Source organism: Paracoccus saliphilus, assembly GCF_028553805.1.
In the GTDB taxonomy this organism is placed as follows: Bacteria; Pseudomonadota; Alphaproteobacteria; order Rhodobacterales; family Rhodobacteraceae; genus Paracoccus; species Paracoccus saliphilus.
The window spans coordinates 797,987-852,653 of the sequence record NZ_CP067140.1 but is presented as its reverse complement, the minus strand read 5'-3'; the positions used below and the strand labels follow the sequence as shown (position 1 = coordinate 852,653).

Annotated in this window: 61 protein-coding genes and 1 pseudogene (2 of these 62 cut by a window edge); 26 read left to right on the top strand and 36 right to left on the bottom strand. The window is 62.4% G+C overall.

Features of this window, described 5'->3' with window-relative positions; all coding sequences use genetic code 11:
• A protein-coding gene (locus tag JHX88_RS04015; RefSeq protein WP_076527519.1) for a DUF1013 domain-containing protein crosses the window boundary here: on the top strand, positions 1–679 show its 3' portion. The gene continues 83 nt to the left of window position 1, outside the view; the window shows 679 of its 762 coding nt (coding positions 84–762); the start codon falls outside the window, past its left edge; its stop codon occupies positions 677–679.
• Between the two features lie 75 nt (positions 680–754).
• Here the strand turns inward: JHX88_RS04015 and JHX88_RS04010 are convergent, their stop codons facing one another.
• The 3 genes from JHX88_RS04010 to JHX88_RS04000 all read right to left on the bottom strand — a co-directional run bounded on the left by JHX88_RS04010 (position 755) and on the right by JHX88_RS04000 (position 3,107).
• Positions 755–1,009, bottom strand: a complete 255-nt coding sequence (locus JHX88_RS04010) for a GlsB/YeaQ/YmgE family stress response membrane protein (protein ID WP_076527521.1) — start codon at positions 1,007–1,009, stop codon at positions 755–757.
• Between the two features lie 96 nt (positions 1,010–1,105).
• Positions 1,106–2,578, bottom strand: a complete 1,473-nt coding sequence (locus JHX88_RS04005) for an NAD-dependent succinate-semialdehyde dehydrogenase (RefSeq protein ID WP_076527523.1) — start codon at positions 2,576–2,578, stop codon at positions 1,106–1,108.
• Positions 2,579–2,645: 67 nt separating this feature from the next.
• A complete protein-coding gene (locus JHX88_RS04000) occupies positions 2,646–3,107 on the bottom strand; it encodes an Lrp/AsnC family transcriptional regulator (RefSeq protein ID WP_076527525.1) in 462 nt (153 codons plus the stop codon).
• A 156-nt stretch (positions 3,108–3,263) separates the two neighbouring features.
• On the opposite strand from JHX88_RS04000, the gene ald reads away from it, so the two are divergent.
• A complete protein-coding gene (ald, locus tag JHX88_RS03995; RefSeq protein ID WP_076527527.1) occupies positions 3,264–4,382 on the top strand; it encodes an alanine dehydrogenase in 1,119 nt (372 codons plus the stop codon).
• Between the two features lie 44 nt (positions 4,383–4,426).
• Here the strand turns inward: ald and mscL are convergent, their stop codons facing one another.
• A complete protein-coding gene (mscL, locus tag JHX88_RS03990; protein ID WP_076527528.1) occupies positions 4,427–4,861 on the bottom strand; it encodes a large conductance mechanosensitive channel protein MscL in 435 nt (144 codons plus the stop codon).
• A 143-nt stretch (positions 4,862–5,004) separates the two neighbouring features.
• On the bottom strand, positions 5,005–5,397 hold the full coding sequence (locus JHX88_RS03985; protein ID WP_076527530.1) for a GFA family protein: 393 nt from the start codon (positions 5,395–5,397) through the stop codon (positions 5,005–5,007).
• A gap of 305 nt (positions 5,398–5,702) precedes the next feature.
• Between JHX88_RS03985 and JHX88_RS03980 the strand changes: the two genes are divergently transcribed.
• Positions 5,703–6,605 carry an ornithine cyclodeaminase family protein gene (locus tag JHX88_RS03980; protein ID WP_076527533.1) on the top strand — a complete coding sequence of 301 codons (903 nt, stop codon included), beginning with the start codon at positions 5,703–5,705 and terminating at the stop codon, positions 6,603–6,605.
• Between the two features lie 25 nt (positions 6,606–6,630).
• Here the strand turns inward: JHX88_RS03980 and JHX88_RS03975 are convergent, their stop codons facing one another.
• From JHX88_RS03975 to JHX88_RS03965, 3 genes are all read right to left on the bottom strand, one after another.
• Complete coding sequence (locus JHX88_RS03975) at positions 6,631–7,542, bottom strand: LysR substrate-binding domain-containing protein (protein ID WP_076527535.1); 912 nt, start codon at positions 7,540–7,542, stop codon at positions 6,631–6,633.
• A gap of 687 nt (positions 7,543–8,229) precedes the next feature.
• Positions 8,230–8,946 carry a GNAT family N-acetyltransferase gene (locus JHX88_RS03970; protein WP_076527539.1) on the bottom strand — a complete coding sequence of 239 codons (717 nt, stop codon included), beginning with the start codon at positions 8,944–8,946 and terminating at the stop codon, positions 8,230–8,232.
• On the bottom strand, positions 8,946–9,686 hold the full coding sequence (locus JHX88_RS03965) for a competence/damage-inducible protein A (protein WP_076527541.1): 741 nt from the start codon (positions 9,684–9,686) through the stop codon (positions 8,946–8,948). Before JHX88_RS03965 ends, JHX88_RS03970 begins: the two co-directional genes overlap by 1 nt.
• Before the next feature lie 103 nt (positions 9,687–9,789).
• Here JHX88_RS03965 and map point away from each other — a divergent pair, with 103 nt between their 5' ends.
• Positions 9,790–10,590, top strand: a complete 801-nt coding sequence (gene map, locus JHX88_RS03960; RefSeq protein ID WP_076527662.1) for a type I methionyl aminopeptidase — start codon at positions 9,790–9,792, stop codon at positions 10,588–10,590.
• A 33-nt stretch (positions 10,591–10,623) separates the two neighbouring features.
• Here map and JHX88_RS03955 read toward each other — a convergent pair whose 3' ends face one another.
• Positions 10,624–11,214 (bottom strand): YqgE/AlgH family protein, encoded by a 591-nt coding sequence (locus JHX88_RS03955; RefSeq protein ID WP_076527543.1) that lies wholly within the window; start codon positions 11,212–11,214, stop codon positions 10,624–10,626.
• A gap of 103 nt (positions 11,215–11,317) precedes the next feature.
• Between JHX88_RS03955 and JHX88_RS03950 the strand changes: the two genes are divergently transcribed.
• Entirely contained in the window at positions 11,318–12,121 is an 804-nt protein-coding gene (locus tag JHX88_RS03950) for a protein-disulfide reductase DsbD domain-containing protein (RefSeq protein WP_076527545.1), read from the top strand.
• Positions 12,122–12,276: 155 nt separating this feature from the next.
• Here JHX88_RS03950 and JHX88_RS03945 read toward each other — a convergent pair whose 3' ends face one another.
• From JHX88_RS03945 to JHX88_RS03935, 3 genes are read right to left on the bottom strand one after another with little or no spacing between them, the layout of a single operon-like run.
• Complete coding sequence (locus JHX88_RS03945) at positions 12,277–13,104, bottom strand: uracil-DNA glycosylase (protein WP_076527547.1); 828 nt, start codon at positions 13,102–13,104, stop codon at positions 12,277–12,279.
• Positions 13,105–13,142: 38 nt separating this feature from the next.
• Positions 13,143–13,850: a response regulator gene (locus tag JHX88_RS03940; RefSeq protein ID WP_076527549.1), complete on the bottom strand. Its 708-nt coding sequence runs from the start codon at positions 13,848–13,850 to the stop codon at positions 13,143–13,145.
• On the bottom strand, positions 13,813–14,379 hold the full coding sequence (locus JHX88_RS03935) for a MarR family winged helix-turn-helix transcriptional regulator (protein ID WP_076527551.1): 567 nt from the start codon (positions 14,377–14,379) through the stop codon (positions 13,813–13,815). The genes JHX88_RS03940 and JHX88_RS03935 overlap by 38 nt, the downstream gene beginning before the upstream one ends.
• Before the next feature lie 157 nt (positions 14,380–14,536).
• Between JHX88_RS03935 and JHX88_RS03930 the strand changes: the two genes are divergently transcribed.
• Together JHX88_RS03930 and JHX88_RS03925 are read left to right on the top strand one after the other, a co-directional pair.
• Positions 14,537–15,406, top strand: a complete 870-nt coding sequence (locus tag JHX88_RS03930) for a branched-chain amino acid aminotransferase (protein ID WP_076527552.1) — start codon at positions 14,537–14,539, stop codon at positions 15,404–15,406.
• On the top strand, positions 15,403–15,801 hold the full coding sequence (locus JHX88_RS03925; RefSeq protein ID WP_076527554.1) for a VOC family protein: 399 nt from the start codon (positions 15,403–15,405) through the stop codon (positions 15,799–15,801). Before JHX88_RS03930 ends, JHX88_RS03925 begins: the two co-directional genes overlap by 4 nt.
• A gap of 24 nt (positions 15,802–15,825) precedes the next feature.
• Here JHX88_RS03925 and JHX88_RS03920 read toward each other — a convergent pair whose 3' ends face one another.
• From JHX88_RS03920 to JHX88_RS03885, 8 genes are all read right to left on the bottom strand, one after another.
• Complete coding sequence (locus tag JHX88_RS03920; protein ID WP_076527556.1) at positions 15,826–16,014, bottom strand: hypothetical protein; 189 nt, start codon at positions 16,012–16,014, stop codon at positions 15,826–15,828.
• A gap of 61 nt (positions 16,015–16,075) precedes the next feature.
• A complete protein-coding gene (locus JHX88_RS03915) occupies positions 16,076–16,540 on the bottom strand; it encodes a PTS sugar transporter subunit IIA (RefSeq protein WP_076527558.1) in 465 nt (154 codons plus the stop codon).
• A gap of 81 nt (positions 16,541–16,621) precedes the next feature.
• Positions 16,622–17,197, bottom strand: a complete 576-nt coding sequence (gene hpf / locus JHX88_RS03910; RefSeq protein ID WP_076527560.1) for a ribosome hibernation-promoting factor, HPF/YfiA family — start codon at positions 17,195–17,197, stop codon at positions 16,622–16,624.
• A 208-nt stretch (positions 17,198–17,405) separates the two neighbouring features.
• Positions 17,406–18,155: an LPS export ABC transporter ATP-binding protein gene (gene lptB, locus JHX88_RS03905; protein ID WP_076527562.1), complete on the bottom strand. Its 750-nt coding sequence runs from the start codon at positions 18,153–18,155 to the stop codon at positions 17,406–17,408.
• A complete protein-coding gene (gene lptA, locus JHX88_RS03900; RefSeq protein WP_336389925.1) occupies positions 18,155–18,631 on the bottom strand; it encodes a lipopolysaccharide transport periplasmic protein LptA in 477 nt (158 codons plus the stop codon). Before lptA ends, lptB begins: the two co-directional genes overlap by 1 nt.
• A gap of 21 nt (positions 18,632–18,652) precedes the next feature.
• The gene (locus JHX88_RS03895) at positions 18,653–19,261 is read right to left on the bottom strand and encodes an immunoglobulin domain-containing protein (protein WP_076527566.1); all 609 of its coding nucleotides are present in this window, start codon (positions 19,259–19,261) and stop codon (positions 18,653–18,655) included.
• Entirely contained in the window at positions 19,233–20,177 is a 945-nt protein-coding gene (locus JHX88_RS03890) for a KpsF/GutQ family sugar-phosphate isomerase (protein WP_419182355.1), read from the bottom strand. The genes JHX88_RS03895 and JHX88_RS03890 overlap by 29 nt, the downstream gene beginning before the upstream one ends.
• 9 nt (positions 20,178–20,186) lie before the next feature.
• Positions 20,187–20,801, bottom strand: coding sequence for a ribonuclease D (locus tag JHX88_RS03885; protein WP_076527570.1), 615 nt, complete (start codon positions 20,799–20,801; stop codon positions 20,187–20,189).
• Between the two features lie 194 nt (positions 20,802–20,995).
• Here JHX88_RS03885 and JHX88_RS03880 point away from each other — a divergent pair, with 194 nt between their 5' ends.
• From JHX88_RS03880 to JHX88_RS03835, 10 genes are all read left to right on the top strand, one after another.
• Positions 20,996–21,952: an AAA family ATPase gene (locus tag JHX88_RS03880; protein WP_076527572.1), complete on the top strand. Its 957-nt coding sequence runs from the start codon at positions 20,996–20,998 to the stop codon at positions 21,950–21,952.
• Positions 21,946–22,776, top strand: a complete 831-nt coding sequence (locus JHX88_RS03875) for a DUF58 domain-containing protein (RefSeq protein ID WP_272848181.1) — start codon at positions 21,946–21,948, stop codon at positions 22,774–22,776. The genes JHX88_RS03880 and JHX88_RS03875 overlap by 7 nt, the downstream gene beginning before the upstream one ends.
• Positions 22,773–23,111 (top strand): hypothetical protein, encoded by a 339-nt coding sequence (locus tag JHX88_RS03870; protein ID WP_076527576.1) that lies wholly within the window; start codon positions 22,773–22,775, stop codon positions 23,109–23,111. The genes JHX88_RS03875 and JHX88_RS03870 overlap by 4 nt, the downstream gene beginning before the upstream one ends.
• Positions 23,108–24,058, top strand: a complete 951-nt coding sequence (locus JHX88_RS03865; RefSeq protein WP_076527578.1) for a VWA domain-containing protein — start codon at positions 23,108–23,110, stop codon at positions 24,056–24,058. The genes JHX88_RS03870 and JHX88_RS03865 overlap by 4 nt, the downstream gene beginning before the upstream one ends.
• Positions 24,046–24,948, top strand: a complete 903-nt coding sequence (locus tag JHX88_RS03860; protein ID WP_076527579.1) for a vWA domain-containing protein — start codon at positions 24,046–24,048, stop codon at positions 24,946–24,948. Before JHX88_RS03865 ends, JHX88_RS03860 begins: the two co-directional genes overlap by 13 nt.
• An 8-nt stretch (positions 24,949–24,956) precedes the next feature.
• Positions 24,957–25,562, top strand: coding sequence for a tetratricopeptide repeat protein (locus JHX88_RS03855; protein WP_272848180.1), 606 nt, complete (start codon positions 24,957–24,959; stop codon positions 25,560–25,562).
• Positions 25,556–26,773: a BatD family protein gene (locus JHX88_RS03850; protein WP_076527583.1), complete on the top strand. Its 1,218-nt coding sequence runs from the start codon at positions 25,556–25,558 to the stop codon at positions 26,771–26,773. Before JHX88_RS03855 ends, JHX88_RS03850 begins: the two co-directional genes overlap by 7 nt.
• Positions 26,745–27,665 carry an aminotransferase class IV gene (locus JHX88_RS03845; RefSeq protein WP_076527585.1) on the top strand — a complete coding sequence of 307 codons (921 nt, stop codon included), beginning with the start codon at positions 26,745–26,747 and terminating at the stop codon, positions 27,663–27,665. The genes JHX88_RS03850 and JHX88_RS03845 overlap by 29 nt, the downstream gene beginning before the upstream one ends.
• 704 nt (positions 27,666–28,369) lie before the next feature.
• Positions 28,370–29,092, top strand: coding sequence for a helix-turn-helix domain-containing protein (locus JHX88_RS03840; protein WP_336389924.1), 723 nt, complete (start codon positions 28,370–28,372; stop codon positions 29,090–29,092).
• A gap of 185 nt (positions 29,093–29,277) precedes the next feature.
• A complete protein-coding gene (locus JHX88_RS03835) occupies positions 29,278–30,396 on the top strand; it encodes a Hint domain-containing protein (protein WP_084203256.1) in 1,119 nt (372 codons plus the stop codon).
• Between the two features lie 111 nt (positions 30,397–30,507).
• On the opposite strand, the gene JHX88_RS03830 is transcribed toward JHX88_RS03835, so the two are convergent.
• Positions 30,508–31,995, bottom strand: a complete 1,488-nt coding sequence (locus JHX88_RS03830) for an MORN repeat-containing protein (protein WP_419182354.1) — start codon at positions 31,993–31,995, stop codon at positions 30,508–30,510.
• Between the two features lie 119 nt (positions 31,996–32,114).
• Between JHX88_RS03830 and JHX88_RS03825 the strand changes: the two genes are divergently transcribed.
• Entirely contained in the window at positions 32,115–33,773 is a 1,659-nt protein-coding gene (locus JHX88_RS03825) for an NAD+ synthase (protein ID WP_076527587.1), read from the top strand.
• Between the two features lie 66 nt (positions 33,774–33,839).
• Here the strand turns inward: JHX88_RS03825 and JHX88_RS03820 are convergent, their stop codons facing one another.
• The 5 genes from JHX88_RS03820 to JHX88_RS03800 form a co-directional block, all read right to left on the bottom strand.
• Complete coding sequence (locus JHX88_RS03820; protein ID WP_076527589.1) at positions 33,840–34,604, bottom strand: FadR/GntR family transcriptional regulator; 765 nt, start codon at positions 34,602–34,604, stop codon at positions 33,840–33,842.
• On the bottom strand, positions 34,570–35,538 hold the full coding sequence (locus tag JHX88_RS03815) for an ABC transporter ATP-binding protein (protein ID WP_076527591.1): 969 nt from the start codon (positions 35,536–35,538) through the stop codon (positions 34,570–34,572). The genes JHX88_RS03820 and JHX88_RS03815 overlap by 35 nt, the downstream gene beginning before the upstream one ends.
• A complete protein-coding gene (locus JHX88_RS03810; RefSeq protein WP_076527593.1) occupies positions 35,531–37,414 on the bottom strand; it encodes a dipeptide/oligopeptide/nickel ABC transporter permease/ATP-binding protein in 1,884 nt (627 codons plus the stop codon). Before JHX88_RS03810 ends, JHX88_RS03815 begins: the two co-directional genes overlap by 8 nt.
• A gap of 7 nt (positions 37,415–37,421) precedes the next feature.
• Entirely contained in the window at positions 37,422–38,369 is a 948-nt protein-coding gene (locus tag JHX88_RS03805) for an ABC transporter permease (protein WP_076527595.1), read from the bottom strand.
• 90 nt (positions 38,370–38,459) lie between these two features.
• The gene (locus tag JHX88_RS03800) at positions 38,460–40,037 is read right to left on the bottom strand and encodes an ABC transporter substrate-binding protein (protein WP_076527597.1); all 1,578 of its coding nucleotides are present in this window, start codon (positions 40,035–40,037) and stop codon (positions 38,460–38,462) included.
• A 160-nt stretch (positions 40,038–40,197) separates the two neighbouring features.
• On the opposite strand from JHX88_RS03800, the gene JHX88_RS03795 reads away from it, so the two are divergent.
• Complete coding sequence (locus tag JHX88_RS03795) at positions 40,198–40,890, top strand: DUF1028 domain-containing protein (RefSeq protein WP_076527598.1); 693 nt, start codon at positions 40,198–40,200, stop codon at positions 40,888–40,890.
• Between the two features lie 231 nt (positions 40,891–41,121).
• Here JHX88_RS03795 and merA read toward each other — a convergent pair.
• Positions 41,122–42,546, bottom strand: a pseudogene (gene merA / locus JHX88_RS03790) (mercury(II) reductase).
• A 12-nt stretch (positions 42,547–42,558) separates the two neighbouring features.
• A complete protein-coding gene (gene merF / locus JHX88_RS03785) occupies positions 42,559–42,867 on the bottom strand; it encodes a mercury resistance system transport protein MerF (RefSeq protein WP_436630067.1) in 309 nt (102 codons plus the stop codon).
• A 108-nt stretch (positions 42,868–42,975) separates the two neighbouring features.
• On the opposite strand from merF, the gene JHX88_RS03780 reads away from it, so the two are divergent.
• The 7 genes from JHX88_RS03780 to JHX88_RS03750 all read left to right on the top strand — a co-directional run bounded on the left by JHX88_RS03780 (position 42,976) and on the right by JHX88_RS03750 (position 49,653).
• The gene (locus tag JHX88_RS03780) at positions 42,976–43,389 is read left to right on the top strand and encodes a MerR family transcriptional regulator (RefSeq protein WP_076527600.1); all 414 of its coding nucleotides are present in this window, start codon (positions 42,976–42,978) and stop codon (positions 43,387–43,389) included.
• Positions 43,359–44,333: an endonuclease/exonuclease/phosphatase family protein gene (locus JHX88_RS03775; protein ID WP_272848179.1), complete on the top strand. Its 975-nt coding sequence runs from the start codon at positions 43,359–43,361 to the stop codon at positions 44,331–44,333. The genes JHX88_RS03780 and JHX88_RS03775 overlap by 31 nt, the downstream gene beginning before the upstream one ends.
• An 11-nt stretch (positions 44,334–44,344) precedes the next feature.
• A complete protein-coding gene (locus JHX88_RS03770) occupies positions 44,345–45,181 on the top strand; it encodes a sterol desaturase family protein (RefSeq protein WP_076527604.1) in 837 nt (278 codons plus the stop codon).
• Between the two features lie 358 nt (positions 45,182–45,539).
• Complete coding sequence (locus JHX88_RS03765; protein WP_076527606.1) at positions 45,540–47,690, top strand: FAD-dependent oxidoreductase; 2,151 nt, start codon at positions 45,540–45,542, stop codon at positions 47,688–47,690.
• Positions 47,687–48,304 (top strand): CDP-alcohol phosphatidyltransferase family protein, encoded by a 618-nt coding sequence (locus JHX88_RS03760; RefSeq protein WP_076527607.1) that lies wholly within the window; start codon positions 47,687–47,689, stop codon positions 48,302–48,304. The genes JHX88_RS03765 and JHX88_RS03760 overlap by 4 nt, the downstream gene beginning before the upstream one ends.
• Before the next feature lie 14 nt (positions 48,305–48,318).
• A complete protein-coding gene (locus tag JHX88_RS03755; RefSeq protein ID WP_076527609.1) occupies positions 48,319–48,768 on the top strand; it encodes a type 2 periplasmic-binding domain-containing protein in 450 nt (149 codons plus the stop codon).
• Positions 48,769–48,828: 60 nt separating this feature from the next.
• Complete coding sequence (locus tag JHX88_RS03750) at positions 48,829–49,653, top strand: ABC transporter permease subunit (protein ID WP_076527611.1); 825 nt, start codon at positions 48,829–48,831, stop codon at positions 49,651–49,653.
• Positions 49,654–49,847: 194 nt separating this feature from the next.
• Here JHX88_RS03750 and JHX88_RS03745 read toward each other — a convergent pair whose 3' ends face one another.
• From JHX88_RS03745 to JHX88_RS03710, 8 genes are all read right to left on the bottom strand, one after another.
• Positions 49,848–50,072, bottom strand: a complete 225-nt coding sequence (locus JHX88_RS03745) for a hypothetical protein (protein WP_076527613.1) — start codon at positions 50,070–50,072, stop codon at positions 49,848–49,850.
• A gap of 3 nt (positions 50,073–50,075) precedes the next feature.
• Positions 50,076–50,246: a hypothetical protein gene (locus JHX88_RS03740; protein WP_176011482.1), complete on the bottom strand. Its 171-nt coding sequence runs from the start codon at positions 50,244–50,246 to the stop codon at positions 50,076–50,078.
• A 68-nt stretch (positions 50,247–50,314) separates the two neighbouring features.
• Positions 50,315–50,938 (bottom strand): 2-dehydro-3-deoxy-6-phosphogalactonate aldolase, encoded by a 624-nt coding sequence (locus tag JHX88_RS03735; protein WP_076527615.1) that lies wholly within the window; start codon positions 50,936–50,938, stop codon positions 50,315–50,317.
• Entirely contained in the window at positions 50,935–51,837 is a 903-nt protein-coding gene (locus JHX88_RS03730; protein ID WP_076527617.1) for a 2-dehydro-3-deoxygalactonokinase, read from the bottom strand. Before JHX88_RS03730 ends, JHX88_RS03735 begins: the two co-directional genes overlap by 4 nt.
• On the bottom strand, positions 51,837–52,817 hold the full coding sequence (locus JHX88_RS03725) for an aldose epimerase family protein (RefSeq protein ID WP_076527619.1): 981 nt from the start codon (positions 52,815–52,817) through the stop codon (positions 51,837–51,839). The genes JHX88_RS03730 and JHX88_RS03725 overlap by 1 nt, the downstream gene beginning before the upstream one ends.
• On the bottom strand, positions 52,814–53,662 hold the full coding sequence (locus JHX88_RS03720) for an SMP-30/gluconolactonase/LRE family protein (protein WP_076527621.1): 849 nt from the start codon (positions 53,660–53,662) through the stop codon (positions 52,814–52,816). The genes JHX88_RS03725 and JHX88_RS03720 overlap by 4 nt, the downstream gene beginning before the upstream one ends.
• Positions 53,659–54,633: a galactofuranose ABC transporter, permease protein YjfF gene (gene yjfF, locus JHX88_RS03715; protein WP_076527623.1), complete on the bottom strand. Its 975-nt coding sequence runs from the start codon at positions 54,631–54,633 to the stop codon at positions 53,659–53,661. Before yjfF ends, JHX88_RS03720 begins: the two co-directional genes overlap by 4 nt.
• Positions 54,630–54,667, bottom strand: the end of a protein-coding gene (locus tag JHX88_RS03710) for an ABC transporter permease (protein ID WP_076527625.1). The gene runs 976 nt beyond the window's last position; only the last 38 of its 1,014 coding nucleotides appear in the window; its start codon lies off the right edge, out of view — the gene reads right to left on this strand; the stop codon is at positions 54,630–54,632. The genes yjfF and JHX88_RS03710 overlap by 4 nt, the downstream gene beginning before the upstream one ends.

The following is a 54,667-nucleotide window of genomic DNA, read 5'->3' as shown; positions in this document are numbered from 1 at the left end:
CTGCGGTCTGCACGAACTCGAGGTGCAGGGGATCGCCGATGGCGACGTGGCGGCCGGGGTCAAGGGCTATGATCCGATCGCCTCGAACCAGCTTTCCCCCGAAGAGATCAAGCGGGGCGAGGCCGATGCGGCCTACAAGCTGCGCCTGAAACACAACCCGGCCGCCGAGGGCGAGGAAAAACGCCGGGGGCCGCGCTACACGCCGCTCTCCAAGCGCCAGGACCGTCCGGCGGCGATCCTGTGGCTGGTCAAGTTCCACCCCGAACTTGCGGATTCGCAAATCTCCCGGCTGGTCGGCACCACCAAGCCCACGATCACCGCGATCCGCGAGCGGACGCATTGGAACATCCAGAACATCCAGCCGATCGACCCGGTCGCGCTTGGCCTGTGCAAGCAGACCGAACTGGATGCCGCCGTGCAGAAGGCAGCCAAGAAGCGCGGAACCGATGGCGAGGTGATGACCGATGACGAACGCCGCAAGCTGGTCAGCACCGAGACCTCGCTGGCGATGGAAGATGACGACGCGAAACTGCCGACCGCGATCGCCGGGCTCGAGAATTTCTCGCTGTCGAAGGACGAAAGCGAGCAGCCGCCCGAGCCGGAACTGGATGCCGACAGCTTCTTCAACCTGCCCGAACAGGATGAGGAAGAGGACGACGAGGACGAAAACAAGAGCTGATATTCGCAACCACGCATGAAAAAAGGCCGGCACGATGTCCTCGTGCCGGCCTTTTGTCGTCTAGGACCGGGTCGGTCAGGTCTTGCTGCGAATGAGGCGATAGCCCCAGATCAGGATGCAGGCGCCCGCGACCGCGACCACCAATTGCCCGAATATCCCGCCAAGCGTCGAGCCCAGCACCAAACGCAGCAGCCAGTTGCCGACAAGCGCGCCGACGATACCCAGGATGATATTCGTCAGCAGGCCGTGATCCGATTTCATGACTTTCTCGGCGATCCACCCGGCAAGCCCGCCAAGAATGATCGTCAGAATCCAGCCAATTCCTTCCATGTTCAGGTTCTCCCCTCTTGATTGATGGCGACCCGGTAGGCCCCTCGTCCCAAGGAATGCATAACCGGGCGGTTTCGTTCCATATTCATTGATCGTTCAGATCGACAGGCAGACATATTTCATCTCGAGAAAGTCATCCATGCCATGGCGACTGCCCTCTCGCCCCAGCCCGGATTGCTTGACACCGCCGAAGGGCGCGACCTCGGTCGAGATGATGCCCGTGTTCACGCCGACGATGCCGTATTCCAGTGCCTCCTGAACCCGCGTGATACGGCCGACATCGCGGGCATAGAAATAGGAGGCCAGCCCGAATATCGTGTCATTGGCCTTGGCGACCACCTCTTCTTCGGTCTCGAACTTGAACAGCGGGGCCAGCGGGCCGAAGGTTTCCTCGGTCGTAACCTTCATGCTGTCTGTCACCCCGGTCACCACCGTCGGCTTGAAGAACAGCCCGTCGATACGCTCGCCCCCGGTGGCGACCGCGCCGCCGTGATCCAGCACATCCTTGATATGCTCTTCCACCTTCAGCGCGGCGGCTTCGTTGATGAGCGGGCCGGTGGTGACGCCGTCCTCCAGCCCGTCGCCGACCCGCAGCTTGTCCACCGCCTCGGCCAGCTTGCGGGCGAATTCGTCATAGACCCCGGCCTGCACGTAGATGCGGTTGGCGCAGACGCAGGTCTGGCCGTTATTGCGGAATTTCGACGCCATCGCGCCCTCAACCGCGGCATCCAGATCGGCATCGTCAAACACGATGAAGGGCGCGTTGCCGCCCAGCTCCATGCTGCATTTCAGCACCTGGTCGGCGGCCTGGCGCAGCAGGATGCGGCCCACCTCGGTCGAGCCCGTGAAGGTCAGCTTGCGCACCAGCGGGTTCTCGCAGAACTCCTTGCCGATCTCGCTGGAGCGCGACGAGGTGATGACCGACAGGATACCCTTGGGCAGGCCCGCCCGCTCGCCCAGCACCGCCATGGCCAGCGCCGACAGCGGCGTTTCAGCCGCAGGGCGTGCCACGAACCCGCAGCCGACGGCCAGCGCGGGTGCGGCCTTGCGGGCGATCATCGCATTGGGGAAGTTCCACGGCGTGATCGAGGCCACCACCCCGATCGGCTGGCGGATCACGCTCAGCCGCTTGTCGGGCTGATGGCCGGGGATGGTTTCGCCGTAAACGCGCTTGGCCTCTTCGCCGAACCACTCGATGAAACTGGCGCCATAGGCGATCTCGCCCTTGGCCTCGGCCAGCGGCTTACCCATCTCGGCGGTCAGGATCAGGCCCAGATCATCCTGATTGGCCATCATCAGATCAAACCATTTGCGCATCACCTGCGCGCGCTCCTTGGCGGTGCGCGCCGCCCAGCCCTTCATCGCCTCGCCCGCCGCCGCGATGGCCTGCGCCGCCTCGGCCCGGCCCAGATCGGCCACCTCCGCGATCACGTCGCCCCGCGCCGGGTTGATCACCTCGAATGTCGCGCCATCGCCGGCCTCGACCCATTCCCCGGCCAGGAAGGCCCGTGTTTCCAAAAGCGACGGATCGCGCAGAAGAGTCCGAAGATCGGTGGAATGCTTGGTCATGACAGTCCCGTTTGCTGGATTTGCCGAAAGATGATCATGCGGCAGCCGACTTGTCAAAGGGCTCCGGTCACACCGGGATCGCGGTCGTCCGTAATACCGTGCGCAGCGCGAATGACGAATGCATCTGCGCCACGCCCGGCAGGCGCGCCAGGTGCTGGCGATGGATGCGGGCGAAATCGTCGGTATCCTCGACCACGATCTTCAGCAGGTAATCCGCCGTGCCCGCCATCAGGTGACATTCCAGCACATCGGGAATCGCCCGCACAGCACGCTCGAACGCGTCCAGCAATTCGTCCGCCTGCCCCGACAGGGTGATCTCGACGAAAACCGTGGTCTGCCGCTGCAATTTCCGCGCGTTCAGCAGGGCGACGTAATCCTGGATCACGCCCGTCTCCTCCAGCCGCTGCACCCGCCGGTGACAGGCGCTTGGCGACAGATGCACCCGCAGCGCCAGCTCGGCATTGCTGATTCGGCCCTGCTTCTGCAACAGGGCGAGGATTCGGCGGTCTATTGCGTCAATCTCTGACATAATGGGATATTCTTCGAATACTTATGAAAATTGCAATGCTTTCTACCAAAATCCCCTGCCCCGCGTCCACAGCTTCGCAGCACCTTGCGGCAATTTTCTGGCAGTCTATCCGCGATGTAATTGTGAATGGTTCCACACGAAGGGAGGAGCAGCTTCATGAAAATCGGTTGCCCGAAGGAAATCAAACCGCAGGAATTCCGCGTGGGCCTGACCCCCGCCAATGCCGCCGAGGCGATCCTGCGCGGCCATGACGTGCTGATCGAGACCGGCGCAGGGATCGGCGCGGGCTTCACCGACGAGGATTACCAGGCCATCGGCGCCGAAATCGCCCCGGATGCGGCGGCGATCTTTGATCGGTCCGAACTGGTCATCAAGGTCAAGGAACCGCAGGCGGTAGAGCGCAAATTGCTGCGCGAAGACCAGCTGCTCTTCACCTATCTGCACCTTGCCCCGGACCCGGACCAGACCCGCGACCTGCTGGATTCCGGCGTCACCTCGATCGCCTATGAAACCGTGACGGATGCGCGCGGCGGATTGCCGCTGCTGGCGCCGATGTCCGAAGTGGCCGGACGCCTCGCGCCGCAGGTCGGATCATGGGCAATGCAGAAGGCCAATGGCGGGCGCGGCGTGCTGATGGGCGGCGTGCCGGGCGTCCGTCCGGCCAATGTCATCATCATCGGCGGCGGTGTCGTCGGTGCCGCGGCCGCGCGCGTTGCCGTGGGCATGGGCGCGAATGTGACCGTGATGGACCGTTCGGTGCCGCGACTGTCCTATCTGGACGACGTGTTCATGGGCAAGCTGACCACCCAATATGCCAACGCCGCCGCCACCGCCGAACTGATCCAGACCGCCGACATGGTCATCGGCGCAGTCCTGATTCCCGGCGCGGCCGCGCCCAAGCTGATCACCCGCGAACAGCTTTCGACCATGCCGCAGGGCTCGGTCCTCGTGGATGTCGCCATCGACCAGGGCGGTTGTTTCGAGACCTCGCGCGCCACGACCCACCAAGACCCGATCTACGAGGTGGACGGGGTGGTGCATTACTGCGTGGCGAACATGCCGGGCGCTGTGGCGCGCACCTCGACCCAGGCACTGGGCAATGTAACCCTGCCCTTCCTGCTGGCGCTGGCTGACAAGGGCTGGCGGCAGGCGGTTACCGATGATCCGCATCTGCGGGCCGGGCTCTCGACCCATCGCGGCAAGCTGACATCGCTGCCCGTGGGCGAGGCATTGGGCCTGCCAGCGGTCACGCCCGAGCAATTGCTGAACCAATGACGAAATGAAATGGGCGCGTCCGGAACCGGGCGCGCCCTCGCCGCTTAGCCCTTTGCCGCCAGCAGGTCGCGGATCTGGGCCAGCAATTCCTCCTGCGACGGACCGGCGGGCGCCTCCTCTACCGCGGCCTCCTCTTTCTCTGCAGCGGCCTTGGCGCGGTTCACGGCCTTGACCAGCAGGAACACCACCCAGGCGATGATGAGGAAATTCAGCACCGCCATCAGGAAAGAGCCATAGGCAAAGACCGCCGCGCCTGACTCGCGGGCCGCCTCCAGGCTGGTGCCTTCGGCAACCTCGCCCGACAGGATAATGTATTTATTGGTGAAATCGACGCCGCCAGTCACCAGCCCGATGATCGGGTTGATCAGGTCATTGACCAATGAGGTGACGATGGCCGTGAAGGCCGCGCCGATGATGATCCCCACGGCCATGTCCATGACATTGCCCTTGGCGATAAACTCTTTGAATTCCTGAATCATGTTCCTTGTTATCCCCTGTGAACTATCGGCAGGACGCCGCCGGTAAAAGGTTAATTCACCTCTCTGCGGCTGGCAATTCCTTGCCCGTGGGTACAACTGCGAATGGCGATGTTTCGCCTTGGGCCGGGATGGCGGCGGTCCGGCTATTCCTCGTCATGGCTGTCGGCGTCGCGATCCCGTTCGTATCGCCTCGCCAGCGGGAACTCCGGCAACCAGGATTCGCGCCGGATGGTCCAGCTTTCATAGCTGGGCATCAACCGGTCCGGGGAATCCAGCGCGCCCAGATGCAGCTCGATCTCATCCCCGCTGCGCGCGAAGACCGACGAGCCGCAACGGGGGCAGAAACACCGGCCGGCATAATCACCCGTCTCGCCCTCGATCGTGACCGCATCTTGGGGGAAAACCGCTGACGCATAGAAAAGCGCCCCGTGATGCTTGCGGCAGTCGAGGCAATGGCAGATGCCGACCCGATATGGAGGGCCCGAGGCCGTGACCCGGACATCGCCGCACAGGCAGCCTCCGGTGAATTGCTCCATGTCATACCTCCCTTCAATTCCGCTCGTGAAGCCTCTCCCATAGACCGTCAGTCGTGTAAAACCTTTCCAGAAACTTAACATTTAACATGGCGTCAGCGTTGCAACGTCCGCTGCCTGTGTACAGGTTGTGTACGCGCTGTGCACAGGCGGTGTACGGCATGTGCAGGCAGAAACCCTGCGTTTTCAGTGTCAAACGCAAGTGCTGTTGCGCCGCAGCCGCAAAGCAGCGCACGCCCTCGTTGCGCAACGCTTTTCATCACCTCCAGATCTGCTTTAGGCTGCGGATCAAAGACAAGGATGCGAGCATGCAGATCATCACTTCCGACGCCGAGTCCCGACTGGACTGGATCGCCCTGACCGACGCGCTGGCGCGTGGTCACAGCCTGCCACGGGCCGAGGTCGCCGACAGTTTCCTCTATCGCGGCAAGGATACGCTTCTGACCCGCTCTGCCTGGATCGACGGGTTGGGGCTGGCGGTCAAACCGGCGGCGGTCTTCCCGGGCAATCCGGCGAATGGCGTGCCGATGATCAACGGCGCCGTGAACCTGTTCGACGACGCCACCGGCCAGTTGCAGGCGATCGTTGATTTTCACCTTGTCACCAAGTGGAAAACTGCCGGAGACAGCCTGTTGTCCGCCCGCCGTCTCGCCCGCAAGGATAGCCGGCAAGCGCTGATCGTCGGCGCGGGAAATGTCGCAGCCTCCATGGCCGATGCCTATCGCGCCCTGTTCCCGGATATCCGCATAACCATCTGGAATCGCACGGCAGAGGCAGCCCGCGACCTGGCCGAACGCCTGAATGCCACGGCGGTCGAAGACCTCGCCGCAGCCACCCGCGACGCCGATCTGATCGCCACCACCACCATGGCGAAAGAGCCGGTTCTGCGTGGTGAATGGCTGCAACCCGGCACGCATCTGGACCTGATCGGCGCCTACCGCCCCGACATGCGCGAGGTCGATGACGAGGCCATCCGTCGTGCCCGTCTCTTCGTTGACAGCCGCGATACGACCATCGGCCATATCGGCGAAATCCAGATGCCGCTGGACAGCGGCGCGATCACCGAAGCGGATATCCTCGCCGATTTCTACGACCTGCCCTCGGGCCGCTACGCCCGCGAATCTGATGCCGAGATCACCATCGCCAAGAATGGCGGCGGCGCGCATCTCGACCTGATGACCGCGCGCTATATCCTTGAGGCCAGCGGATAAAATCGGGTCAGTCCGTCACCGCATCTCAATCGCTGCCCGACGCCTCGCCTTCGATCCGCTGCGCATGATCCTCTGCCTGCGCTAACAACCAGTTGCGAAGCGCCAAAACCGGCGGGCGGATCGGCGACCGGCTGCTGGTCGACAGGTAAAACGCCTTGCGGCCCGGCATATCCGGGCCAAAGGGACGGATCAGCCGCCCGGCCTTCAGCATCTCTGCCGTGGTCACATCGTCGCCGATGGCGATTCCCAACCCCTGCGCCGCGGCATCGAGGCAAAGATAGGTCCGGTGAAAGGTCAGGTGCCCCGCCGCCGAGGACAATGCCAGCCCCTCGCGCCTGAGGATCTCGTCCCAGCTTCCCATGCTCCGGTCATGGATCAACCGCTGACCGGCCAGCCCCGTCCGCCGCATCTCTGCGGCCAGATCCGGGGCGCAGACGGGAAAAGAAGTGAAACTCAGTAACGGCTCCCGCGAATATCCCGGCGCATCGATCGGCCCCCATGTGATGGCAAGATCCGTGCTTGGCGCGATCGTCCGCGGCGGTTCGGGATCGGATCGTAATTCGATGTCGATGCCAAGCGCGTCCAGTCCCGCCCGGTCCAGCCGCGGCATCAGCCATAACAGCGCCAGGTCGGAATCGACATCGAGCACCACCTTGCCCCTGGCGCCTCCGGCAACCCGTGTCCCCGTTTCTAGCGAGATCAGCACAAGCGCCTCGGCGACAGTCCCGGCATAACGGGCCCCGGCGGGGGTCAGTGCCACCTGCCGGTGACGGCGCTCGAAAAGCTGAAGGCCCAGATCGGCCTCCAGGTTCTTGATATAGCGGCTGACCGAGCCATGCGTGACGCCAAGCTCGTCAGCCGCGCGTGAAAAACTCTGATGGCGGGCCGCCGCGTCGAAAGCGCGGACGGCGTTCAGATTGGGGAGGCGGCGAGACATGACGTGACGTTAATAAATTTAACGCTACGTGGCAAATAACTTTCATTGAGTGATCTGATGTCCGGCACTATGTTGGAGGTAATCCGGACGCCATGACCGAAGAAACCGTTCTGCCGCGATGGGCTCGCTCCCCATTTTCGACGTGCTGAACGGATCGGGCGGGCGCTTCCGGTTCCACCAACATGACAACCCGATGGAGGTTCAGATGTCGCATTACACGATAAATACCCGCTCCCGGCCTGACCTGCAGCGCCTTGCCCTCAAGGCAAATCGGGAACGCTCCAGGATGCTCAGGATGGGCCTGGAACAATTGACCCTCCATCTGCACAGATCATGGCGCGGAATCTTTTCGCATCGAAAGCAGCATGGCCTGTAAGAGATCCATCCGCAGCCCTCAAGACCTCTCGAACGCCCCTTGCCGCCTCGTCACGGCCATTCGTTCCATTATAGGCAGTAATAAGCGGGTTTCTTCGCCGATTATGGCCTAAATGGAATCAATGCCGGTTTCCTTGACTCACGGAACCGTGATCTGAGCCGCGCAACGCTCGCTGCCGGTGTACGGGCTGTGTACGCCCTGTGCACGTTCGGTGTACGGATGTCACAGCCGGATTCCCAGCATTTGCTGGTCAAATCCGGTCAAGTGTTGCGCGGTGTGACCCAATGCAACGTACGGTGATGTTGCGCGGCCTATCCTGCGGGCCGCGCGTAATAGCTGTATCCGGCCATCTCGCGGAATCCGAGGTGCCGATACAGCGCCATCGCCCCCTCGTTGTCACGGCTCACGGCCAATCCGATCCGCTCCGCCCCGTTCTCCGCCGCCCAGAAAGCCGCCTGCCGCATCATCCAGCCCGCCAGTCCCTTGCGCCGCAAATCCGGCAGGATCTCGACGCAATGAACCATGGCAACACCTTGATGAATAGCGACAAATGCAGCCCCGGCGGCACGGTCCGCGATCCGCCCGAGGATCGATGTGACAGGCGCCTCCACACGCTCCATCACCGCCTGCCGCGCCGGCCCGATATTACCCGCCGCCCAGATCTCGCGCTGAATCGCCATGGGCGGCCAGACGGCGAAAGCCGTCACCCGCGGCAAGTCCCGATCCGTCAGCGCGGCAGTTTCGATCTCCATGATCGCGGTGGGATTCTCGCGCCGGAACCCCTGCGCCTCCAGCGCCGCGACCAGTTCCACATCCTCGTCCAGCGCACGGAACAGCGCCCGCTGTCCCCACCCTTCATGAACCTTGACGGCTTCCGGAATATCGCTGTCTTTCCAGCCGGTTAAAGCCCTGGCCGAGCTGACGCGCCCGCCTGCGCCCAAACCTTTCCCAACGCGGAAACCGCCTGCATCCGCATATTCCACGGCGGGCCATGTCGCCTCGAATGCCTGTGCCAGTGCCGCGTCCATCATAGCTTCAGCAACCGCTTGAGTTCCGACATCGCGAACGCCACCCGCGCGCCATCCAGCCCACGCACCACCAGGTTCGTGCCCCAGCCAGACTCGTCGTGGAACGGATAGGAACCCATTGACAGATCGGGGAATTCTGCGGCCAATGCCTGCAGTTCCTCGGCCACCTCGCTCTCGCCGCGCCTCACCTCGACGCTCAGCGATTGCGCGGGCTGCCCGCCCGGCAGCCGCGGAATCAGCCAGTCGACCATACCTCGGAACACCTCGGGCACACCGGCCATCACATGGGTCCTGCCGATGGAGAAGCCCGGCGCCGCCGACACCGCGTTATCGATCAGCGTGGCCCCGACCGGCACCCGCGCCATCCGCAGCCGGTTCGGCGTCAGTTCCACCCCCATCCGGTCGCAGCGCGCCTGCAAAAGCGCCCGCGCCTCCTCGTTTATTTCGACCTTGGTGCCATGCGCGGCGGCCACCGCATCGGCGGTGATATCGTCATGCGTCGGCCCGATCCCGCCCGAGGTGAACAGCAAATCAAAGGCGCCGCCCAGAGAGCCGTCCAGGGCCCGGATGGCGGCGACGATCTGGTCATGGTCATCCGCCACGATCCGCATCTCGCGCAGGTCGAACCCGGTGGCCGTCAGCACCCCCGCCAGATGATGCGCATTCCCCTCGCGCGTGCGCCCCGACAGGATTTCATCGCCGATCACCAGGATGGCTGCCGTGGGATTGTCTGATTGCATGGCCCTGCCCCTCGCTTTTACCTTCTCCTTCTATGCCTCTGCATGGGGCTGGAACAAGTGGGCCGGTGCGACTATCTATGCGACCAGAAGAAAGGATTACCCGATGGACGAAGAAAGCCGCATCACCAAGGAAGGCATCCGCATCCATGCGCCGGAGGATTTCGAGGGCATGCGCAAGGCGGGCGCCGTGGCCGCGCAAATCCTTGACGAGGTCAGTCCGCTGGTGGAACCGGGCGTAGCCACAGGCGCGCTCGACGATTTCATCCGGAACCGGGTCGAAGAGCTTGGCGCCACCTCGGCCACGATCGGCTATCGCGGTTATCAGCACGCAAGCTGCATCAGTGTGAACCATGTGGTCTGCCACGGCATTCCGGGCGAAAAGAGCCTGAAGAACGGCGACATCCTGAATATCGATGTTACCGTGATCGTCGATGGCTGGTATGGCGACACCAGCCGCATGTATGTGGCCGGAAAGCCGTCAATCAAGGCGCAGCGGCTGATCCAGGTGACCCATGACTCCCTGATGAAGGGGATCGAGGCCGTTCGTCCCGGCGCGACCTTCGGAGATATCGGGGCCGCCATCCAGACCTATGCCGAGGGGCACCGGATGTCGGTGGTGCGGGATTTCTGCGGTCACGGTCTGGGGAGGGTGTTTCACGCGCCGCCCAACGTGCTGCATTTCGGGCGCGAAGGGAAAGGCCCGGTGCTGGAGGAAGGCATGTTCTTCACCATCGAGCCGATGATCAATCTCGGACGGGCCGAGACCAAGACGCTTGCCGATGACTGGACCGCCGTCACCCGCGACAAATCCCTTTCGGCGCAGTTCGAGCATTCTATCGGTGTCACCTCGGATGGTTTCGAGATCTTCACGCCCTCGGACCGCTTTTTCCCGGAGTTTCGCTGAGGCAGTTTCGGGGATCGCGACCAGCGCACCCGGTCAGGCACGGCCCGCCGCGGCAGAGAGAAGCGACGGATCTATCCCCTGCGCCCGCAGCGCCGATTGCCATTTCACATCGTGATCGTCGCCGAAGATCAGTTCCTCGGCGCTATCACCCACAAGCCAGCCGTTCTGCAGCATCTCGTCTTCAAGCTGCCCCGGCCCCCAGCCCGCATATCCGAGGACCAGAACAGCCGATTCCGGACCATCCCCATGCGCCAGGTCCTCAAGAATGTCGCGGGTCGTGGTCATCGCCAGATCCTGCCCGATCCGCAGCCGCCCTTCGGGGTCGTTGCCGTGTTCAGGCACATTATGCAAGACAAAGCCCCGGCCCGGCTCGACCGGCCCTCCAAACCGCACCTCGATCAGGCGGGCGCCGTTATCGGCCTCTATCTCGAGCTGTTCGAGCAGATCGCCGAAATCTATCTCGGGCAATGGCCGGTTCAGCACCAGCCCCATCGCTCCATCGTCGGAATGTGCACATATCAGCACGACCGAGCGCTGAAAGCGCGGATCGCTCATTCCCGGCATGGCTATCAGGACCTTGCCGGTCAGGTTCGCGGGGTCGGACTGTTCGGGGTCGCTACTCATCTGGTCTCCTTGTCCTCCCAAGATCGGCGCTTCGGGGCGATGATGCAAGATCCCCGCGTGAAAGTGATTTCATCCACCCCGCAACTGCGGCTAAACCCGTCCCATGACAATCCGAACCACGCTGATATCCCTTTGCACCGCGTTGGCCGTCCTTCCCGCCGCCGCGCAGCAATTGCCGCCGGGCGTGCAATCGGCACAGCTTCTGCCCGGCTGGACGGATGCGGATGGCAATCGCATCTCGGCGCTTGAGCTACGGCTGGAACCGGGCTGGAAAACCTATTGGCGCAATCCCGGCGATAGCGGCCTGCCGCCCAGCTTCGAGTGGCAGGAATCGGACAACCTGGCCAAGATCAGTTTCCACTGGCCCGCCCCCGAGGCGATCCGCTCGGGCGATGAGCTGACGCTTGGCTATCACGATCTTCTGGTCCTGCCCTTCACGGCGGAACCCACCGATCCCGCCCGGCCCATCGAACTCGCCGCCAGCATAGATCTCGGCGTCTGCGAAAAAATCTGCGTCCCGGCCCATTTCGAATTGCAGGCTCCGGCTGCCGGCGAAAATCCCGACCCGCAGATCGAAACGGCGTTGGCCCGGATGCCCGAGCCGCTCTCGATCCGGCCGGATTGCACAAGGCAGGATATCGCGGATGGAATCCAGCTCAGCGTGCTGCTGCCCCGGCAGAAAATCGATGTCGCAGCGATGGAGCTGAAGGATCGCCCCGATATCTGGGTCTCTACCGCGACGCTCGAACCTTCGGGCAATGACACTCGGGCCACCGCGGATTTCGTACCGCCCTCGGGCGAACCTTTCGATCTGGATGTATCCAGCCTGCTGATTACCCTGATCGGCGAGGATGGCACGGTCGAGATGCGGGGTTGCGATCTGCAGGGCACCCCTTCCGTCGATTAGAGCATGTCGCGATGAACCGGAGATGCCACACATTTACGTCTCGCGATGGCCGGGGGCGCTGCCCCCAGACCCCCGGGATATTTGGATGAAGAAGAAGCGATAGGAGCTAATGCAGACAGGCGCGACTCGCTCTACGTCAAAGTCAGCATTCTCTTTCAGACCGAGCCAGCCTCCAGCCGTGCCGCGATGGACAACAGGTCGGCCCACGCATCGCGTTTGGCTGCCGGGTTGCGCAGCAGATAGGCCGGATGCGTCATCGGCAGCGCCGGGCGGTCAAACGCCTGCACCCATTGTCCCCGAAGCCGCAGAATTCCGCGTCGTCCCAAGGCCGTCTGACAGGGAATATTGCCCATCAGCACCACCAGGTCCGGCGAGGCAAGTTCGATATGCCGCCGCACGAAGGGCAGGCTAAGAGCGATCTCCTCGGGACTCGGGTCACGATTTCCCGGCGGACGCCAGGTCAGCACATTGATGATATAAAGCGCCTTCTCGGCATCGACAGCATCACGCGCGAGCCCGATTGCCCCGAACATCCGGTCCAGCAATTGTCCTGCGCGCCCCACGAAAGGCCGGCCCTCGCGGTCCTCCTGATCTCCTGGCGCTTCGCCCAGGATCAGGACACGCGCCGTGGGATTACCGTCGCAAAAGCAGAAATTGCGCGCGCCTTTCTTCAGTTCGAGCCCGTCGAAATTTTCCTGAACGCTCGCCAGCGCCGCAAGGCTGTCTGCGGATGCCGCCAATCTCTCGGCCTCGGCGATCAGCTTCGACGAGTCATCGGGAGAATCGACAGATAGCGCCGGAGTCCCTGACGGCTGCGCGGGCATCTGCGGCACTGGGGGTTTCGGCCGCGCAGCCAGTTCGAACCTATCCAGGCAATTATCCGAGATCGGCTCGTCAGCGCCCATCTCTGTCTGCCATTCGAGCAGCGCAAGCGCCGTCGCGGCATCCAGTTCGATTCCCTGATATGTAAGATCGCCGTCCATTCCGATAAGCTAGACCCGCTGCCACGCGCAAGCAAGCATCAGTCGATCACCAGCATGTATCCCGCGCCGCGAACGGTTTGCAGGAAACGCGGCTCTTTCGGGTCGGGTTCGATCTTGCGGCGCAGGCGGGTCATCTGCACGTCGATCGCGCGCTCCGAATTCTCGGCCTCGTCACCGCTGCCGCCCCGGCCCAGATCCTCGATCAGCTCGGTACGGCTGACAGGCTGGCCCGGGCTGGCAGCCAGGCGCCGCAACAGCGCCTGTTCGGTTCCGGTCAGGCGCAGGGACGCATCCCCCTGCCACAGCTCGGCCTTCTCGGTGTCGTAGCGCAATGTTCCCAATGTCATGAACTTGGGCTGCGTGATTTCGGCCACCGGGACCCGGCGCAGGATCGCCGCGATCCGCAGCAGCAATTCGCGCGGCTCGAATGGCTTGGGCAGGTAGTCATCGGCACCGCTTTCCAGACCGGTGATACGATCTTCCGTCTCTCCCTTCGCGGTCAACAGCAAGATCGGCATATCGGTCCGTTCGCGCAGGAACCGGGTCAGGGAAAAGCCGTCCTCGCCGGGCATCATGACGTCCAGGACGGCCAGATCGAATTCCAGCCCCGCCAGTAACCTGCGGGCGTGCGCCGCATCGCGGGCGCAGCTTACGAGAAAGCCGTTCTTCTGCAGAAAGCGGCTTAGCAGGCTGCGGATGCGTTCATCGTCATCGACGATCAGAATATGTGTATCTTGGCTGCTCATTGGCGGGTTCTTTCCGATCTTCCGGCGGGTCCGTCATCGCCTGATACTGCGCCCGCGTCTCGGGGTCCATCATCGCTTCCAGAACTTGCCGGAAACCCGCCACCGCCTGCGGGCCGGCATTGCGGTAGGCAGCGCGCATCCGGGCACGCTGAGCCTCTGACAGGCGGCGTTCCAGCCGGGTTCCCGGTTCGGTCAGGTAAAGCTGCCGTTCACGGCGGTCGCGGCGGCCGACCCGGCTTTCGACCAGCCCATCCTCTATCAGGGTTCGCAGTACCCGGTTCAGGGATTGCTTGGTCACCCCAAGCACCGCCAGAAGCGATGTCACGGTCAGCCCCGGGTCGCGATTGATGAAATGCAGGGCGCGATGATGGGCGCGGCCGTAATCCATCTCGGCCAGGATCAGGTCGGGATCGGCGGTAAAGGCGCGATAGGCGAAGAACATCGCCTCGATCCCCCGGCGAAGCTGATCGTCAGTCAGGAACAGCAGATCTTCACCGATCATTCCCGGCACTCGCATTTTCTGCTGCATCCTGTTTTCCTTTCTCTGCATTTCACTGCTTGATAGGGCAGCCTTGTTGACTTTCCAAGATTCGATTGCTAGCCGTCAAGCATCTTACGCAAGAAATTAGCCGATTCCGGGCTATTTTGCGCAAGATCCGTAAAGTCCGGGATTGATGGAGAGAAAAATGACGGCGGCATATGACGATCGCGACGGCAAGATCTGGATGGATGGCGAGCTCATCGACTGGCGCGACGCAAAGGTGCATATCCTGACCCACGCGCTGCATTATGCCAGCTCGGTATTCGAGGGCGAGCGCTGCTATGATGGCAAGATCTTCAAGGGGCACGAGCATTCGCTGCGGCTGATCGAATCGGGCCGTCTACTGGACATGCCGATCCCCTATTCCGCCGACGAGATCGACGCCGCCAAGGAGGCCGTTCTGAAGGCCAACGGTTTCGAGAATGCCTATGTGCGCGCGGTCGCATGGCGGGGCTCGGGCGAGGATATGGGCGTATCGGCCAAGCGCAACCCGGTCCGCATGGCCATCTGCGCATGGGAATGGGGCAGCTATTACGGCGATGCGAAATGGCAGGGCGCCAAGCTGGACGTTGCCAAGTGGAAGCGCCCCAGCCCGGAAACCATCCCCACCGCCGCCAAGGCCGCCGGTCTCTACATGATCTGCACCATGTCCAAGCATGCCGCCGAGGCCAAGGGCTGCTCGGATGCGCTGTTCATGGATTGGGAAGGATATGTGGCCGAGGCGACCGGCGCGAATATCTTCTTCGTCAAGGATGGCGAGGTGCATACGCCGCTGGCCGACCGCTTTCTGAACGGCCTCACCCGGCAAACCGTTGTCCAGATGCTGAAGGACAAGGGGATCACGGTGCATGAGCGTCGCATCAAGCCCGAAGAGCTGGAAGGTTTCCAGGAATGCTTCCTGACCGGCACCGCTGCAGAGGTGACGCCGGTCGGTCAGATCGGCGACTGGCATTTCCAGGTCGGCCAGACCACGCGCGGAATCGCCGAGGATTACGAGAAACTGGTCCGGTCATGAACCATCGCCTCGCCCATGTCGCGCTGGTGGTGCGCGATTACGACGAGGCGATCCGGTTCTACGTGGATGTGTTGGGCTTTCGGCTGTTGAAGGATATCTATCAACCAGAGCAGGACAAGAGATGGGTGCTCGTGCAGCCTTCCGGCGGAGGCGTCTCGATCCTTCTGGCCCGCGCCACGAATGACATTCAACGCGCGGCCATCGGGGCGCAATCCGGTGGCCGCGTGTTCCTGTTCCTGGATACGGACGACCTGTCTGCCGACCTGGCCAGATTGCGCAAGAACGGTGTCAGGATCGTCCGCGAGCCAAAGACCGCCGATTACGGCACCGTCGCCGTGTTCGAGGACCTGTACGGCAACCTCTGGGACCTGATCGAGCGGCCCGGGGCCGGGTAAGGCGCTGTCACCCGCCCGGCGAAATCACACCTCCCGGCCACGCTCGATGCGCAGATATTCGGCTGTCTTGCGATTCCCGGCACCGCGTGTCAGCGGGCGGCTATGCAGCGCTGCGACAGACGGATGTGTGCCCGCCTCGCGTTCCTGCCTTGTGTATTCGCGCAACCGCTGGTGGCTGTGGCCGCGGGGTTGGTCGCTGATGTGCTTGTTCATCTTCGGCCCCTCCTCAGGTGGATGAGCCGTTACTATAGGACCGAATCGCCTCGATTCAAAATCAGGCCGCCTTGATCCCCTGCGCAGCCGCCAGAACGGCATGCAAGGCCGTCGCGCTATCATTCGCGCGCAACTTGGCCCGGAGATCGGTATCCCGCAGGGTGCGAGACACCAAGGCCAGGGCCTTGAGGTGATCGACCCCGCCGGATTCCGGTGCGAGCAGGGCAAAGATCAGATCGACGGGCTTGCGGTCCACCGCGTCGAAATCCATCGGCTTGTCCAGCCGCAGGAACAGCCCCACCACCCTGTCCAGCCCATGCAGCCGCGCATGGGGCAACGCCACGCCCTGCCCAACGCCCGTCGGACCGAGGCTTTCGCGTTCCTGCAATGCGTCCAGCACCTCGGACGCGTTGAGCCGGTATTCGGCATGGGCCAGGTCAGCCAGCTCCTGAAACAGCCTCTTCTTGGATGTCACTTGCCCGAGGGAACGAACAGCTCCCGGCCCGAGAATCTCGCTGAGTTGCATTCAGTCGTATCTTTCCTGCGCTGCCCGCCCCCGCAAGATCCTTGCCGGGGCGGTTCCGTCCGAAAGGCGGTGCGCGACGGGTTATCCGTTGCCACGCGGATCAATCCAGCCCACATTGCCGTCTTCCCGGCGGTGGACGACATTGACGCCGCCATGTTTTTCGTTGCGGAACACCAAGAGAGGCGCCCCGGCCAGTTCCATCTGCATCACCGCATCACCTACCGACAAGGTAGGAACGCGGCTTTCCATTTCCGCGATGATGATGGGTTCCAGGCCACTACCCTGCGATTCCCAAGCATTCTCATCAGCGGAAAGGACATACATCCCGGCCTCTCCGAATTCAACAGGCCCCGTGCGATCCTTGTGATGATCTTTCAATCTCCGCTTGTAGCGCCGAAGCTGCTTGTCCATCTTTTCGCGACAGGCTTCGAACGCTGCATATATCTCGTTCGCAGCTCCGCGCGCCTGCACGGTCAGACCGGTGGAGAGATGCACAACCGTATCACATAGGAACTGATGCGCATCGCGGGAAAAGGTAACTGTCGCATCGGTCGGGCGCTGCGAATACTTGATAACCGTATCACCCAATTCCGTCTCGACATGCGTGCTGAGAGCATCGCCGACATCAATGTGTTTTCCGCTGATGGTATAGCGCATCGTTTTTCCTCTCCGGTTGCCCGTCTTCGCCTGCGCCGGTCCGTTCAAGCACCGGCGCACGGCGGAAAACGGGGATGGCAGGGCCCGGTCTGATACCGCACCCGCGTAACTCAATTTGGTGACAGTGGATCGCCCCTGTCAACGGAAAGCGAACGATTTGATCCAATTTCCCCTGATGACCCACCGAGGCCGTCCGGCATGGCGACCTTCAGCCGACATGGAAACTATCGCCCAGGTAAACCTCGCGCACCTTGGCATCGGCGATGATTTCCGAGGTGGTGCCGGACATCAGCACATGACCGTCATGTAGAATATAGGCGCGATCAACGATCGCCAGCGTCTCGCGCACGTTGTGATCGGTAATCAGAACCCCGATGCCGCGCGATTTCAGGTCATGCACCAATTCTCGTATATCGCCCACCGCTATGGGGTCCACGCCTGCGAATGGCTCGTCCAGCAGCAGGAAACTCGGCGCCGAGGCAAGGCAGCGGGCTATCTCTACCCGGCGGCGCTCGCCACCCGACAGGGCCAGCGCGGGCGCACCGCGCAAATGCGTGATCGAGAAATCGGCCAGGAGTTCTTCGAGCCTGTCACGGCGATGGCGCGGATCGTCCAGAGTGACCTCCAGCACCGCCATGATATTCTGCTCGACCGTGAGGCCGCGAAAGATCGACATCTCCTGCGGAAGATAGCCTATTCCCATGCGCGCCCGCCGGAACATCGGCAAGCGGGTCGCATCCTGTCCGTCGATCGTCACCTGCCCGGCATCGGGTGAAACCAGTCCCGCGATGCAGTAGAAGCAGGTTGTCTTCCCCGACCCGTTCGGCCCCAACAGGGCGACGACCTCACCGCGTTCCAGCCTGACCGAAACATCCCGGATCACCAGCCGGTTGCGATAGGATTTGCGCAGGTTTCTGACCGTAAGGCCGTCGCCCGCGTACATCTCGGTTTCCTGCATCAGTTCCCGCCCGGCTGAAGGACAGAGCGCACCCGGCCATCGACCCTGGCGGTGCCCGTAGCCAGATCGACCTGCATCTGGTCGCCAGTCAGGACATTGTTGCCCCGCGTCATGACCACATCGCCGATCAGCGTCACATTGCCGGCTTCGACGTCATAGCTTGCTTCTTCCGCCTCGGCGGCGTCCTCGCCGCTCACAAGGGTCACCTTGCCCTTCGCGTGAAGAGACTTGATCCGGCTTTGCTTTGCATCGGCATATTCGACCGTGACCTCCTGGGCCGACAGCCGCATCTCGCCCTGTCCGATCACGACATTCCCGGTAAAGACCGCGCGTCCGTTATCCTGTTCGACCGAAAGAGAGTCGGCTGCCACTTCGACCGGAGCCGAGACATCCGCCTGAAGCCCGCCGAACCCAATCTCCTGCGCCATTGCCGGAGAGGCCAGCAAGGTCAGAGCAATTATCAGGAGACGCGGCATGGTCATATTCCTTCGCAGAAATCAGGGCTGGTATATCAGACGGACACCATCGGTAAAATCCAGAACCGCCGCGCCGTCCTTGTCGGGGCCGGCACGCAGTTCCATCCTACCCGCAGTAATCTCGCCGAAAGGCGCGACGGCGTCCACACCTTCCGGCGCAAAGAGACGGGACCGATCGGTCGCGGCATCTATCCGCGCCGCGTCCAGGGTCCAGCCGGTGGATGTGGTCAGGCTGACCCCACCATGCAACATGATCTCGCCATCATCCACCCCTCCGGACGGCGCGGTCAACTGCGCGGTCAACCCGTCAGCGCGGCGCCAATCCAGCTGCAACTGGCTGGCCGTTCCGCCCTCGTCCTGCTGCGGGCTGGCCTCGGCGGCGCGAAGCGACAATTCGGCCCCGTCATCGGTCACACCCGAATATTCCGGGGCCACCATGCGCGGCTCGCGCGCCATCCGCTCGGCATCGACCTCGGCATAGGGGATCTCGGGATCGGTGTCGGGTTCGCTGGAGAACAGGAACATCGTCGAGAGAATCGCAAGCGCGAGCAACGGTAACAACACGCGCAGCCAGCGAACGATCCGGGTCCGGGTCATCCGCTCAGACCATGCCCGCGCGCAGGCAGTCATGGATATGCAGGATCCCCTGTGGCCGACCATTCGCAACCGCGAACAGACAGGTGATCTTGCGTGACTGCATCTCGGCAAGCGCCGCCTCGGCCAGAGCATCGGGCTCGATGACCCTCGGATCGCCGGTCATCACCTCAACTGCGCTGTGATCGAGCAACCCCTTCATATGTCGCCGCAAATCGCCATCTGTGATGATCCCGATCAGGTGGCCGTCGGAATCTGTCACGCCGGTCACACCATAGCCTTTCTGGCTGATAACCAGAAGCGCCTCGGTCATCGGGTCGTCCCGATGCACAAGCGGCATGTCGGAATGCATCAAGTCGCCGACCTTTGCCAGCCGCGCGCCCAGCTTGCCACCGGGGTGGAAGGTCCGGAAATGCTCGGCCGTGAATTCGCGGTGCTCCATCAGCGCGATGGCCAACGCATCGCCAAGCGCCAGCGTCATGGTCGTCGAAGTGGTGGGCACGATCCCGCTGCCGCAGGCTTCCTCGGCGGCGGGCAGGACAAGGACGACGTCGGATTGGCGCAGCAGGGTCGATTCCGGCCGTGACGCCACGCCGATCAGGGGGATGCGAAAACGCCGGGTATGCGCGATCAGATCTGCGAGTTCCGGCGTCTCACCGCTATTCGACAAGACCAGCGCCACATCGGCTTGGGTAACCATCCCCAGATCGCCGTGACTGGCCTCGGCAGGATGGACGAATTGCGCGGGCGTCCCGGTCGAGGCCAGCGTCGCCGCAATCTTTCGGGCAATATGGCCCGACTTGCCCATGCCGGACACGATCACCCGCCCCGATGCCCCGAGGATCAGGTCGATGGCCTGCCGGAATTCCGGTCCGAGGCTTGCCGCCAAGAGTTCCAGCGCCTCTGCCTCGGTACGGATTACCCGGGCGGCGGTATCGAGATATGCGTTCATTGCGGTCATCTAATGGTGGAAGATGTCTTTTTCATCCCCCCAGCCCAGCAAATCCAGATGGGCCCGCGCCGGGAGGAAATCGAAACAGGCCTGCGCAAGGCCCAAACGATTCTCGCGCCGCAGTCGTTCCTCCAGCGCCTCTTTCAGCTTGTGCAGGTACAGGACGTCCGAGGCGGCATATTCCAGCTGCGCGTCGGAAAGATCCTCGGCGCCCCAGTCACTGGTCTGCTGCTGCTTGCTGACATCGACATCGACTAGCTCGTTCAGCAGGTATTTCAGCCCGTGCCGGTCGGTGAAGGTCCGCACCAGCTTGGAGGCGATCTTGGTGCACCAGACGGGCGACGTGACAACGCCGAAGGCGTTCTCCAGTGCGGCGATGTCGAAGCGCCCGAAATGGAAAAGCTTCAGCACCTTGGGATCGGTCAGCATGCGGGCCAGGTTGGGGGCCTCGGTCTGCCCCCGCTCGATCTGGACCAGATGCGCATCGCCATCGCCCGATGACATCTGCACCAGGCACAGCCGGTCGCGGCGCGGATCCAGCCCCATGGTTTCGGTATCGATGGCCACCACCGGCCCAAGCTCCACATCGTCGGGAAGGTCATTCTGATAAAGATGTATACTCATCGCTTCTTCTGCCTGGTGTCTGCATCAAAACTTTGGCCCCACTGACCAGAAACTGCCGCGGCAATCCAGTCAAAACCACCCGATCGGCGGGATTTGCGCGCAAGCATCCTCATTTTTCGTCTCCGACTTTAGGCGGGGTGGCGTCACGGCGCGACTCCTTGCAGACTGTGCAGGTTCACCCCTGGGAGGAGGCGATGAACGAATTATCGCATAAAGCCCACGCCGTCGCGCGATTGGGGGCCGAGGTCGGCGCCACGCTGATCGGCCATGAAATCCTTGTCGAGCGGCTGCTGATCGCGCTGCTTTCCGGCGGACATGTGCTAATCGAGGGGCCGCCCGGCATTGCCAAGACCCGCGCCGTCAAGCAACTGGCCGCGCATCTGCCCGGCAGTCATTCGCGCATCCAGTGCACGCCCGACCTGCTGCCCTCGGACCTGACCGGAACGCAGATCTTCCGGCCCGAGGCCGGCGGTTTCGATTTCATGGCCGGCCCGATCTTTCACAGCCTCGTGCTGGTGGACGAGATCAACCGGGCCCCGCCCAAGGTGCAATCCGCGCTGCTGGAGGCCATGGCCGAGCGGCAGGTGACGACGAGCGGCACCACGCGCCCCCTGCCCGATCCCTTCATGGTCGTGGCCACGCAGAACCCGATCGAGCATGAGGGAACCTTCCCGCTGCCCGAGGCGCAGCTTGACCGTTTCCTTCTGCATCTGCGGCTGGACCTGCCGGGGGCCGAGGCCGAACGCGCCATCCTCGATTTGGTCGAGGCCGAGGGCCAATCGCCGCCTGCCGCGGCAACGGCGGTGACTCCCGAGGAATTGTCGCAGGCACAGGCAGAGGTGGCGCAAGTGCATCTGGCCCCGGCGCTCAAGGATTTCATCGTGCGGCTGGTCATGGCCACGCGCCCGGGCGGCACGGTGGCCGAATGGATCGAGCATCCGGTCTCGCCGCGCGGATCGCTGGCGCTGGCGGCCGGAGTGCGGGCGCGGGCCTGGCTGCATGGCCGCGATCACGGCCTGCCAGAGGATGCCGAGGCGCTGGCTGCCGACGCGCTGGCGCATCGCATGGTTCCCGCGTGGCAGGCCGTCAGCGAAGGCCGCAGCGGACGGTCGCTCGTCGCCGACATCCTGCGCGAGGTGCGGCCTTGGTAGCTCTGGCCCGACTTCCCGATGCTCCGGGAATCCGGTTGACGGCAGAGGAATTGCTGGCGCTACGTCACGAAACGCAAGGACCGGCCCGGCATCGCCCCGCCACGCGCCGCCCCGGCGTGGCCCCTGCGCGACAGGAAGGGGCTGGCATGGATCTGCGTGAAATCCGCGCCTATGTGACAGGTGACGATCCAAGGCGGCTGGACCCCGCCGCGACGGCCCGCACCGGCCAGCCGCATATCCGCAGCCTGCACGAAGATCGCGACGACACCACCTTGCTGATCGCCGATTTCCGCGCCCCGATGCTGTGGGGCACCGGAGAGGCGCTACGATCCGTCCGAGCGGCACGATACCTGGCGCGCATGGGATGGCAGGCGGTGCTGCGCGGAGGGTCTATCGCGGGTCTGACGGTTTCGGGCAGCGGGCTGGCGGAACTGGCCCCGGCCACCGGCGACGCGCATATGGCCGGGATTTCCCGGCTGCTGGCGCATCAGCATGATCACGCGTTGGCCGATCCGGGAGCACCTTCACTGACCGAAGCGCTGGCCCATGCCGCGCGTCTCGCCCCTGCGGGTGGACGGGTTATGCTGGCAACACATCCGGGCGGATGGCAAACGGCCGAGGCTGCGCTGGCGCGTCTCGCCCGTCGACGCAAGGTGACCGTCGCGCTGATGCTGGACGAGGCCGAATGTATCGCGCCAAGTGGTATTCTGGCGATCAGCGACGGCCAAGCCAGCCGCCTTGCCCGCCTGTCGGTTCCGGACCTGTCGGATGATATCAACCGGTTGCGCGCCCTCGGCGCAATCCCCGCAGAGGTGCAGCCGTGACGCATGAGGAAATGCTCGCCGCCCTCGCTCCGTCCCGCCTGCCAGTCGACATGGCGATACTGGGATGGCGCGAGGCCCTTGGACTGGCGGGTCTTGGCCTTCTGGCGGCACTGATATTCTTTGCCCTGCTGTCGCCATGGCTGGCGCGCCGTCCCTCGCGCCGGTCGCGCGTCCGGGCGACGAGGGGTCTGCCCGCACAAGAGCGTATCCTCGCCATCGCCCGCATCCTCGGCCATCTGCCCAAGCGCCTGCGTCCCGCCGCCTATGGCGAAGCCCCCTCCCCGGCGGATGCCGAGATCGAACGCATCGCCCTGCGCAGCCGGGGGCGGAGATGAGTTTCGCGCTGCCCTGGATATTGATCCTGCTGCCGCTGCCGCTGGTGATCCGGCATCTGGCTCCGCCACTGGCCATCCGGCGTCCGGCGCTGATCCTGCCCGACCATCTGGACCGGGCCGCCCGCGCCGAGAGGAATACCGGGATCAGGCAGGGACCGTGGCTCGCTGCACTGGCATGGATGTTTCTGGTGATCGCCATGGCGGGGCCACGAACCGAAGCGATCAGCGACATCATCCCTGCATCGGGGCGCGATATCGTGCTGGCGCTGGACCTGTCGGGCAGCATGATGAAAGAGGATTTCCGGCTGGACGATCAGCCGGTCTCACGGCTCGAAGCTGTCAAGCGCACGGCCTCGGCCTTCGTGGCGGCGCGGCGGGGCGACCGGATCGGGCTGGTGATCTTTGGCGAACGGGCCTATTTCGCCTCGCCCCTGACCTTTGACGTGGATGCCGTCGCCCGCGCCATCGAAGAGGCCCAGATCGGCATATCCGGGCGCGGCACCGCGATTTCAGACGGGTTGGGGCTGGCGACCAAGCGGCTGGCCCACAGCGACGCGCCGACACGGGTGATCGTTCTGCTTTCGGACGGGGTGGACACCTCGGGCAACGTCCCTGCCGTCGAAGCGGCAAAGCTTGCCGCCGGTCACGGCATCCGGGTTCACTCGATCGCGCTTGGCCCCGAGGATCTGGAAAATCAGCCCGCCTCCCGCGACGCTGTCGATGTCGCGACCCTACGCGACATAGCCGCGGCGGCAGGGGGCGAAAGCTTCCGCGTGCGAACCACCGAGGACCTGCAGCGCATGGCCGCCACGCTGGACCGGTTGGAGCCGAACCCGTCCACGCGTCCGCCAATGCGCTATTGGCAATCGCTCTGGATATGGCCCGCCACGCTTGCGCTGATCTGCCTGACTGTTCTTGCCGCCCGGAGGCGAAGATGGGCGGGCTGATCCTGTTGCGAGCATGGTGGCTGTTGGCCCTTCTGCCCCTGCTCTTGCTAGTGCTGTGGATCTTGCGTCGGGCACCCGATGCCGGAGGATGGGAGCGGATCATGCCGCGCCAGATGCTGCGGGCCATGACCGCGCTTGGTGCATTGAGCGGGCGGCAACCGGTCTGGCAGCGCATGTTGGCGCCTTTCGCGATATTCGCGCTGACAATAGGGCTGGCGGGTCCCGCGCTGCCGCGCCGTGATGCACCGGTATTGGCGCAGACCGATGCGGTCATCATCGCCATCGACATGTCCCCATCCGTCGCGAATGGACCGGGGTTGGCCGAGGCACAGGTCACTGCGGCGGGGCTCTTGCAGGCGCTGGCGGGACGGCCCGTCGGAATGATCCTCTATGGCGGCGAGGCGTATACCATCGCCGCCCCCACAGCCGATACCGCCACTCTGGAAACGCAAATCGCCGTTCTGGAGCCCGACACCTTGCCCAATCCGGGCAGCCGTCCCGCCGATGCGCTTGGCCTGGCGGGAAAGCTGCTCGACAAGATGCGCCGGGCCGACCTGATCCTGATCTCGGATGGTGGTGGCGTGGACGCGCAGGCCGAGACGGAGGCCTCGCGACTGGCGGAACAGGGAGTGCGTATCTCGACGTTGCGCCTTGCCGCAATGGCACCCGAAGCGCCCGCCCCGCCCGAGGATGCATTGGAGCGCCTGGTCAGAGGCGGCGGCGAGGCATTGCCCGCCGACCAGATGACCCGGCTGGCGGCCCGGCTTGATCGGCCCGGCGCGGCGGTCCGTGACCCGGTGCTTGTGGCTTTGCAATATCGCGATCTCGGCCCGTTTCTAGCCGCATTCGCGCTTCTACCGCTGCTGGTCATGTTGCGGAGGCAGAGATGAGGGCACCGATGATAATACTGGCCGTCGCATTGGTCGCGCTGGCCGTGGCGGGGCCAGAAGCGTTAGGGCGGCTGGCGCTGCGTGTGGGGTGGGATGGGATGGCCGCCCGCCTGTTATCCGACCCGGCGGCGCGAGGCGTGGCACTGTATCGTATCGGCGACCATCCCGCCGCCGACGAGGCCTTTGCCGAGGCCGGGCGGTCGCAAACCTATAATCGCGGGCTCAGCCTTGCCGCGACCGGGGACTATCCGCTATCGGTCGCCTATTTCGACGCCATGCTGTTCGCCAATCCGGCCGATGCACAGGCCCGCGCCAATCGCGATCTGGTGGCATCGATGTTCCCGCCCGCCCGCGGTGACAGTGTCGCGCCGGGACGGCTGGCCGGGGCCGGGGGGCGCATGTCGGACGAGGCAATCGAAACCAAGCTGCTGGCCAATGCCTCAGGGCCGAAATGGGACCGGCAACTTGATCGCAAGGGGATCGTCGCCAGCGATGAATGGCTGGAGACCATCTCTGACGATCCGGGTGAGTTTCAGCGCCTGCGCATTCGCGCCGAATACGAGCGCCGCGCCCAGTTGGGACTGATCCGCCCGAAGGAGGCGGACTCATGGTGATTCGTCTGCTGCTGCCAATTATCCTTTGGTTGACCCTCACCGATCTTGCCGCGGCGCAAGGCGATACCCGATTGATGATTCTGCACGACCACGGCAATCCGGTCGTCTCGGAGATGGTCGAATTGACGATCCGCGGCGAATATGACCTGACCGTCTCGCTGGAAGAGATGATATTCCCGAACTCGCCCGATTATGACTGGGTCCAGATCGCCCGCGACGATTGGCACAAGGAACGCGTCAATGGCCGCCTGCTGCAGATATTCGAACGGAAGGTAGCAGTCTTTCCAAGCCGCGACGGACCGGTAGAGATCGGCCCGGTCACGCACAACCTGACCTATGTCACCGAAGACCGCAAGCGCGCGGAAACCGAAGTCACCGCCCCGGCCATTACGCTGAATGTCCACCCTTTCCCCGGCGATCACCGCCCGCTTTCGGCGCGTCAGTTGACCCTCACGGATGAGCTGTCCGCCAAGCCGGGTCAGTTGAAACAGAACGAGGTCCTGACCCGCCGTGTCACCATCGAGGCAGAGGGTACGTTGGCACATTACCTGCCGCCGCGCCCCGATCTGCGCCAGCCCTGGATGATCAGCTTCACCGCCCCGGAACAACGCGAAACGATCATGACCGAGCAAGGCCCGCTGGCCCGCGTTGTCTGGGAGTGGCAGTTGCGACCGCATACCGGCGAACCCGCCATCCTGCCCGGCACGGGTATTCCCTGGTTCGACACGGCAAACCGACAGATCGAGATCGCCCCGCTCGCCCCGATCCCTTTCGGCCTCGCCGGCTTTGGATCGAATTTCGGGGCCGTGAACGAGAACGGCGCAGGCAATGGGATAATCGCTGCCGGTATTCTGCTGCTTTGCTGCGCCTGCGGCCTGTCCCTCATGCTCTGGCGTCGCGTCCCACTGCATCGTCATGTGCTTCTCATGCGCCTGCGCCGCCACCTGCCCTCGCCGCATTCACGTATCATGCACGAGGCCGCGAAGCAGAACGATCTGACCACCCTTCGCGCGGCGGCAGAGCGGCATCTGCGCTGGCTGGGCCTGCCCGCGCGGGGGTTTTCCGAACTCGACCGGCAGCTCTACGCGGCTTTACCTCCGCCCGGTTTCGATGCACTGGATTGGCTAGCCGGATTTCGTAAGATGGCCCGGTCGGAAACGCGAATAAAGGAAAGCGACGGAAATGGCCCAAACCAGCGCCCAAAGCTATGACGGCGACCCCCGCAACGATGATGCGCTGATCTATGTGAACGGCGATTTCGTCCATCGCGACCGCGCGGTGGTCTCGGTCTTCGATGCAGGCTTCGTGCTGGGCGATGGCGTGTGGGAGGGGTTGCGGCTGGTCAATGGCAAGCTGCTCTCGCTGGATGCGCATCTCGACCGGTTGTTCGAGGGTGCGCGCTCGATCAGCCTCGATATCGGCATGAGTCGGGACGAGATCACCCAAGCAATCATGGACACCTGTGCGAAGAACGGCTTTACCACTGACACGCATATCAGGCTGATGATCACACGCGGGCGAAAATCCACGCCCAATCAGGACCCCCGTTTCACCATTGGCGGCGCAACCGTGGTCATCGTGGCCGAGATCAAGCGCCCCCGCAGCGAACTGGCCGATAACGGGCTGCGGCTCTTCACTTCGACCTTCCGCTGCTCGACCCCGGATGTGTTCGACCTGCGGCTCAACTCCCATTCGCGGCTGAACCTGATCCAGGCATTGACGCAGGCCATCGCGGCTGGTGCGGACGAGGCTCTGATGCTGGACCCGAACGGGTTCGTCGCAAGCTGCAACTCGACCAATTTCTTCATCATCCGCAAGGGGCAGCTATGGACCTCGCGCGGGCTTTACAGCTTCAACGGAATCACGCGGGGCCATGTGTTCCGGCTGTTCGGCGAACATCTGGGACAGGCAATGGAAAAGGATTTCACCCTGGCCCAATGCTATTCGGCGGATGAGGCCTTCGTCACCGGGACGCTTGGCGGCATCACGCCGGTATCATCCATCGATGGCCACCAGATCGGTGACGGCAAATCCGGCCGACTGACCCGCGAATTAGCCAGTATCTATTGGAGCGATGTCGAGGCCCGGTCGCGAGACGAATAGCCAGGCAAGAATGCCGGTTTCAAACATCCCATCCCCGCTCTTGCAGGATATTTCGCAAGCACGGCAACCGATATCCAGCTGCATGGCTTACATTAATTATTTTCTCGAAAGAACAAAACAGTGCACTCATTAATAACTATCACCCTTTTCAATTGACCTCACCCCGCTTCCAAGCAAAAACACACCACTGTTCATCATTTCAGCAAGCAGGGGTGTCATGATTATTGACTCACCCAGAAATCGCACCAACCCACAATGCGGCCATATTTTTAAAGAAAATACAATCCTTGATAGAGAGGCCTTCGGCTGAATACCCTCTTCGGAGAGAATATCCGCGAATTGCAGTCTTCACAGTAAAAGAATCTTAAAGAAATAAACACTGCCCTCACCCGGAATTACGTTCACTTGCAAGTATATTTTTATCCAGTATTTTTTTCAATGCAGCATCCATGGATCACAAAGAACACTCCGCCGAGATAATCAACAAGTGCCAGTCAAAATCCGCCGGATCGGCGTTGGTAACATCATGGCGGCGATCGATGTTGAAATACGACCTCGATCCGGCGGATAATTATCGCCCCGAACGCCTGACACAGGCAGAGCTATCGCTCCGTCAGGAAGAATTGGGGAAACTTTTACATCTTGTTGCACCGTAGCTTGATCTGCTTTTCAAATTGGTCGGCTTGCCCGGGCGCAATGTGCTGATGACCGATGCCGAAGGCGTGGTGGTGGATCAGCGTGTCAACGACGCGGATATTCCACAATTTCAGGATTGGGACCTGTGGGAAGGTGCAGATTGGTCAGAGACCGTTCAGGGCACCAATGGCATTGGAACCTGCCTGATCGAAGGCCGCCAGATCTGCATCCATCGGGACGAGCATTTCCGAACCCGCAATATCGATCTGTCCTGCATGGATGCCCCGATCTGGGGCCCCGACGGACGGCTGCTGGCGGTGCTTGACGTGACATCGGCTCGCAGCGATCAAGATGAGCATTACAACCACCTGCTCCTGTCCCAGGTTGTCCATACGGCCAAGACGATAGAGGCGATGTATTTTCGGGCCTGCCATACGGATGCCCGAATCATCTCTGCCTCGAAGGACGGCACCGATCCGGCAATGCTGCTGGCGGTGAACCGGGACGATATTGTCATGGGCGCAACCCGCACCGCCCGCCGCGCCCTCAAGCTGGAACGAGAGGGCGATATCAATCACCTGCCTGCCTCTGACCTGTTTGGAGAGGGTGACGACCCGTCAGCTCATGGGTTCGGCGCGGCAGAGCGTATGGTCCTGACCCGCGCCCTGATCCGGGCGGGCGGGAATGTCTCTGCCGCGGCGCGTATCCTGGGCATCGGGCGGACGACCATGTACCGGCGGATGGCTCGGGCAGGAGTTGGCGGAAACCGACATGACTCCGAGTCGCCATAGGAACGCCGGGACTCGGGCGGTTCGATCCGGCTTCGGATCGAGAGCCAAAGTTTGCCCCCGCGATTGTTCCGGATACGGAACAGTTGTTGCTGTCATTCTTTACAGAGAGATAGACAAGAATGTCTTGCATGAGCACAAGGATATACACGCAAAGGCGTGATTTTTTTCCGTGAAAGGTTAATGATATGACTGAATATACTTTTTGGGCGATTAGAGAGAATGCGATAACCTGGGGTTACAAGGACCCACTTTCGGACGGCAATGGAGATCCAGATGGGTTTGCACCGGGATCATCCTTTACAATAAACGATACGTCACAATTCTTCCAAGTTACTGTTAGTGACGATGATTTATATCTCAATCAATATGCTGACTTTGATACTACCCAGATTTGGATTGGCCCAGATGTCGCTCTTAACCCAACATATCCAAATGATCGGTATGCGGCTTCATTGGCCTACAAAACCATAGATGCATTCCCCGGAGGAGGTATCTATAAATTTGGCTCTACTGCTGTAGATAACGACTATGGATTCATAACTTTCTCAGGCCTTCAACCCGGCGATATTAAAGAGGGCGTTACATATTCCATAACCAGTGTCGGGCCTTATGGGACCTATACTGACGACGGAAATGGCAGGGCTCCGAGAATTGCCTACTCTGACCTCTACGGCTATGACCAGCCCTTTATCTGCTTCACCGCCAACACCCTGATCGAAACCGATCACGGCAACAAACCGGTCGAGGAACTGCAAATCGGCGACATGATCGCCACCATGGATGACGGCTATCAGCCCATCCGCTGGATCGGCTCGACCAGCCGCGACGCCATCGACATCGCCCGCAACCCGAAGCTGCGCCCGATCCGCATCCCGGCCGGAGCGCTTGGCGGTGGCCTGCCGAAACGCGATCTGATGGTCAGCCGTCAGCACCGGGTTCTGGTGAAATCAAAAATCGCACAGCGGATGTTCGGTGCCGATGAGGTTCTGATCCCCGCCAACAAGCTGGTGGGCGTGAACGGGATCGAAATCGCGGAAGATATCGACAATGTGACCTATTTCCACATCCTGTTCGACAAGCATCAGGTCATCTTTTCCGAGGACGCACCGACCGAAAGCCTGTTCACCGGGCCGGAAGCCTTGAAGAGCGTGTCTCCCGCCGCAAGGCAAGAGATCGAAACGCTTTTCCCGCAGATCACGGCGCCCGATTTCATCGCCGAACCCGCGCGACTGATCCCCGCGAAAGGGTCCGCCGTCAAGAAACTCGTCGCCCGGCATGTGAAACACGCAACGCCGCTGCTGTGATCCCTCGCTGCGGATCAGGGCGGCGGACCATATCAAGACCGACAGGGGCGGGATGCAAATCCCGCCCCTATTCGTATGAGCATTATCCGAATGAACGCATCCGGTCCGGGATTACCCACCCTCTGCCGGAGCCTCCTCGGGCAGGCTGGGTGCCTCGGCTTCATTCCCGCCTCGCGTCCCCTCCTCGAGCGGTTCGGAATCGGCATCGATCAGCCGGTCATCCTCCCATTCACCCGAGGCCACCTTCCCCGTGGCATAGCGCATCACGCCCTGGCCCTGACGTTTGCCTGCCGCGAAATGGCCCTCGTATCGATCGCCATTGACATAGGTAGCAACCCCTTTGCCGTCGATCTCGCCCTCTTTCCAGCCGCCTTCATAGACGAAGCCATCGGGGGTGGTCAGCTTGCCCTGCCCTTCGCGCAATCCATTGGCAAAGCTGCCGGTATAAACCGTGCCATCGGGATAAGTTGCCTGCCCCTCACCATGACGCTGGCCGTCCTGCCAGGCGCCGGTATAGACATAACCGTCGGGATAGGACATCCGGCCCTGCCCGTGATTCCGGGCATTCCTGAAGCCGCCTTCATAAACCATACCATTGGCATAGCTTGCCTTTCCGTCGCCCTCGATCACGCCATCCACCCACTGTCCCTCGTAGGTCGAGCCATCGGGATAAGTGATCTTGCCGGTCCCGTTCGGGCGGTCGTCCTTCATCTGACCCTGGTAAACCGAGCCGTCGGGATAGGTGATCTTGCCCTCGCCTTCCATCCGGCCCTCGACCCATTGCCCCGTATAGACATATCCGTCGGTCCCGGTGAATGTTCCCTGCCCGTGCCGGCGGTCGTTCACGAACTGGCCATCATAGACTTCGCCATTCGCATAGGTCGCAACGCCCTGCCCTTCACGTTTTCCCTGCCGCATCTCGCCCTCGTAGCGGTCGCCCGAGGGCTGCACGAGAACACCGGTACCCGACATCTGACCGGCCGCCCATACACCGTCATAGGACATCCCGTCCGGCATGGTGAGCTTGCCCTTGCCCGCTGGCTGACCGGCCAGCATCCCGCCTTCATAGACCGCGCCGTCAGGATAGGTGATCTTGCCGGTCCCCTCTTTGACATTGGCGTTCCACTCACCTCCATAGCGATAGCCATTGGGCCGGGTCAGCATACCGTTGCCCTGATGCAACCCCTTGACGAATTGTCCCTTGTAAACACTTCCATCGGCGTAATGCGCCTCGCCTTCGCCGGTGATCTCGCCCGCGATCCAGTCCCCTTCATAGGTGCTGCCATCGGCATAGGTGATCTTGCCCTTGCCGTCCGGCTTGCCCTTGGTAAAACTCCCGACATAGACCGAGCCATTGGGGAAAGTCGCAGTGCCTTGCCCCAGGATCTGGCCATCGACCCAATCGCCTTCGTATTTGTATCCGCTGGGCAGCGTGTAACTGCCTTGCCCATGCTGGCGGCCATTTCGGAACGTGCCCTCATAAACGCCGCCATCATCATATTGCTTGGTGATGACCTGCGCATCCGCCGCAACCATCGTCGCCGCCAGCATCATCGCGAATGCGCCCGCTCTCGTTGCTGCCCATCTTGCCGTCATCATCGCTCTTGCCCCTGACTTTTGCCCCATGGTCTACCCCAAGCGCGCGCTTCGCGCAAAGCCCGACTTTTCCTTTTCCACGCCTTCCCCTATCACGGGACCGAGATAACAGGGGCATTACCATGACCGACCGTTTCCGCCTGACCATCGGCCAGCTGAACGCCACCGTGGGCGATCTGCCCGGCAACGCCGCCAAGGCCCGAGAGGCATGGGCCACGGCAAAAGAAGCCGGCGCCGACATGCTGGCCCTGCCCGAGATGTTCATCACCGGCTACCAGACGCAGGACCTGGTGCTGAAACCCGCCTTTACCGAACAGGCGGTTGCCGCGATCCAGGGGGTTGGCGCGGCCTGCTCGGACGGACCGGCCATCGGCATCGGCGGTCCGTGGCGCGAAGGGGACAAGCTTTATAACGCCTATTGGATCTTCAAGGACGGCAAGCTGGTCGCCCGAATCCTCAAGCACCACCTGCCTTTCAAGCAGCTTTTCGACGAGTTGCGGCTGTTCGACAGCGGCCCTATCAGCGGCCCCTATCCGGTCGGCGAGGCACGCATCGGCTCTCCGATCTGCGAGGATAGCTGGTATCCGGATGTCGCCGAAACCCTGGCCGAGACCGGGGCCGAGATCCTGATCGTGCCGAATGGCTCCCCCTATCACCGCGAGAAACTGGACCTGCGCATGGGCCATATGGTCGGGCGTGTCGTCGAAACCGGTTTGCCGCTGGTCTATGTGAACCTCGTCGGCGGGCAGGACGACCAGCTTTATGACGGCGCCAGCTTCGTACTGAATCCCGGTGGCAGGAAAGTCGTGCAACTCCCTGCCTTCGAGGAAGCGATCACCACTGTCGATTTCACCCGCACCGATGAAGGCTGGCAGGCCGAACCCGGCGAGATGGCCAAGCAACCCGACGCATGGGAGCAGGACTATCACGCCATGATGCTGGGCCTGCGTGAATATCTGCGCAAATCAGGCTTCTCCAAGGTCGTTCTCGGGATGTCGGGCGGCATCGATTCGGCTCTGGTCGCCACGATCGCCGCCGACGCTATCGGCCCCGAAAACGTCCGCTGCGTCATGCTGCCATCGGAATATACCTCGCAGGCCAGTCTCGATGATGCCGCCGATTGCGCCAACCGGTTGGGCACACGGCTGGACACGGTCCGAATCGACGGCGCCCGCGACGCGGTTTCGGATGCTTTGGCGCATCTGATGGAGGGCACCAGCCCCGACACGACCGAAGAGAACATCCAGTCCCGCCTGCGTGGGGTGATGCTGATGGCACTGTCGAACAAGTTCGGCGAAATGCTGCTGACCACCGGCAATAAATCCGAGGTCGCAGTGGGCTATGCGACGATCTATGGCGACATGGCAGGGGGATATAACCCGATCAAGGATCTCTACAAGACACGTGTCTTCGAGACCTGCCGCTGGCGCAACGCCAATCGCCGCCCCTGGATGAAGGGCCCCGAAGGCGAGGTCATCCCGCCGCAAATCATCTCGAAACCGCCCTCGGCAGAGCTGCGCCCCGATCAGAAGGACGAGGATTCGCTGCCTCCCTACGAGGTTCTGGACACGATTCTCGAAGGGCTGGTCGAAAAGGACCTGGCGCTCAAGGATCTGGTCGAACAGGGTTTTGATGCCGAAACGGTACGGCATGTCGAGAAACTGCTCTATATCAGCGAGTGGAAGCGCTATCAGGCCGCCCCCGGCCCGCGCATTTCGACCAAGGCCTTCTGGCTGGACCGCCGATACCCGCTGGTCAATCGCTGGCGCGACGAATTGTAGGAAAGTCAGCGAGGCGTCGCCACCCAGTTCCCGCCGCGCCTTCTGCCATGAAGGGCACAACAAAAATCAGAACAACCGCTGTTCGACCCGCACCGCCTGGTTCTCCATCAGCCGCAGTGCCGTATTCATATGAGCACGCATGGTCTCGCGCGCGGCCTTTTCATCGCCTCGGGTCAAAGCTCCCAGCAATTGGCTCTGGTAATCGCGGCCACGCTTCCACAATTCACGGTTATGCGGCTCGTAAAGCCGCTGGCGAATCGTCAGGTCGGTCAGGAAGCGCGCCAGAAAGCGAATCATCAACCCCAGCAACGGGTTCGGGGAATGGCGCGCCAGCTGCCGGTGAAAGGCCAGCGAGGCGACATGCTGTTCCCGCTCTTCCTCGGCATTGCGGGGGGGATTGGCATAGAACACCATCTGCGCCTGCAAATCCTCGAGAGCCTGTTCCGTCAGGCGTCCGGCCAGCGAGGCCGCAAGCTCCGGTTCCAGGGCCAGCCGCAACTGGTAGATATCCCGCAAGGTCAGCGCTTCGAAATAGAAGTGATTGGCCATCAGCGCCATGATCTGCTCGTCGCTGGAGCGATCCACGAAGGCGCCCCCTCCCGGTCCGGTCCGCGTGCGAACGAGCCCCTCGGCTTCCAGAATGCGCATTGCCTCGCGCACCGTTCCTTTCGACCGGCCCAGTTTCTCGATCAGGATCGGCTCGCTCGGCAATCGGTCGCCCGGCTGCATGCCCTCATCCATGATCAGCTGCTTGAGATGGCGCGCCACCTCTAGCGGCCGCGACAGGCGCGAGGAATCAGCCTTGTGCGATGGGGTTGAAGCAGGCGGCAAGTTGCGCTCCTCCCTGTGTTTCAAGTGCCGGTTCCTCCCTTCTGCAACACTCGGTCACATTGGGGCATCGCGCCGCGAAAGAACAGCCCGTCGGCGGGTCGAGCGGATCGGGAAGCTCTGTTTCCCGGGCCTCGGGGGCTGCAAGCGGCCGTCCGACGACCGGGGCGGATTGCGCCAGCAGTCTCGTATATGGATGGCGGGGGCGCGCAAAGATATCCTCGGCCTGCCCTATCTCGACCACCTTGCCGAAATACAGCACCGCCACGCGGTCGCAAACCGCCTCGACCACGGCAAGGTCATGCGAGATGAACAGGTAGGTCAGGTCATATTCGTCCTTCAGCCCTGCCAAAAGGTTCAACACCTGTGCCTGCACCGAAACGTCGAGCGCCGAGACCGGCTCGTCCAGGACGATGATTCGGGGACTGGCCAGAAGGGCGCGGGCGATACCGATACGCTGCGCCTGGCCGCCAGAGAATTCATGCGGGTAGCGATCAAGGAATTCCGACCGCAGATTGACACTGTCGAATACCTCGGCAATTCGTGCGGCGCGCGCCTGTTTGTCCATGCCGAACAGCTGCTTCAGCGGCATCTCCATGATCTGCCGGATGGTCTTGCGCGGATTGAGCGACGAGAGCGGATCCTGGAACACATATTGGATCTGCTGGCTCGACAGGCGGCGATCACGGACATCCAGCGGCTTGCCCTCGATCTCGATCGTTCCGCTAGTCGGCTTCGAGAGCCCCACCAGCATCCGCGCCAGCGAGGATTTCCCGCAGCCCGATTCCCCCACGATGCCAAGGGTTTCGCCTTGCCGGACCTCCAGATCGACCGGGCGCACCGCCTTGACCTCGGCCGTGACTTTGCCAAGCATCGTCCGCGCGACGGGAAAGCTTTTCGTCAGTCCGGTAAGCTTGAGTGCCGGGGTCTCAGGCATGGGCGGCCTCCGTTTCCGACGCTTCGGGGAAATGGCAGCGCACCGCGCGCGGTCCGGTCCGGCGATTGGGAACCGCGCCGGAGCGGCAGCTATCCTGCGCGCGATGACAGCGCGGCGCAAAGGCGCAACCTGGAGGCAGATCGTCCATGGCTGGCGGCAGCCCCGGGATCGAAACTAGTTCGCGCTTGCCGCCACCCAGTTCCGGCACGCTGGCGATCAGGCGCCTGGTATAGGGATGGGCGGGCGTTTCGAGGACCTGGGCGGTCGGCCCCTCTTCGACGATCCTGCCCGCATACATCACCGCCACCCGGTCGCAAAGTTGCCCGACCACGCCGAAATCATGGGTGATGAACATGATCGACAATCCCCGCTCGCGCCGCAAATCCGCGAGCAGCGCGAGGATCTGCGCCTGCACGGTGACGTCCAGCGCCGTGGTCGGCTCGTCCGCGATGATCAGGTCGGGTTCGTTGCACAACGCCATGGCGATCCCGACCCGCTGACGCATGCCTCCCGACAATTCATGCGGATAATTGTCCAGCCTTCTTTCGGCATTGGGGATGCGCACGGTTTTCAGCAGTTCCAGCGCCCGCCTCCGGGTATCCGCGCGTGAGGTGCCGGAATGCACCGTGATCGCCTCGGCCATCTGATCGCCGACGGTATAAAGCGGATGCAGGGTCGCCAGCGGGTCCTGGAAGATATAGGCGATGCGCCGCCCGCGCATGTCGCGCAACTCCCTGAACGGCAGGTCGAGCAGGTTCCGCCCCTCGAATTTCACCGCTCCGCCAGTGATGACACCGGGTGGCGAGGCGACCAGCCCCATGATCGACAGGGCCGTGACCGATTTGCCGGAACCGGACTCGCCGATGATGCCAAGGCACTCGCCCGGTTCGATATGCAGCGAGACCTGGTTGACCGCCTTGTAGACCCGCTTGCCGACATGGAATTGCGTTTCGAGCTTTTGCAGATCCAGCAGCCCCTTTTGCGGCTGGTCCGCGAAATCCGTAAACTTCTGCATGGTCCGTGCCTGCGGCCGGGACAGCGCCCCCGATTTCAGCCTGGGGTCCAGCGCGTCGCGCACCCCGTCTCCAAGCAGGTTGATCGACATGACGATGAAAAAGATCATCAGGCCGGGAATGATCGAGGTCCAGGGATTGGTGATCAGCGCCCCCCGCGCCTCGCCCAGCATCGAGCCCAGATCCGCCTGCGGGGGCTGCGAGCCCAGCCCAAGGAAGGAGAGACCGGCAGTTTCCAGGATCATCCAGCCGATCGTCGTGGACATGGCGACGATGATGACCGGCATGACATTGGGCAACAGCTCGGTCAGGATGATGCCCAGATGGCCCTTACCTCCCAACCGCGCGGCGTCGATGAATTCGCGCCCGGCCAATCCCACCGTGACGCCCCGGATATTGCGTGCGAAAAAGGGGATGTTTACCACGGCCACCGCGATCAGCGCATTCGTCAGGCCGGGCCCAAGCGCCGCGACAATGGCCAGCGCCAGCAGGATATAGGGAAAGGCCATCAGCATATCGACGCCGCGCATCATCAGGTTGTCGATGCGCCCGCCGAAATAGCCCGAGGTAATACCGATGGCCGAACCGATCACCGCTGCCACAACCGCCGCGGCAAAGCCCACGGCCAGCGACAGCCTCGTGCCCCATAGCAGCCGTGAAAGCTGGTCCCGCCCCAGGTGATCGGTGCCCAGAAGATGACCTTCCGACAGCGGAGGCAGAAAGCGCCGCGCCGTGTCGGTGATGTCGGGCGGCTGCAGGGGCAGCAATGGCGCCAACACGGCGATCACGACGATCACGGCAAGAATGACAGCGCCGAGCCCGGCCAGCCGGTTGCGGAAAAGAAGTTTCAGGAATCCGGTCATGCGGGCCTCAGGTCTTGATGCGCGGATCGAGACGCGCCTGCGCGACATCTACGACGATGTTGAAAAGGACATAGCAGACCGCGACGAAGGTCACCGCGCCCTGCACAAGCAGGATGTCTCGCTTCAGGATCGCATCGACCAGCATCCGGCCCACGCCGGGCCACTGGAAGACCACCTCGATATAGACCGCACCGGACAGCACGAAGCCCGCCTGGATACCGATCACCGGGATGATCGAGACCATCGCGGCCTTCAGCGCATGGCGCCAGATCACGCGCCCTTCTCCGACACCCTTGGCGCGGGCCGTGCGGATGAAATCCTGCCGCAGGACCTCCAGCATCGCGCCGCGGGACAGCCTTGCGATGACCCCCGTCGCGACGACCGCGAGCGCACTGGCAGGCAGGACCAGATGCCGCAGCAGGTCAGCCAGATCCCCGCCGCCATAGATCGCATACATGCCCGAGACCGGGAACAGCTTCAGCCGGACGGCGAAGAACAGGATCAGCAGCATGCCGAGGAAGAATGACGGAACCGAGATCCCGATCAGCACCACAAAGGTGATCGACTTGTCGGCCCAGCCATATTGCCGCGCCGCCGAGATCACCCCCGCGATCACGCCGAGGACCGAACAGATCGCCAGGGCCACCCCGGCCAGGATCAGCGTGGCCGAGAAACGGTCGAGGATCTCGTCGAGAACCGGGCGATTGAGCGAATATGACCGCCCGAAATCGCCCTGCAGCATATTGCCGAGCCAGATGAAATATTGCTGTGCCAGCGGCTTGTCGAGGCCGAGATCGCGGTTGAGCTTCTCGACATTCTCGGGCGTGGCATAAGAGCCGAGGATCGCCGTTGCCGGATCGCCGGGGATAAAGGACATGATCAGGAACACGATGACCGTGATGCCCAGAATGACCGGGATGGCCGAAAGCAGCCTCTTGAGAATGTAACCTCCCATGCCCCCTCCTGTCATGCAGACCGGGCTGATCGCAGGACGATCCGCCCCCGTTGGCCGGATGGGACGCGCAGCGCCGTCCCTCTTGCCGCGTCAGTTCTTGGCGACCTTGCCGAGTTCCAGCAGGAAACTGGGCTGCAGTTCCAGCCCCTCGACATTGGCCGTGGTGACGGCGTTCTGCTTCCAGTTCGCCACGAATACCCAAGGCGCGTCCTCGTAGACGATTTCCTGCATCTGCTTGTAAAGGTCCGCCCGCTCCTCCTGCGAGGTCGAGACCCGCGCCTTGTTCAGCAGTTCATCGACCTTCGGGTTGGAGTAATAGCCCGAGTTGAATCCGCCCTTGTCGGGCCATGCATCGGTACGCAGCGCAAGGAAAGGCAACGTGTCGGGGTCGTTGGTCATCCAGGCCATCTCGGCCATGTCCGCCTTGCCTTCCAGGCCGGGATTCACCTCGCCAAGGAAGGTGTTCCATTCATAGGTCTCGATCGTCACGTCGAAACCGACCGCCGCCAGATCGGCCTGGATCGCCGTGCCCATCGCGATCGGGTCCAGCATCCCGGAACCGCCCTCGGTCACGTAGAAGGTCACGCTCGGGCTCTCGACCCCGGCCTCGGCCAGCAGGGCCTTGGCCTTCTCGGGGTCATGCGGATATGGTTCCAGCTCGTCATTATAGGCCCATGCAAAGGCCGGCGGGGTCGGTCCTGCCGCAACCTCTGCCGTGCCTTCGAGAATGTCGTTGACCAGCGCCTCCTTGTTGATCGCGTAATTGGCTGCCTGCCGGACCAGCTTGTCGGCGAAGGGCCCCTCCTTGGTATTCAGGATCAGGAACCACAGATGCGGCCCGGCGGCTTCGAGTATCCTGTAATTGTCGTTCCGGAATTCCGACAGCGAAACCGGCGGCACCTCGACCATGACATCGAGCCCTCCCGCCAGCATCTCTGCCGTGCGGGTATTGGCATCGGTGACCGGGCGGAACACCACCGCGTCAAGCGGCGGGGCGCCATCCCAGTAATCGGGATTCTTCTCGACCGCGACGAGTTCGTTGGACCTCCATTCGGCGAATTTGAACGGCCCGGTTCCAACCGGGTTGCGTCCGTAATCCGCGCCCCCCGCCTCGACCGCGGCCGGAGAGACGATCAGCCCCGTCGGATAGGCGAGGTTCGACAGCAGCGGCGCGAACGGTTCGTTCAGCACCATTTTCACCGTCAGGTCATCGACGGCCTCGACCGACTCGATTGCCGAGAAGAAGAATGCCAGCGGAAAGGGGCCGGTGTCATGGAAGGGGTGTTCCTCGTCCAGCATCCGGTCGAAATTGAACTTCACCGCCTCGGCATTGAAAGGCGTGCCGTCATGGAATGTCACGCCCTCGCGAAGATGGAACACATATTCCAACCCGTCATCCGAGATATCCCAGCTTTCGGCAAGCGCTGGCTCCACCTCGAGCGAGCCGTCGGCATAACGCACCAGCCCGTCATAGATATTGACCACGATACGGAAATCATTGGCCGCGGTCACGGCAGCCGGATCAAGCGATTTCGGCTCGGCGATCTGCCCGACGAACAGGACACCCGGAGGTGTCTGCGCAGCGGCAGGCAGCGCCAGACCGGCGCTTATAGCCGCGGCTGCGGTCATTGCCAGCACCGCACGGCGGGTGAGTGACAAAATGGACATCTGAGTCTCCCTCTTGGATGGCTGTCGGCATCTGTCGTTGCAACGCTGCCGTTATTCTTGCCTCAAATTTATCATAATAAATTGAACAAGGCAAAATTTTTCATTATAAATATGGTAGCGAACCGGAATGATTGAATTTCGGGCATCTTCGGGAGGTGGCATGACATTTTCGCTGTTGGTCCGGGACCCTGAGACGGGCACGATCGGAGGCGCGGCCGCTACCGGCTCCTATTGTGTCGGGGGATGGGTTTTGCGCGGGCGTTTCGATTCGGGGTTGTCCGCCAGCCAGGGCGCCGCCCCCAGCACCTTCTGGGGCGATGAGGCGTTGGACCGGATGCTGGCGGGAGCCGGAGCCCCGGAAACGCTCGAAGCCGTCATCAGTGCGGACGGCAATCGCGAATGGCGGCAATTGACCGTGCTTGACCTGCAAGGAAACACGGCGGCGCATAGCGGCGATCGCAATGGCTCGTGGCATGGCCACATCACTCGGCCCGGTCTTGTCGCTGCCGGTAACATCCTCGCCGGACCCCATGTGCTGGAGCGGCTGGAAGAAGCCTATCGCAGCACGTTTTCGGGAATGGCCGAGCAGTTGATCGCGGCATTGCACGCGGCACACGAAGCTGGAGGCGACAGGCGCGGGCTGAAATCAGCCGCACTTCTTGTCCTCGCCCCGGACCGCCCCCCGATGTCGCTGCGCATCGACATGTCGCCTGCGCCGCTAGACGATCTCGCCCGTCTTGCCGCCGCATGTCAGGATCGGGGCGTCCCGGGTAATTACGCGCATTGGACCGATGCGGTGCCCGTGCCAACCGATCCCTTTCGCGCCGATCCCGACATTCTTTCTTTGGAGTGACCGCGGTCCAGGTTGCCGAAACCTGCCCCCGCCACATGATGATTGCGCAAAGCTGTTGGCCATGCGGTTCCAGGGCGGTCGGCATCTGGAAACGGGGGACTTCGTGACAACAAATCTGCGGCGCGACAATTTCGAGATCGACACCACCTCGACCGAAGCGGCAGCACCGAACCCGCCCATCACCAAGAGGCGCGAGGCTCGATGAACCCGAGAGGCCCGAGGCCGGCAATTCTACCCGGCGCAGCATGATAGCTTAGCCACATCCTTGTCGAAGGTCTGCGCGGCGAGCTTCAGCCCCTCGACCGTTGTCAGATAGGGAAAGATCGTCTCGCCAAGAGCTTTCGTCGTCATGCTGAATTTCAGCGCCATGGCCAGCGTCTGCACGCTGTCAGAACCTTCGGCCGCCATGATGACGCCGCCGAGGAGTCGGTCTGTTTGCGCATCGGCCACCAGCTTGATGACGCCGCGTGTGTCGCGAGCGGCCAGCACACGTGGCAGGTTGTCGAGACCAAGAACCGACGTCTTCACCTTATGTCCCGCCAATTTCGCCGCTGCTTCGGTCAAACCGACACCCGCCACCTGCGGATCGGTGAAGACGACCCAGGACATCGCTGCATTGTCATAGCGGTTGGCCTCGCCCAGAAGCGCATTGCGCACAGCCAGTTTTGCGCCATAGGCGGCCATGTAAACGAACTGATCGCGGTTGGTGACATCACCGGCGGCAAAGATGCCGGGCCGGGTTGTGGCCATGTCATCGCCAACGATAATCGCACCACGGCTGTCGGTCTCGATCCCCATTTCAGCCAATCCCAGCCCTTCGGTATTGGGGCTGCGCCCGGCAGTCACCACCAGATGATCGGCAGACAACTCCAGTCGTTCTCCACCTTCCTCGACGCAGAGCACCGCCTGCCTACCGTCGCGATGGCAACCATCATAGGTCACACCACAATGCAGGGTGATGCCTTCGTCACGGAAGACCCTGGCAAGCGCCTCCGACACTTCCGGTTCGGCCCGGGGCAACAGGCGGCTGCGGCAGACCACCGTTACGTTCGCTCCCATCCGGGCCATCATCTGCGCCAGTTCCGCGCCAATGTAGCCGCCACCAAGGAACACAAGGCTCTCGGGCAGTTCTTCCAGTTCCAGCAATGAGGTGCTGTCGAGCGTCGGCACTTCCGTGATACCGGGGATCGGCGGCAGGGCAGGACGCCCCCCAGTGGTAATGACGATTTTCGGAGCGCGGATCATGTGGGTGCCTATCTGCACACCGCCTTCGATCAGCCTGGTGGCCCCTTCGTCGATATAGGTAATCCCCTCATAGCCGGGCAGAAGGTCTGCGTATTTCCTCTGCCGGAGTTCCGTGACGAGATCGGTCTTGGCTGCCATCAGCGAGGCCTAGTCATCGACCTGCGCCGTACCGGACAGCCCCGGAAAACGGCCTGCGGCGGTTGCACCATGGAGCGCTTCGGCGGCCCGGATCATTGTCTTGGATGGCACACAGCCAAAATTGACACAGGTGCCCCCGATCGTGCCATGTCCGATCAGCGCCACCCGTTTTCCGGATTCGGTCGCCGTAATGGCGGCAGAAAAGCCCGCCGATCCGGCGCCGATCACGATCAGGTCATATTCGCCTTGCGGCGCGCAGCAGGTATCGTTCATCCGGCCATCCCTTCAGTGATCCCGCACGCGCCTCTGGCGTCGCCAGACAGCGTAGAGTGTCAGCAAGATGAAGAAGACGAGGGCGGGGAGAAGCACATAATCGATCCAGCCAAGCACAGCCGAGAGGCCAACGGCCCCCAAGAGGACCGCCAGAATTGGCGTGAAGCGGCATAGCGCTGCAATGATCGTGCCAATCAGACCGGTAGAGATCAGCTTGTTGCCGGTCTTTTCAGTCATATCTGCCTCTCCCTGCTCATCGGGCGCGGCGCTGTGCCCTCGATGGGCAGCCATGGCGACTCGACCTCCGAGGTCATTGGTCATGCGTGCCTGCCTCGGCAAGCGATTCCCACGGAATGCGCATCCTCTCGAACCGATCCGCTTTTTTGTTTACTCTCTGTAGCAACTACAGGCTCAAGAAGGATTCCCGCCATGTCCGATCACGAGGCCGCGACGACCTTCACCCGCGGGCAATTGGCCCAAAAGACCGGCTGCAATCACGAAACCATCCGCTACTATGAAAAGATCGGCATGATGCCGGATCCACCGCGCACCGAAGCTGGCTATCGAATCTATGCGCAAGCGCATGCGAGGCGGTTACAGTTCATCCTGCGCGCGCGCGAGCTGGGATTCAGCATCGATGACATCAAGGGGCTGCTGGCGCTTGTGGATGGCGGCACCCAGACCTGCGCCGAGGTCAAGGAGCGAACCGAACGGCACCTGGCCGACATACGCGAGAAGATCACCGATCTGCGCCGTATCGAAGATATCCTGGCGAAGACCGCCGCCAGATGCTCGGGCACGGATGTCCCGGAATGTCCCATCCTGGAGGCACTGGCATCCTGATGCGCAGATTGCGCTCATTATTGGCGATCGGGATAATCGGTATCCTCGCCATGCTGCTTGTCATCCAGCTCTGGAATTCGCGCAGTTCCGAGGTGATGCAACCATCATCCGGCGCATTGCGGATCGCCAGCCATAACGTCCATTATATCCTGCTGAACAAGGCCGAAGGACGCTGGTCCGTCGGGGACTGGATGAAACGCCGTCACGCGCTGGATGCCGCGTTCAAGGAGCTTGACGCCGATATCGTGGCATTCCAGGAGATGGAGAGCTTTCAGGGCGGCAATGATGGGTCGGTCAACCTGGCCCGCGACTATCTGCGCGCACGGAACCCCGATTATCGGGTTGCGGCCTCCGATGACTGGCGCAGCTTTCCTTCGACACAACCGATATTCTATCGCAGTGACCGCCTGACATCGATTGCGCAAGGCTGGTTTTTCTTTTCGGAAACTCCGGACCGAATTTATTCACGGACCTATAATGGCTCCGACCCCGCTTACGCCTCCTGGGCGCAGTTCCGGGATCGGCGTTGGTCCAAGCCATTCCGCATCGTCAATCTCCATTTTGATTTCCAAAGCAGCGAGAACAGGCTGCGCTCGGCCGATCTTGTCGCCAGCCGCATCCGACCCTGGATCGAGGCCGGCGAAACGGTTTTCGTTGCAGGAGATCTGAACGCCTTGATCGGGTCCCGCACGGCTGGCATCCTGCGCGAAGCCGGATTGGACATCGTGAACGTACCGGGGACAACCTATCATTTCGGCCGCGGCCTGAATCTTTTCGGCGCGATCGATCATATCCTCTATACGTGCGATATCGCGCAGTTGGGCAGACCTATGGTGCTGCGCAACCGCTTCGAGGATGTGTATCCGTCAGATCATTACCCGGTGATCGCTGATTTTCGGCTACCATCCAGGGATGGCAATGGTGATTGCCGGAACCAAATGTGAGAGAGGCCTCCATGCTACCCGCCGAACCACTGATCCGCATGGGTTTCTTTCTGGGCATTCTCATTGCCATGGCCCTCTGGGAAGTGGCATCGCCGCGCCGGAGACGCGAGATCCCGCGTGTGATCCGCTGGAGCAACAATCTCGGCGTCGTCGTCATCGATACGATCCTAGTCCGCCTTTTCTTCCCCGTCCTGGCGGTGGAACTGGCAGCCATGTCCGAAACGCAGGGCTGGGGCCTGTTCAACATTATCGAGATCCCCACATGGATCGCCCTGGTCATTTCAGTGCTGGCCCTCGATCTCGCCATCTATCTTCAACATGTGATGTTCCATGCCGTGCCGGCACTGTGGCGATTGCACCGCATGCATCATTCCGACCTTGAATTCGATGTATCCACCGGCTTGCGCTTCCACCCGGTCGAGATCCTGCTCTCGATGGGGATCAAGCTTGCCGTCATCGCGGCTCTGGGCCCGCCAGCCATCGCCGTGTTACTGTTCGAGGTATTGTTGAACGCAACCTCGATGTTCAATCATTCCAATATCCGTATTCCTAGCGGAATCGACCGGTTTCTTCGGCTCATCGTCGTTACACCCGATATGCACCGGGTCCATCACTCGATTCATCCGAGCGAGACCAATTCCAATTTCGGCTTCAACCTGCCCTGGTGGGATCGCCTGCTTGGGACCTACCAGGCACAGCCGCGCGACGATCACGAGTCGATGGCCATCGGCATCGAGCAATTCCGCACCCGCCGCGACCTGTGGCTTGACCGACTGCTGATCCAGCCGCTACGTGGCAAGGCGAGCGGATATCCGATCAACAGGAAGAAACCGGATCAGGATCGCTGAATTATATGACGGCCTGTCGATTGAATTCACATGGCCGTTATCCCTGTCATAAACCCGAGTTTAGAGCAATTTGCGCTTTATCGAACTCACTCTCCCCGCTTCTTCTTCATCCAAATATCCCGGGGGTCGCCGGAAGGTCGCGCCACTGGTTCGAGAGACCTGCCGGCGACGGGGCAGCGCCTCCGGCCAACGTGGTACGCAATTCGGAACTGAGCCTGATTAACCGCAAACTGCTCTAGTTCGGCGACGAAAGGGCATAAACTTCGGCAGAACCTGTAACGATTCGGGCGCTCAAACGTTCTGTAACCTGACAACCCCGAACTCCGGGACAAATTCCGGAAAGGATGAAAGGCAGGCCGTGAAGAAACCGATCCTTCTGATTGCCCTTCTGGCGCTGTTCGTTGCCGGCTTCGTCATCCTGCGTGATCATTCCATCGATCTGGAAAGCGTCCGAAATCAGGTGGGTACACTGCAAGACTGGCGGCAATCCAATGCATTGCTACTGTTTGCGCTGTTCTTCCTGGCCTATGTCACCGTGACCGCTCTGTCTCTGCCCGTGGCGGTCTGGATGACGCTCGGCGCCGGGGCGCTGTTTGGCTTCTGGCAGGGGCTGTTGCTTGCCTCCTTTGCCTCGGCCATCGGTGCGAGCCTGGCTTTTCTGGCGGCGCGCTATCTGCTGCGGGACTGGGTCAGGGCAAAGCTAGGCGGGCGGGCCGCCGCCATCGACGCCGGGTTAAAACGTGATGGGGCGTTCTACCTGTTTACCCTGCGGCTGATTCCGGTTGTTCCGTTCTTCGCCATCAACTTGCTGATGGGGCTGTCGCCGATGCCCGTGCTGACCTTCCATCTGGTCAGTCAGGCCGGAATGCTGGCCGGTGCCGCCGTCTATGTGAATGCCGGCACGCAACTGGCGCAATTGGACAGCCTGTCCGGAATCGTCTCGCCCACGCTGCTTCTGTCATTCGCCATTTTGGGAGTTTTTCCGTGGATTGCCCGCATGTTCGTCAATATTCTCAAACGCCGTAAGGTCTATGCCGGATGGAACCGCCCGGCCAGTTACGACCGAAACCTGATCGTCATTGGCGCGGGCGCGGCAGGGCTGGTCTGCAGCTATATCGCCGCCGCGACCAAGGCCAAGGTCACATTGGTCGAAAGCCACAGGATGGGCGGCGATTGCCTGAATTATGGCTGTGTCCCATCGAAAGCCCTGATCAAGAGCGCCAAACTGGCCGATCAGATGCGCCACGCCGATCATTACGGGCTGCGGCCGGTGACCCCGCAAATCCCCTTCGCCAAGGTAATGGAACGGGTGCATCGCGTCATCGAGGATATAGCGCCGCATGACAGTGTGGAGCGGTATACCGAACTTGGGGTCGAGGTTCTCCAGGGGCATGCGAGGATCGTCGATCCATGGACGGTCGAGATCGCGATGAGCGATGGCGGCACACAGCGCCTGACCACCCGCGCCATGGTCATCGCCACCGGGGCGGAGCCATTCGTCCCGCCATTGCCGGGAATCGGGGATGTGGGTTACCTGACCTCGGACACGCTGTGGGAGGCGCTCCGCGATCGCGAGGAGGCTCCCCGGCGGCTGTTGATACTGGGGGGCGGACCGATCGGCTGCGAATTGGCACAAAGCCTTGCCCGGCTTGGATCGCAAGTCACACAGGTCGAGATGGCCCCGCGCTTGATGATGCGCGAGGATGAGGAAGTGTCCGCTCTGGTCAGGGCGTCACTGGAGGATGACGGGGTAAAGGTGCTGACCGATCACAAGGCGGTCGCCTGCGGCACCGATGAAGGCGAAAAATGGATCGAGGTGGCGCATGAGGGGCAAGCCCACCGGATCGCTTTCGACGACATCATCGTCGCGGTGGGCCGCAAGCCGCGCCTGACCGGGTTTGGCCTCGAAGAACTGGGAATCAAGGCCGAACGGGTCGTCGAGACGAATGATTATCTGGAAACGCTGTTTCCCAATATCCTTGCCGCCGGCGATGTGGCCGGCCCCTACCAGTTCACCCATACGGCAGGCCACCAGGCATGGTTTGCCAGCGTCAACGCGCTGTTCGGCTGGTTCAAGCGCTTCAAGGTGGATTACCGGGTGATCCCCTGGGCCACCTTTACCGATCCCGAGGTCGCACGCGTGGGACCCTCCGAGACGGAGGCGCGTGAAAAGGGCATCGCCTTCGAGGTCACGCGCTATGGCATCGACGATCTGGACCGCGCCATTACCGATGGCTCGGCGCATGGCTTCGTCAAGGTGCTGACCCGGCCGGGCAAGGATCGGATCCTGGGTGTCACCATCGTCGGTGAGCATGCAGGCGATCTGATCGCGGAATTCGTGCTGGCGATGAAACACGGGTTGGGGCTGAACAAGATCCTCGGCACGATCCATATCTATCCGACACTGGCCGAGGCCAACAAATACGCCGCGGGCGAGTGGCGGCGAACGCATGTGAATCCACGCCTGCTGGCACTGCTTGAAAAGATACATGACTGGAGGCGCAAATGATCGATGCCACCCTCTTGCCCCTGCAGCGCCGCGCCCTGTCGCCGGTCGCCTCTGTCGCCGCAAAACGCGGCATCCGCGCCGACCAGATCACGCTGACCGGTTTCGGTCTCGGAGTGCTGGGCTGCCTCGCCCTGTGTTTCGGGCAATTCGCCCTCGGGCTGATCCTGATCCTGCTGAACCGGCTGCTGGACGGACTGGATGGAGCCGTCGCGCGACAGACAAAGCCGACCGAGCGGGGCGCGTTTCTGGATATCGCGCTGGATTTCGTTTTCTACGCCATGGTGCCCCTGGGATTTGCCCTGCACGACCCGGCGCAGAACGCCCTGCCCGCCGCCGTTCTCATCGCGGGTTTCGTCGGCACCGGCAGTTCGTTCCTGTCCTTCTCGACCATCGCCGAAAAGCGCGGGCTGTCCTCGGAGGATTATCCCAGCAAGGGCATCTATTATCTCGGCGGCCTCACCGAGGGTTTCGAAACCATCGCGCTCTTCGTGTTGATATGCCTGTTCGCCGATTACTTCCCGATATTCGCCTATGTCTTCGCTGCCGCCTGCGCGGTGACGACATTGACCCGATGGCGCCAAGGCTGGGTCGCCTTCGCGCCGCAACCCGATTGAGTACAAGGACAACCATGCGACTGACCGCTCCTGCGGCTATTCTCGCCACGATTTCAGCCTTTCCTACGCTTGCCGATGACTGGCAGGACACGCTTGATGCGGCGCGCGGGCAGACCGTCTATTGGAACGCATGGGGCGGGGACGAGCGTACCAACGCCTTTATTTCCTGGGTGAATGAAGAGGTCTCGAAGCGCTACGACGTCTCGGTCCGGCAGGTCAAGCTGACCGACACCGCCGAGGCGGTGACGCGTGTCATTTCGGAAAAGGCCGCCGGAAAGGATCAGGATGGATCGGTCGACCTGATCTGGCTCAACGGGCCGAATTTCCTGGCCATGAAGGAGCAGGGCCTGCTGCACGGTCCCTTCGTTGCCGATCTGCCCAACGCCCGATACCTGGTCCTTTCGCCCGGCTCGGCCAATTCGGTGGATTTCACGGTTCCGGTCGAGGGGATGGAAAGCCCGTGACGGCTTGCGAAATTCGTTTTCAACTACGATTCCGCCCGGATCGAAGGACCTGCCCGGACCATGTCAGCACTCGCGGATTGGGCCAAGGCCAATCCGAGGCGTTTTACCCATCCCGACCCGTCGAATTTCATGGGCGCGACATTCCTCAAACAGGCGCTGATCGAACTCGCCCCGGGCAAGGCGGTTCTGCAGGCTCCTGCCGGAAAGCTGTCATGGCAGTTCTGGAGCAGGCCGAGCGCTGGTTGGGGACAAGCGCTCCTTTCGACGCTCGTGCTGGCCATTGCGACAACCCTACTGTCACTGGCATTGGCCATCGCTTGGCTGGAGGACGAGGATCGCGCCCGGATGGCGCGCGCCCGTTGGGCCGAGGCGCTGATCTACCTACCGCTTCTGGTACCGCAGATCGCCTTTCTCTACGGGCTTAACCTGCTGTTCCTTCAGGCCGGGATCAGCGGCGGAATGGCGGCGGTCATCTGGGCCCAGGCACTGTTCGTTTTCCCCTATGTCATGATCGCCCTGTCGGATCCGTGGCGCGCGCTGGGCCCACGACACATGCAGGCCGCTGCATCGCTCGGTGCCGGACCGTGGCGTCGGCTGGTCACCGTCAAGCTGCCGGTCCTGCTGGCCCCGGTTCTGACCGCCGCCGCCATCGGCGTAGCGGTGTCGGTAGCGCAATATCTGCCGACGCTGTTCATGGGGGCAGGCCGGATCTCGACGCTGACCACCGAGGCGGTGACGCTTTCATCCGCCTCGGACCTGCGCGTCACCGGAGTCTATGCCTCGCTGCAGGCCATGTTGCCCATGCTCGGCTATCTGCTGGCTTTCCTCTTGCCCACCCTCGTTCATCGCAACCGCCGTGCGCTGCAAGGAGCTAGCCGCTCATGACCCTCGAACTTATCGATCTGAGCGTCAGCCCATCACGGGCACGCCCATTGTTTCCACCGCTGAGCCTGCGCATCCGCGCCGGAGAGGTGGCGACCCTCATGGGTCCTCCGGGATCGGCAAATCCACCCTGCTCGATGCCGTCGGCGGGCATCTGGGACACGGTTTCACGGTCTCGGCGGCGAGGATGACCCACCTCAAGCCATGTGAGATAACTTGTTCTGCCCTGCCCCATCCGACGCGTCTCCGGCCCATTCCAGTAGATGGTGATCGAAGCCATCGACAAGATGCGGTTTGACGATCTCTAAATAGGATGACAGATCAAAATCACGCGGGCGAATATGCATGATCTCGCGTCGCGCATAATTTGAGCCCTTCCGCGCTTTCACGACCCGGATATCGGGCAGGATAGGATAGCGCACCGGCTAAAACGTCTCCGCGATCAGCGACGAACAGATCGCCCGCGTCGGATCACCGGGACCGAGTGCCAGCATTCGCCGCCACCAGCGCACGGAAACCGGAGGGGTGGGCAGGAAATATCGTACCAGATCGATGATGTTGCGCAGATCATATTGCAGCCCGATCCGCGACTTCATGAAGTTAGTCACCTCTTGGCGCTCCCCTCGACGCGGCTTTGTTGCCCAAGCCACCCTTTTTTCCGGTTTCAATCGGCGCGAAGCGCCGTCATGAAAGCCGCCGCGTGTTCCGCCACCTCTTCCGCCGCCATCCCCGCCTTGTACAGCGCCGAGCCTAGCCCGAATCCATCCGCACCTGCTACGCGGTAACCGGCCATGTTGTCGGGTTGAATGCCCCCCACCGGCAATAGTTGCGTCTCGCGCGGCAGGACGGCCCGCATCGCCTTGACGGCCACGGGCGGAATCATCTCGGCCGGAAACAGCTTGAGGAAGGCGGCCCCCGCATCCAGCGCCGCGAAAGCCTCGCTGACGGTGCCGACACCAGGGCCATAGGTCAGGTCACGATCCGAGGCCGCCCGGGCCACGCGGGGATCGAAATTCGGCGCAATGATTAGACGGCCGCCCGCATCTTCGACCTTTGCGACCTGATCGGCGGCAAGCACTGTGCCAGCGCCGATCATCGCCCGATCCGCAAATCGCCGCGTAAGTCGGGCGATGCTGTCATAGGGGTGTGGCGAATTCAGCGGCACCTCGATCAGGGTGAAGCCTGCCTCGATCAACTTTTCCGCGATGCCTTCAACTTCCCCAGGTTGCACTCCACGTAGGATCGCCACCAGCGGACAAGCATTGAAGCCGGTTTTCCAGTCCATCATCCGATCACTCCCGCCAGTTTAGCGATTTCCCATAGCCCGGCCCGTGCCATCCCCGGCGCAGCCAAGGTCGCCTCTGCCCCTGCATGTGCCAGCGCGACCCGATAGCGCTCGGCCAGGTCGCCCCGCCCGATGATCGTGACTGGCCCCTGTGCAGAGGACAGTGCGCCCGCAACCTCGTCCCCGATCAGTAGGCCGGAAAGATAGTCGGCAATCTCGCCCTCCTCCAGACGGTCCATCAGCGCCAGCGATCGGGCCGAGAAGATCCGGGTCAGCAATGCCCCCTCGCCACGGCCGGCCTCCAGTCCACGCCGGAATGCATCCGAGCTGGTCGAACCGTCATTGATCAAACGGCCGAGGATCGAGTGATCGCGCAGGATGGCAAAGACCTCGCCTGTCATACAGGTGTCGAAACCCGTCAGTCGCCCGTCCTCGACCCAAGCCCATTTGCTATGGGTTCCGGGCAGGACGAACAGCCCCTCGGCCACGGCGCTGGCTGCGAGATGGCCAATGATCTCGGTCTCTTCGCCGCGCATCACATCGGGCAGCCCATGATCGGGGTTACGCACCGCGCCGGTGACGAAATGCAGGCGCCGACCCCGCTTGGTGACATGCGCTGTCAGGGCGTCCGCCAAACTTCGTGCATCGAGCGGCAGCGGCAGGTAAGGCGTCTCGATCCAGCCATTGCGGCTGGTGATCATACCGGAAGCGATTACCGGCAGATCGGGGTGCGTGGACAGCCAGTGACCAAGCGCCGTCTCGAACGCGGCATCGAAATCGCCTTCGGGTACGGAGAGGATACCCGGACCCGAAGGGACCTCGTCCAGCACCGTGCCGCGCGCCCCGAGCAGCCATGCACGGAAGGAAGAAGTTCCCCAGTCAATGGCGATCAGTTTCGGCATCACGCAATGAACCTGTAGATCGTCGTTTCCGAAAAGACCTGACCAGGGCGCAGAACGGCATCTGGAAATCCGGACTGGTTCGGTGCATCGGGCCAGTGCTGCGTTTCCAGTGCCAGCCCGGCATGTGGGCCATAGCGACGGCCATCCAGTCCCGGCACATCCTGCATATAGGCTCCGTCATAGAATTGCAGCCCGCAGGCGGTGGTTTCCACCTGCATCGACAAGCCACTTTCGCCGGTCAACCTGGCGACCGGGCGCAGGGGGCGCTGGCTGTCCGAAAGGCAGAAATTATGGTCGTAGCCCGCACGGCCGATCCGGCGCGGGCTGCGGAAGTCGAAATCGCCCCCGTCCACCGGCCTGATCTCTCCGGTCGGGATCAAATCGTCATCGACGGGCAGGTAATGTTCAGCCGCGATCATAAGCGAATGGTTACGGATATCGCCCCGCCCGTCCAGATCGAAGAAACCGTGATGCGCGAGACTGCAAACGGTCGGTGCATCGGTCCGTGCGGTGAGGTTGAAGCTTAGCCCGTCCCCGATCAGGGCGATCTCGGCGGTTATCCGCATCGCGCCGGGAAAGCCCATATGACCATCGGGCAGTTCCAGCGCCAGGATCGCGCGATCCGGCGCGAGCGACTGGACCTGCCATATCTGCATATCGGTTCCCTCACCCCCTCCATGCAGAGTGTGACGGTCCCGGAAATTCAGGTCAGTGCGATATGTCTTCCCGTCGAGCGTAAAGCGCCCCCTGCCGATCCTGTTCGCGAAACGCCCGACGATGGCCCCGAAATAACGCGCCGAGCCCAGATAGGCCGCCAGATCGGGCGAGCCGAGGACCACGGGATGGTCCACGCCCTCGATCCGCAGGTCCTGCAAGATAGCGCCGAGCGTAAGAACCTTCGCGCTCAACCGGCCAGATTGCAGGGAAAGGCAGTGCACTTCGCGCCCGTCCGGCAGTTTTCCAAATGGCACAGGGGTCACAGGATCACCTGAGGTTCCGGAAGTCCTGCCACTTCGGCGCGGGCCATATAGGTCAGCCCCTGCGCTTCATCTGGTGCTTCTATCCCCTGTTGCGCGGTCGTCACCAGCAGGTCGCGCAAATCGGAACCACCGAGGGCGGGGCAACTGCTATGCCGCCCGCCGACCTCGATTCGATCCAACTGCTCTCCATCAGAAGCGAAGCGCATCACCGCGCCCGCGCCCCAACAGGCCACGCAGAGCGCGCCTTCGCTGTCGATCACGGCCCCGTCGGGTCTCAGCCCTTCGGATCGCAGGTCCAGGAACAGCCGTCGGTCTCCTGTTGGCCAGCCGTCCTGGTCCAGCGATTGGGTCCAGATCTTCGCCTCATGCGTATCGGCATAGTATGCCAGTCTTCCATCGCGCGAGAAGCAGATGGCATTGGGGATAGAGATTCCCGTGACCAGTTGCCGGACCTCGCCCCGGTAATAGCGGTATATCGCGCCCTGCCCGGCCTCGGCATTCTTGCCCATGGTGCCAAGCCAGAAGCCGCCCTGCCGATCCGCCCGCCCGTCATTCGAGCGGGTCGCCGGGTTGTTCGCCTCGATCCCGGCGACAGGTTCCAACGCATCGTCCCGCAGGTCGAGCAGGGCAAGCCCCGTCTCTGTCCCGACTAGCAGGCGGTTGCGATCGACCCAACCCGCCGCCGAGGCCATGCGGTCGAGCCGCCATTCCCGCACCCCATCCGCATCGCGCGACAAGAGCCTGCGTCCAACGATATCGAACCAGAAGAACTGCTCACGTTCCGGATGCCATAGCAGCCCTTCTCCCAACTGGCAGATGCGGTCGTCAAAGATGGTTGCCGTCATGAAACGCCTCCGGCCAAGCGAGATTGCGACAATTTCAACAGCCCTTTCTGCAGCAGGATGAAGACCAGCAGCAAGATGCCGATCACGATCTTGGTCCACCAGCTCGAAAGCGTGCCATCGAATACGATATAGGTCTGGATCAGCCCCATGGTCAGCACACCGATCAAAGTGCCGAACATGTAGCCCGCCCCCCCGGTCAACAGCGTGCCTCCGATCACCACTGCGGCGATGGCGGTCAGTTCGGTTCCCACTGTCGCAAGCGAATAACCCGAGCCGGTATAGATCGAGAAGACGATCCCCGATAATCCGGCCATGCATCCCGAAAAGGCATAGACGAGGACGGTCGTGCGCCCCTGCCGTACACCCATCAGCCTTGCGGCAGCCTCGCCTCCGCCAAGGGCATAGACGCTGGCGCCGAAACGGGTCTTGTGGGCGATGACCATGCCGGCCAGAACGGTCAGCAGCATCAGCACACCGATCAATCTCAGACGACCCTTGCCGGGCATCAGCCAATAGGTGTCCTGCATCGTCTCGTAGAACGGATGCGTGATCGGAACCGAGTCGATGGACAGCATATAGGCCGCCCCACGCGCCAGGAACATCCCGGCCAGCGTGACAATGAAGGCGGGCATCGCCAGCCGGTGAATCAGGAACCCCATCGCCGCACCGAAGGCCGTCGTCAGCGCCAGGAGCATCGCGAACACGACCAGCGGATGCAGCGAGCTATCGCGCAGCATCACGGCGATGAACACGCCCGAGAAGGCAATGACCGAGCCCACCGACAGATCAATCCCGCCCGACAGGATCACCAATGTCATTCCGACTGCGACAATGCCCAGATAGGCATTGTCGGTCAGCAGGTTGCCGATCACACGGGTGGAGAGCATCGCCGGAAACTGTAGCCAGCAGATAGCATAGGCTATCAGGAAGATCACGATGGTCGCGTAAAGCGGCAGGGCCCGGGTATTCATGTCCGGCTCCTTTCGGCCAGTGCTTCGCGGCTGG

What these genes read in the sequence shown, in the direction of transcription:
- JHX88_RS03955 (WP_076527543.1), bottom strand. Translation starts at nt 11,214, where the DNA reads ATGAGTAGCGACCCCGAACAGTCCGACCCCGCGAACCTGACCGGCAAG.
- JHX88_RS03935 (WP_076527551.1), bottom strand. Translation starts at nt 14,379, where the DNA reads ATGCAGCAGAAAATGCGAGTGCCGGGAATGATCGGTGAAGATCTGCTG.
- JHX88_RS03845 (WP_076527585.1), top strand. Translation starts at nt 26,745, where the DNA reads ATGGCCCAAACCAGCGCCCAAAGCTATGACGGCGACCCCCGCAACGAT.
- JHX88_RS04010 (WP_076527521.1), bottom strand. Translation starts at nt 1,009, where the DNA reads ATGGAAGGAATTGGCTGGATTCTGACGATCATTCTTGGCGGGCTTGCC.
- mscL (WP_076527528.1), bottom strand. Translation starts at nt 4,861, where the DNA reads ATGATTCAGGAATTCAAAGAGTTTATCGCCAAGGGCAATGTCATGGAC.
- JHX88_RS03940 (WP_076527549.1), bottom strand. Translation starts at nt 13,850, where the DNA reads ATGAGCAGCCAAGATACACATATTCTGATCGTCGATGACGATGAACGC.
- ald (WP_076527527.1), top strand. Translation starts at nt 3,264, where the DNA reads ATGAAAATCGGTTGCCCGAAGGAAATCAAACCGCAGGAATTCCGCGTG.
- JHX88_RS03885 (WP_076527570.1), bottom strand. Translation starts at nt 20,801, where the DNA reads ATGAGTATACATCTTTATCAGAATGACCTTCCCGACGATGTGGAGCTT.
- JHX88_RS03805 (WP_076527595.1), bottom strand. Translation starts at nt 38,369, where the DNA reads ATGGGAGGTTACATTCTCAAGAGGCTGCTTTCGGCCATCCCGGTCATT.
- JHX88_RS03720 (WP_076527621.1), bottom strand. Translation starts at nt 53,662, where the DNA reads ATGACGGCAACCATCTTTGACGACCGCATCTGCCAGTTGGGAGAAGGG.
- JHX88_RS03855 (WP_272848180.1), top strand. Translation starts at nt 24,957, where the DNA reads ATGATAATACTGGCCGTCGCATTGGTCGCGCTGGCCGTGGCGGGGCCA.
- JHX88_RS03730 (WP_076527617.1), bottom strand. Translation starts at nt 51,837, where the DNA reads ATGCCGAAACTGATCGCCATTGACTGGGGAACTTCTTCCTTCCGTGCA.
- JHX88_RS03930 (WP_076527552.1), top strand. Translation starts at nt 14,537, where the DNA reads ATGACGGCGGCATATGACGATCGCGACGGCAAGATCTGGATGGATGGC.
- JHX88_RS04005 (WP_076527523.1), bottom strand. Translation starts at nt 2,578, where the DNA reads ATGACCAAGCATTCCACCGATCTTCGGACTCTTCTGCGCGATCCGTCG.
- JHX88_RS03850 (WP_076527583.1), top strand. Translation starts at nt 25,556, where the DNA reads ATGGTGATTCGTCTGCTGCTGCCAATTATCCTTTGGTTGACCCTCACC.
- JHX88_RS03895 (WP_076527566.1), bottom strand. Translation starts at nt 19,261, where the DNA reads ATGACTGCCTGCGCGCGGGCATGGTCTGAGCGGATGACCCGGACCCGG.
- JHX88_RS03975 (WP_076527535.1), bottom strand. Translation starts at nt 7,542, where the DNA reads ATGTCTCGCCGCCTCCCCAATCTGAACGCCGTCCGCGCTTTCGACGCG.
- JHX88_RS03830 (WP_419182354.1), bottom strand. Translation starts at nt 31,995, where the DNA reads ATGATGACGGCAAGATGGGCAGCAACGAGAGCGGGCGCATTCGCGATG.
- JHX88_RS03800 (WP_076527597.1), bottom strand. Translation starts at nt 40,037, where the DNA reads ATGTCCATTTTGTCACTCACCCGCCGTGCGGTGCTGGCAATGACCGCA.
- JHX88_RS03755 (WP_076527609.1), top strand. Translation starts at nt 48,319, where the DNA reads ATGCGACTGACCGCTCCTGCGGCTATTCTCGCCACGATTTCAGCCTTT.
- JHX88_RS03810 (WP_076527593.1), bottom strand. Translation starts at nt 37,414, where the DNA reads ATGACCGGATTCCTGAAACTTCTTTTCCGCAACCGGCTGGCCGGGCTC.
- JHX88_RS03840 (WP_336389924.1), top strand. Translation starts at nt 28,370, where the DNA reads ATGACCGATGCCGAAGGCGTGGTGGTGGATCAGCGTGTCAACGACGCG.
- JHX88_RS03970 (WP_076527539.1), bottom strand. Translation starts at nt 8,946, where the DNA reads ATGGACGCGGCACTGGCACAGGCATTCGAGGCGACATGGCCCGCCGTG.
- JHX88_RS03750 (WP_076527611.1), top strand. Translation starts at nt 48,829, where the DNA reads ATGTCAGCACTCGCGGATTGGGCCAAGGCCAATCCGAGGCGTTTTACC.
- merF (WP_436630067.1), bottom strand. Translation starts at nt 42,867, where the DNA reads ATGACCAATGACCTCGGAGGTCGAGTCGCCATGGCTGCCCATCGAGGG.
- JHX88_RS03835 (WP_084203256.1), top strand. Translation starts at nt 29,278, where the DNA reads ATGACTGAATATACTTTTTGGGCGATTAGAGAGAATGCGATAACCTGG.
- JHX88_RS03915 (WP_076527558.1), bottom strand. Translation starts at nt 16,540, where the DNA reads ATGCAACTCAGCGAGATTCTCGGGCCGGGAGCTGTTCGTTCCCTCGGG.
- JHX88_RS03735 (WP_076527615.1), bottom strand. Translation starts at nt 50,938, where the DNA reads ATGATGGACTGGAAAACCGGCTTCAATGCTTGTCCGCTGGTGGCGATC.
- JHX88_RS03740 (WP_176011482.1), bottom strand. Translation starts at nt 50,246, where the DNA reads ATGAAGTCGCGGATCGGGCTGCAATATGATCTGCGCAACATCATCGAT.
- lptA (WP_336389925.1), bottom strand. Translation starts at nt 18,631, where the DNA reads ATGCCGCGTCTCCTGATAATTGCTCTGACCTTGCTGGCCTCTCCGGCA.
- JHX88_RS04000 (WP_076527525.1), bottom strand. Translation starts at nt 3,107, where the DNA reads ATGTCAGAGATTGACGCAATAGACCGCCGAATCCTCGCCCTGTTGCAG.
- lptB (WP_076527562.1), bottom strand. Translation starts at nt 18,155, where the DNA reads ATGCAGGAAACCGAGATGTACGCGGGCGACGGCCTTACGGTCAGAAAC.
- JHX88_RS03920 (WP_076527556.1), bottom strand. Translation starts at nt 16,014, where the DNA reads ATGAACAAGCACATCAGCGACCAACCCCGCGGCCACAGCCACCAGCGG.
- JHX88_RS03985 (WP_076527530.1), bottom strand. Translation starts at nt 5,397, where the DNA reads ATGGAGCAATTCACCGGAGGCTGCCTGTGCGGCGATGTCCGGGTCACG.
- JHX88_RS03760 (WP_076527607.1), top strand. Translation starts at nt 47,687, where the DNA reads ATGATCGATGCCACCCTCTTGCCCCTGCAGCGCCGCGCCCTGTCGCCG.
- JHX88_RS03815 (WP_076527591.1), bottom strand. Translation starts at nt 35,538, where the DNA reads ATGCCTGAGACCCCGGCACTCAAGCTTACCGGACTGACGAAAAGCTTT.
- JHX88_RS03980 (WP_076527533.1), top strand. Translation starts at nt 5,703, where the DNA reads ATGCAGATCATCACTTCCGACGCCGAGTCCCGACTGGACTGGATCGCC.
- JHX88_RS03865 (WP_076527578.1), top strand. Translation starts at nt 23,108, where the DNA reads ATGAGTTTCGCGCTGCCCTGGATATTGATCCTGCTGCCGCTGCCGCTG.
- JHX88_RS03880 (WP_076527572.1), top strand. Translation starts at nt 20,996, where the DNA reads ATGAACGAATTATCGCATAAAGCCCACGCCGTCGCGCGATTGGGGGCC.
- JHX88_RS03825 (WP_076527587.1), top strand. Translation starts at nt 32,115, where the DNA reads ATGACCGACCGTTTCCGCCTGACCATCGGCCAGCTGAACGCCACCGTG.
- JHX88_RS03780 (WP_076527600.1), top strand. Translation starts at nt 42,976, where the DNA reads ATGTCCGATCACGAGGCCGCGACGACCTTCACCCGCGGGCAATTGGCC.
- JHX88_RS03965 (WP_076527541.1), bottom strand. Translation starts at nt 9,686, where the DNA reads ATGCAATCAGACAATCCCACGGCAGCCATCCTGGTGATCGGCGATGAA.
- JHX88_RS03945 (WP_076527547.1), bottom strand. Translation starts at nt 13,104, where the DNA reads ATGGACGGCGATCTTACATATCAGGGAATCGAACTGGATGCCGCGACG.
- hpf (WP_076527560.1), bottom strand. Translation starts at nt 17,197, where the DNA reads ATGCGCTATACCATCAGCGGAAAACACATTGATGTCGGCGATGCTCTC.
- yjfF (WP_076527623.1), bottom strand. Translation starts at nt 54,633, where the DNA reads ATGAATACCCGGGCCCTGCCGCTTTACGCGACCATCGTGATCTTCCTG.
- JHX88_RS03890 (WP_419182355.1), bottom strand. Translation starts at nt 20,177, where the DNA reads ATGAACGCATATCTCGATACCGCCGCCCGGGTAATCCGTACCGAGGCA.
- JHX88_RS03950 (WP_076527545.1), top strand. Translation starts at nt 11,318, where the DNA reads ATGACAATCCGAACCACGCTGATATCCCTTTGCACCGCGTTGGCCGTC.
- JHX88_RS03775 (WP_272848179.1), top strand. Translation starts at nt 43,359, where the DNA reads ATGTCCCATCCTGGAGGCACTGGCATCCTGATGCGCAGATTGCGCTCA.
- JHX88_RS03795 (WP_076527598.1), top strand. Translation starts at nt 40,198, where the DNA reads ATGACATTTTCGCTGTTGGTCCGGGACCCTGAGACGGGCACGATCGGA.
- JHX88_RS03925 (WP_076527554.1), top strand. Translation starts at nt 15,403, where the DNA reads ATGAACCATCGCCTCGCCCATGTCGCGCTGGTGGTGCGCGATTACGAC.
- JHX88_RS03770 (WP_076527604.1), top strand. Translation starts at nt 44,345, where the DNA reads ATGCTACCCGCCGAACCACTGATCCGCATGGGTTTCTTTCTGGGCATT.
- JHX88_RS03860 (WP_076527579.1), top strand. Translation starts at nt 24,046, where the DNA reads ATGGGCGGGCTGATCCTGTTGCGAGCATGGTGGCTGTTGGCCCTTCTG.
- map (WP_076527662.1), top strand. Translation starts at nt 9,790, where the DNA reads ATGGACGAAGAAAGCCGCATCACCAAGGAAGGCATCCGCATCCATGCG.